The organism is Nonomuraea recticatena (genome assembly GCF_039533245.1).
Taxonomy (GTDB): Bacteria; Actinomycetota; Actinomycetes; order Streptosporangiales; family Streptosporangiaceae; genus Nonomuraea; species Nonomuraea roseola.
Genome location: NZ_BAAATE010000035.1, coordinates 1 through 56,332, shown reverse-complemented (window position 1 = coordinate 56,332; position 56,332 = coordinate 1). Strand labels below are relative to the sequence as shown.

The following is a 56,332-nucleotide window of genomic DNA, read 5'->3' as shown; positions in this document are numbered from 1 at the left end:
TGGCGACCTCGGCCGCCTGGCTTCACCTGGGGCTGACCCCGCCGCCCGACGCCCCGTTCTGATCCCCGACGGCAAGCCCGTCGAGCCCCACCCCCGTCACCGGCGGGCGCCCGTCCAGGGAGACGCTCACCGGGATCACCGCTGACCCGCCGTCACGGCCCGTCCGCACACGTTCTCGAAAGGGCGGTCACAGAACGGTTGCAAGCGTTGCAAATTGGGAACTTCCCCGCGCGCCGAAACGCTGCCTCGTTGCCGGGTTTCGCAACAACCGCCTACACTCCGTGGCTTGGCTGGCTGTGTAAGCTGACGGGCTGAGCGGCGCGGCCCTCGACGCAACGCATGGAATTTCCGGCTCGAAGCCGGTGTCATCATCTTGTATAGAAGATGGAAGGTCGCCCTCGTGAACTCAACGCTCATGAACATCCTGCCGCTCATCCTGTTGGTGGTGGTGTTCTACTTCCTGCTCATCAGGCCGCAGCGCAAGCGGCAGCAGGAGGCGCTCCAGATGCAGAACTCGCTCGCGCCTGGCGCCCGCGTCATGACCACCACCGGCCTGTTCGCCACCGTGGTCGCCATTGACAACGAGGATGTCATCCTGGAGGTCTCTCCTGGGGTCGAGACCCGCTGGGTGAAGGCCGCCATCGGCCGCGTCGTCACCCCGGTCGACGACAAGATCGCCGCGACGGCGGTCCCGGAGACGAACGACGAAGCCGACGAGACGGTGGACCGCAACGGCGATCAGGGCACGAATACCAACAAGTCCTGACTAGTCTTGCGACCGACCCCTACCTGAAAGAAACGACGACCAGTGGCCCGACCGACCAGCGGCCAGAGCAAGCCGGGGCGCACGCTCCTGGTGCTCCTGGCGCTCATTCTCGCCATGGGCGGGGCGATGTTCCTGCAGCCGGCGTTCACGCCGAAGCTCGGACTCGACCTCGCAGGTGGTACGACGGCGACCCTCTCGCCGGTCACCCCGAATGGCACTCCCCCCTCCGAGGAGAGCCTCAACCTCGCCGTCAACATCATCCGTGAGCGGGTGAACGGCACCGGAATCTCCGACGCGGAGGTCGCCAAGTCCGGCGACAACATCGTCATCTCGGTGCCGGGGGCCGGCAAGGACGAGGTCATCAAGCTGGTCGGCACCACGGCGGAGCTCCGCTTCCGTCAGGTCCTGGCCGCCGAGGCGGCCCAGCCGCAGCCGAGCACCATGCCCACGCAGGCGCCCACCCCCTCCACCGGGCCGAGCGGACAGCCGTCGGGCTCACCCTCCGCCGCGCCGAGCGTCCAGCCGTCGGCCAAGGTCCCCGCGCCGAGCGCCTCCCCGACGGGCAAGGCCCTGTCGTCCGCGCTGACCTCGCCCAACCCCGCCCCTTCGGCGACCACGCAGGGCCAGTCGGAGCAGAAGGCGAACGACCCCAAGGCCAACGACGCCAAGGGTAACGACGCCAAGAACAACGACGGCAAGAACAACGACGCCAAGGGGAACGACCCGAAGGGCAACGACGCCAAGGCCACGCCCTCGGCGACGCCCAGCGCCCAGCCGAGCGGCGACCCCGCCGCCGACCCGGCTCTCGCGGGCATCGACCCGGCGCTGATCAAGCAGTTCAACGAGCTCGACTGCGCCAAGAACAGCGGCCAGGGCGTCCAGGACGACCCGTCCAAGCCGTACGTCACCTGCGACCAGGACGGCACCGCCAAGTACATCCTCGACAAGGCTGAGGTCGTCGGCGCCGACATCGACACCGCCAGCGCGGGTGTCCAGCAGACCACGGGCCAGTGGGTCGTCCAGCTGAACTTCAAGAGCGCGGGCGCCTCGGCGTGGTCGGCCCTGACCACCAAGGCCTACCAGGCGCAGGCGCCGCGCAACATGGTCGCCGTCGTCCTCGACGGCGTCGTCATCACCGCGCCGAACATCAACGAGCCGATCCCCGGCGGTCGCGCCGAGATCAGCGGCAGCTTCACCCAGGAGACCGCCACCAAGCTGGCCGACCAGCTGAAGTACGGCGCGCTCCCGCTGAAGTTCGTGCGCAGCTCCATCGACACCATCTCCTCGACGCTGGGCAACGACCAGCTCATGGGCGGTCTCATCTCCGGCGCCATCGGCCTCGGCCTGGTGGTCCTGTACTCCCTGCTCTACTACCGCGGTCTCGGTCTCGTCGCGGTGCTGAGCCTGGTGGTGGCCTCGATCATCACCTACGAGGCGGTCGTGCTGCTGGGCACGTACGCGGGCTTCGGCCTCTCGCTGCCGCACATCATCGGCCTGGTGGTGTCGATCGGCATCACGGCCGACTCCTTCATCGTCTACTTCGAACGCATCAGAGACGAGATGAAGGAGGGCAGGCGCACCCTGCGCGCCGCCGTCGAGGTGGCCTGGGTGCGAGCCAGGCGGACGATCCTGATCGCCGACGCGGTCATGTTCATCGCCGCCATCGTGCTCTACTTCCTCGCGGTCGGCGGTGTGGCGGGCTTCGCCTTCGCGATGGGCCTCACCACGCTGATCGACGTGCTGGTGGTGTTCATGTTCACCAAGCCGTTCATCGCGCTGCTGGCGAGGATGAAGTTCTTCGCCAAGGGTCACAAGCTCTCCGGTCTCGACGCCGAGCGCATGGGGCCGGACACTGTCCGTACGACCACCCCGCAGGAGGCCTGACATGGGACTCGGGCGTCGCCTCTACCGTGGCGAGATCGACGTCGACTTCGTCGGCCGCCGGAAGCTCTGGTACAGCCTTTCGGCCTTCCTGCTCCTGTTCTCCATCGCCGGTCTGGTGTTCAGCGCCGCCACCAACGGCAGCCCGCTGAACCTGGGCGTGGAGTTCAAGGGCGGTTCGGTGTTCTCCTTCGCCGCGCCGAAGGCCACCATCGAGCAGGTCCGCGAGACCATGACCGACGCGGGCGTGCACCAGCCGATCGTCCAGCAGGCCGGCAGCGGCTGGCGCGTCACCACCGAGACTCTCGACGAGGCCAACCTCACCAAGGTGCAGCAGTCGGTCGCCACGGAGCTCGGCGTCGACTCCAAGCAGATCTCGATCACCTCGATCGGGGCCTCGTGGGGCGGTGAGGTCGCCAACAAGGCCTGGATCGGCCTCGGCGTGTTCATGCTCGCGATCATTCTGTATCTGAGCATGGCCTTCGAGCCGAAGATGGCGCTGGCGGCGATCGTCGCGCTGATCCACGACCTGGTGATCACGGCGGGCATCTACGCCTGGTCGGGCTTCGAGGTCACCCCCGCGACGCTGCTGGGCTTCCTCACGATCCTCGGCTACTCGCTGTACGACGCGGTCGTCGTCTTCGACATGATCAAGGAGGTCACCGCCAAGCTCGGCACGACCTCCAAGAAGACGTACACGATGGCCGCCAACGACGCGCTCAACCACACGCTGATCAGGTCGCTGAACACCTCGCTCGTCGCCATCCTCCCGGTGGCCGCGATCCTGTTCATCGGCACGACGGTGCTGGGCGCGGGCACGCTGAAGGACCTGTCGCTGGCGCTGTTCGTCGGCATGCTGGTCGGCACGTACTCCTCGCTGTGCGTGGCCACGCCGCTGCTGGTGACGCTGAAGGAGCGCGAGCCGAAGTACCAGGCGATCGCCCGCAGGCTCGCCTCGACGGGCGGCGGCAAGAGCGGCTCCAAGCGGGCCGCGGTCGCGAAGAACTAGCTCCACTTCGCCGACGCCTCCGCACCCCGCTCCAGGGGTGCGGAGGCGTCGCCGTTCCCACCCTCGAACACCGCTCCCCCCACACGCCCCCTGCCGATGCGCACAAGGCACGGCTGCCCGCCGGCAGAGAGCAGCGGGCAACGACGAGGGGCGGCAGTGCCCCCAGAGAGCTGGTGAGGGCTGTGGGGTGGGGGAGGGGGCGACTCAGGGGCGACCGCGAGGCCGATGTCGTCGCCGGCGCGGGATTGTGGGAGGGTGGGTCGTCGGTAGAGCGGGCCACCGCGGACAAGGGAGACAACACGACGTGAGCGAGCTGAGCCAGCTGATCCTCGACAGGATCAGGGACGTCAACGACTACCCCAAGCCGGGCGTCGTGTTCAAGGACATCACCCCGCTCCTTGCCGACGCCAAGGCCTTCGCCGCCGTGATCGACGAGCTGGCCGGCCTCTACCCGGGCGTCGACAAGATCGTGGGCATCGAGGCGCGTGGCTTCATCCTCGCCGCCCCCGCGGCCTACCGGGCGCAGGCGGGGTTCGTGCCGGTGCGCAAGAAGGGCAAGCTGCCCTCCGCGACCCTCGAGACCTCCTACGAGCTGGAGTACGGCACGGCCGACATCGAGGTCCACAGGGACGCCTTCAGCCCCGGCGACCGCGTGCTGATCGTCGACGACGTGCTGGCCACCGGCGGTACCGCTGAGGCCGCTGTGGAGCTGGTGAAGAGGGCGGGCGCTGAGGTCGTCGGCCTGGCCGTCCTCATGGAGCTGGCCTTCCTGAAGGGCAGGGAGCGGCTCACGGGAGTCGATCTCCACTCGCTCGTGATCGTGTGATTGGCGCACCGGCCGACGCGCGGGTTTTCCACCTGGATACACTGAGGGGATCTGGACTCGGACGCGAGGAGTCTGTGTGCCCCGTGAAGTGGTCGTGCCCGACGTAACCGAAGCCGGAAATTCCGATGGGGGTTCCGGCGTTCCAGCGGTGCGTCGTCGACGGTTTGGGGGTGGGGCCATGAATCCGGTGCTGGAGCCGCTTTTCAGGACGGTCCGGGCCACCCATCCCAAGGCTGACTTGCGCGTGATCGAGCGTGCCTACGATGTGGCCGCCTACCATCACCGCGACCAGAAGCGGAAGAGCGGCGATCCCTACATCACGCATCCGCTGGCCGTCGCGACGATCCTGGCCGAGCTGGGCACCGACGACGAGACGCTGTGCGCCGCGCTGCTGCACGACACCGTCGAGGACACCGCCTACAGCCTCGACGAGCTGCGCGCCGACTTCGGTGACAAGATCGCGCTGCTGGTCGACGGCGTCACGAAGCTGGACAAGGTCAAGTTCGGCGACGCCGCGCAGGCCGAGACCGTGCGCAAGATGGTCGTGGCGATGTCGCGCGACATCAGGGTGCTGGTCATCAAGCTGGCCGACCGCCTCCACAACATGCGCACGATGCGTTACCTGCCCGAGCACAAGCGGCAGCAGAAGTCTCGCGAGACGCTGGAGATCTTCGCGCCGCTGGCCCACCGCCTGGGCATGAACACGATCAAGTGGGAGCTCGAGGACCTCGCGTTCGCGATGCTCTACCCCAAGCGCTACGACGAGATCGCCCGCATGGTCTCCGAGCGGGCCCCTCGTCGAGACCTGTTCCTGCAGGAGGTCATCGAGAAGGTCTCGGCCGACCTGCGCGACGCGAAGATCCGCGCGGTGGTCAAGGGCAGGCCGAAGCACTACTACTCGGTCTACCAGAAGATGATCGCCCGCGACGTGGCCTTCGACGACATCTACGACCTGGTGGGCATCAGGGTCCTGGTCGACTCCGTGCGCGACTGCTATGCGGCGCTCGGAACGATCCACGCCAGGTGGAACCCGGTGCCCGGCCGGTTCAAGGACTACATCGCGATGCCCAAGTTCAACATGTACCAGTCGCTGCACACCACGGTGATCGGTCCTGAGGGCAAGCCGGTCGAGCTGCAGATCCGCACGCACGCGATGCACCACAGGGCCGAGTACGGCGTCGCCGCGCACTGGAAGTACAAGGAGGAGGCCGGCACGCCCGGCCCCTCGGGCAAGGTCAAGCAGCCGGGCGGAGACATGGCGTGGCTGCGCCAGCTGCTCGACTGGCAGAAGGAGACCTCCGACCCCGGCGAGTTCCTCGAGTCGCTGCGCTTCGACCTGTCGGTGTCGGAGGTGTACGTCTTCACGCCGCGCGGCCAGGTGGTGGCGCTGCCCGAGGGCGCGACGCCCGTGGACTTCGCCTACGCCGTCCACACCGAGGTCGGTCACCGCTGCATCGGCGCGCGGGTCAACGGACGGCTGGTGCCGCTGGAGTCGCGGCTGGGCAACGGCGACACCGTCGAGATCTTCACCTCCAAGTCGCCCGACGCCGGTCCTTCGCGCGACTGGCTGAAGTTCGTCAAGTCGGGCCGCGCCCGGAACAAGATCAGGCAGTGGTTCTCCAAGGAGCGGCGCGAGACCGCGATCGAGGCGGGCAAGGAGGCCATCGGCAGGGCCATGCGCAAGCAGGGCCTGCCGCTGCAGCGCCTGATGTCCGGTGAGTCGCTGCTGGCGCTCGCCCGCGACCTGCGCTACCCCGACGTCTCGGCCCTCTACGCGGCGGTCGGCGAGGGGCACATCGCCGCCCAGTCGGTCGTGCAGAAGCTCGTGGCCTCCATCGGCGGCGTCGACAGCGCCGAGGAGGACATCGCCGAGACCTCGATGCCCACCAGGCTCAGCCGCCGTCCCAAGAGCGGCGGCGGTGCGGGCGTCGTGGTGGCGGGCGACTCCGACGTGTGGGTACGGCTCTCGCGATGTTGCACCCCCGTGCCGGGCGACGACATCGTCGGCTTCGTCACGCGCGGCCACGGCGTCTCCGTGCACCGCTCCGACTGCTCGAACGTGCAGCAGCTGAAGGAGCAGCCCGACCGCCTGGTCGAGGTGACGTGGGCGCCCAACGAGGACTCCGTGTTCCTCGTGGCGATCCAGGTGGAGGCGCTCGACCGGCCGAGGCTGCTGTCGGATGTCACGCGCACCCTGTCCGACCAGCACGTCAACATCCTGTCGGCGTCGGTGACCACCTCGCGCGACCGGGTGGCGGTCAGCAAGTTCACCTTCGAGATGGGTGACCCCAAGCACCTGGGCCACGTGCTGAAGGCCGTGCGCAGCATCCAGGGCGTCTACGACGTCTACCGGGTCAGCGGAGCCGCCGGCGGCTGACCGTGGCACCTTCGGGTCTCCCACCAGGAAGATCATGATCCTGGCGGGGACCGAAGCGCCGTGAGCCGGCCGTGGGCGAAGACCCACAGGTAGAGCGCCCAGCCGAAGGCGACGACCACGAGCGTGGCGGGCTGCGACTCGGCCACGGCCTGGCGGCAGACCGCCACCGTGATCGGGATCGTGTAGCCGACGAGGAACGCCAGTCCGAGCACCCTGCCCGCCATCAGGAACCACGCGTAGACCCGCACGCCAACAGGCCTGTCCCCGCCGCGCCCGCTCTTGCGTCCACGCAGGTAGGCCTGCGCGTCGGCCATGAGGTTCTTGTTGCCGCCCGCGTTCGCCAAGGCGTAGTAGACGTCCGTGCGCATGAAGAACAGGAACTGCCAGACGATCTGGGAGGCGCAGATGACCAGCACCAGGCGGGCCAGGCCGTGCTCGGCCACGTACAGCGCGCAGGCGCTGACGGCGACCAGGAACAGGTCGGTGCGCATCCCCGCCAGGTGGGCGCGGTAGCGGCGGCGGCGCGGCAGCCGCCAGACGCCGCTGACCTTCGTCTGCACGACCAGGAACTGCAGGCGGGTGCCCAGCGACAGCTCGGCCCGCACGCCCAGGGAGCGGGCGGCGAGGATGTGGCTCAGCTCGTGGACGAGGACCAGCGCCCACGAGCCGACCGCGAACGACAGCGTGAAGGCCAGGCTGTCCGCCCAGACCAGCCCCGACATGCCGGTGACGATCCTCGGCCGCGCGATGACGGCCGCCACCGCGCACAGCGTCAGCAGGGCGACGACCGCGTTGGCGGCGGGGGAGAACAGCCAGCCCACCTGCCCGGGCCTGATCCTGTCCCAGAGGTTCGGCGCCAGGTCAGGCTGGCGCAGCAGGCCCACGCCGTCCAGGCCCGCGACGAAGGCCGCCACGTCCACGTCGGCGCCGTGGCGCTCCAGGACCTCCTTCCTGACCTCCTCCACCGTCCTGGAGCCGTCGAGCAGCGCCAGGACGGTCGCCGCGATGCCGGGGACGTTGACGAACGCGACCCCGTTGCCGACCACGTAGTCGTCAGGGCCGTCCTCGACGACGCTGAGGAAGGTGAGGTCCGGCCTCACCCGCAGACCTCGCAGGCCGGCAGGCGCTCGAAGGCGTGGCCGGTGGTCGTCAGGTCGAGCAGGTCGAGGTGGACGGTCCTGCCCTCGATGGCGGGCGCGCCCGTGCCGGTCAGATAGCGGATGATCTCGCCCGCCATGAGCCCGGACACGGCGGCGCACAGCGGCCCGAAGGCGGGGACCGTACGGCCCGCGTTGTCCGCGCTCGGCAGCTCCGTCGTGCCGTACCGCCGGGCGAGCGTGCGCTCCTGGCAGGCCAGGCAGCCGGTGACGCCCGGCACCACCAGCGGGCCGACCAGGCCGACGTGCTGGTTGAATCCGCCGGTCACGAACGGCACGCCCACCGCCACACAGGCGGCGTTGACCCAGCGGCGGATGTGCGGCTGCGGCGTGTCGACGGTGTTGACCACGAAGTCGGCCCCCGCCAGCGGCACGTCGCAGGGGCCGGCGATCCTGCGCTCGATCTCGACGACCTCGGCGGAGGGGACATGGGTGCGCAGCCTGGCGGCGGCCGAGGCGACCTTGGAGCTGCCCAGGTCGGAGGTGGTGTAGAGGTGCTGGCGGTGCAGGTTGGACAGCTCGACCCTGTCGTCGTCGACGAGCGTCAGCCGCCGCACGCCCGCCGTGGCGAGCTGGAGGGCGACCGCGCCGCCGATGGCGCCGGCCCCGAGCACCGTGACCTGGCGCAGCGCCAGGTCGCGCTGGGCGGCGAGGGCACGGTCGGCGGCGTGGAACATCGACAGGAACAGCGTCTGCCTGGAGTGCCGCTCGTCGGCGGTCAGCGCCGACAGCTCCTCCTGCGTGACGAGAATTCTGGCGGCCAGCAATTGTTCGACGGCCGCGTCTATCTCGTCGGGAGTTACTCCGTCAAGGAGGCGGTAAAGCTCTGGTTTCGATCGCGGTTTTCGCGCGCAGAGCCGGAAAAGCGCGCGTAAAGGCTTTTCCGCAGATTCGAGCACCCGGCCGGTCGGTGGAAAGTCGCCGAGCCGCACCCGCTCGCGGGAGTCGTCGATGAACAGGGGGAAGGCCGGATTCACCTGAATCCGAGAAGGCATGGGCCTGGCTCCGGGAGAGGTGGCGTGGGGCCCCTGCCGAGACCCCACGAAACGGTTCAGCAGCTGTTGCTGTTACCCGTGGTCTCTACCTCTTCGACCGGCTTGATCTCGATCGTCATCTTGACCCCTTTCGTCGATCATCACGAGCCTTGTGATCGTAAAGAGAAAGGGGAGGAGGGGGGAGGCCCAATGACCGTATGTGACCGGGCCTCCCGCGCCCTCAGCTGAACTCGGCGAGCGTGCGCTCGGCCTCCTCCAGCCACGAACGACGGGCCGCCAGCGCCTCCTCGGCGTCCTGGACGTCCTTGGCCCGCCCCGCGGCCTGGGCCTTGCCGAGCTTCTTCTCCAGCTGCTCGATCGAGGAGCGCAGCTGGTCGACGGTGCTCTGGGCGCGAGCCCTTGCCTCGGGGTTGGAGCGCTTCCACTCCGCCTCCTCGGCCTTGCGCACCGCGTCGTCGATGCGGCGCAGCCCGCCCTCCAGGCGGTCGCGCTGCTCGCGCGGCACGGGGCCGACGGCCTCCCAGCGCTCCAGCATGGAGCGCAGCGCGGCGCGCGCGGCCCTGGCGTCGGTGACAGGAAGGATCTTCTCCGCCTCGGCCAGCAGCACCTCCTTGGCCTCCGCGTTGGCCGCCAGTGAGGCGTCACGCTCGGCGAAGACCGCCGAACGGGCCTGGAAGAACTGGTCCTGGGCGGCCTTGAAGCGACCCCACAGCTCGTCCTCGACCTCGCGTGAGGCCCTGCCCGCCGACTTCCACTGCTGCATGAGCTCGCGGTAGATCGCGGCCGTCTGCCCCCAGTCGGTGGAGTCGGCCAGCGCCTCGGCCTCGACGACGATGCGCTCCTTCTGGGAGCGGATGCCCTCGCGCTGCTCGTCGAGCCCGGCGAAGTAGGCCTTGCGCCGCTTGGCGAAGGCGGTGCGGGCGGCCGACAGCCGCTTCCACAGCGCGGCCTCGGTGACGCGGTCGATGCGCTCGGCCGTCTTCCACTCCTCGACCAGCTGGCGAAGGCGCTCGCCGCCGGACTTCCAGTGGGTGGTCTCCTCGGCGATGCGCTCGGCCTCGGCGACGATGCGCTCCTTGATGCCCTTGGCCTCGGCCCTGGCCACGTCGCGGGCGGCCTTGACCTCCTCACGGCGCTTGGCGACCAGCTCGGTCAGCGCGTCGAGCCGCTGGACCAGCGCGCCCAGGTCGCCGACGGCGTGCGCGTCGGCCACGGCCTCGCGCAGCTTGACGATGGTGGCCTCGGCCTGGGCGGGCGCCAGGTCGGTGCCCTTGACGCGCTGCTCGAGCAGCTGGACCTGGCCCGCCAGCTCGTCGAACTTGCGGTGGAAGTAGGCCAGCGCCTCTTCGGGCTCACCGGCCTGCCAGGACCCGACGGCCCGCTCTCCCTCGGCCGTACGCACGTAGACGGTGCCGTCGTCGTCTACCCGGCCCCACGGGTCGGTGCTCACCGTGTCCTCCCGCACTCTCATCAGACCCTTCGGGGACTACTGCCCCTAGTTGTATTACGTCAGCTCTTGGCAGAGATTGTCACGTCTTTGATTTCGACCGTCTCCTTGGGTGCGCCGGTGCCGTCAGGACCAGGAGCGATAACACCCGCCTTGTTGACCTTGTCGAGAATGTCGAGACCCTTCGTGATGGTACCGACAGGCGTGTAATCGGGGGTCAGCCCGATGTCGCCGTACACCAGGAAGAACTGGCTGCCGGTGGTGCCGGGCTCGCTCGTCTTGGCCATCGCCATGACGCCGCGCTTGTAGGCCGCGCCCTCGAGGTTCTCCTCGGCGAGCCGGTAGCCGGGGCCGCCCTGGCCGTCGGACTGGGACTTGCCGTTCGCCTTGGCGGTCGGGTCGCCGCACTGCAGCATGGGGAACTGCGCGCTGCCCAGGCGGTGGCACTTGCTGCCGTTGTAGTACTTCTTGGCCGCCAGGTGCTTGAGCGAGTTGACCGTGCAGGGGGCCTTGGCCCCGTTGAGCTCGACGACGATGTCGCCCTGGCTGGTCTTGAACGTCATGACCGCGTCCTTGGCCTCGGCCTTGGCCGGCGGGAGCCCGACGTCCTTGACCGCACCGCTGGTGTCGGGCAGGTAGCCGCACTCGCCCGTCGCGGGGTCGAACGGCTTGGGCCCCGCCGCGGCGGAGGTGGAGGGAGCGGCCGACGGCGACTCGGAGGCCGAGGAGCCGTCATTGCCGCCCAGCAGAGTGGTCGCGGCGATGACACCGCCCACGACCACGAGAACGCCCACGGTCGATCCGATGACGGCGGTGCGCTTCGCCTTCGCCTCACGCTCGGCGCGACGCTGCATCTGCCGCTCGAAGTGCTCACGTGCCAGCTGCCGCTGGCGGTCCTTGCCCGTGGACACCGCTTTGCCTCCCCTATCGAATCAACTGAGGTGGGCGAATCGTATCGGCCAACCGGTAATGGTTCGCAGCCCAGCGGCCAGCACCGGTACGCTTCGGTTACATTCTCATCCGCTTTCTTGACGAGACTCAGCCGAGGCAATGCTCATCGCAGGCTTCCCCGCAGGGGCGTTCCAGACCAACTGCTACCTCGTGGCGCCCGCCGCCGGCGAGGAGTGCGTGATCGTCGACCCCGGCCAGGACGCGGTCGAGGGCATCGACGACCTGCTGCGCGAGCACAGGCTGAAGCCCGTGGCGGTCCTTCTCACCCACGGCCACCTCGACCACGTCTGGTCGGTGGCCCCCGTGTGCGGCGCGCGCGAGGTTCCCGCCTGGATCCATCCCGAGGACCGCCACCTGCTGAGCGATCCCTCCGCAGGATGGTCGCCCACCTCGAGCCAGCTGTTCGGCGGCATCACGCTGAGCGAGCCCGACGACGTGCGCGAGCTGTCCGACGGCGCGGTCGTCGACCTGGCGGGCATGGAGTTCGTGGTCGACCACACCCCCGGCCATACCAGGGGGTCGGTGAGTTTCAGGCTGCCCCCTGAGGAGATCATGTTCTCGGGCGACCTGCTGTTCGCCGGCTCCATCGGCCGCTCTGACCTGCCGGGCGGCGACTACCCGACGATCCTGCGCAGCCTGGCGGCCACGTGCCTGCCGCTGCCGGACTCCACGGTCGTCCTGCCGGGCCACGGACCGCAGACCACGATCGGCCGCGAGCGCGCCACGAACCCTTATCTCAAAGAAGCCGCGCCGCACGCCGGTCCCACACGAGGGATCTGATGACTTTCCAATCGCCCAAGGGCACCTACGACCTGTTGCCACCCGCCTCCGAGCGCGTCCTCGCGGTCCGCGAGGCCCTCGCCGCCCCCGTACGGCAGGCGGGCTACGGCTACGTCGAGACGCCCACCTTCGAGGACACCGAGCTGTTCAAGCGCGGAGTCGGCGAGTCGACCGACGTCGTGTCGAAGGAGATGTACACCTTCGACGACAAGGGCGGCCGTTCGCTGACCCTGCGCCCCGAGGGCACCGCCTCGGTGGTGCGGGCCGTCCTGCAGCACAACCTGCACAACGGCCAGCTGCCGGTGAAGCTCTGGTACTCCGGCAGCCAGTACCGCTACGAGCGCGCGCAGAAGGGCCGCTACCGCCACTTCTGGCAGGTCGGCGCCGAGGCGCTCGGAGCCGAGGACCCCGCGCTCGACGCCGAGCTGGTCGCGCTGGCATGGCGCGGCTTCGCGAGCCTCGGGCTGAAGGGCGTCACGCTGCTGCTCAACTCCCTCGGCGACCAGGTGTGCCGTCCCGTCTACCGGGCCGCGCTGCAGGACTTCCTGCGCGGCCTCGACCTCGACGAGGCCACCCGCGCGCGCATCGAGATCAACCCGCTGCGCGTGCTCGACGACAAGCGCCCCGAGGTGCAGGAGCAGCTCGAGGGCGCGCCCCTGGTCGCCGACCACCTCTGCGCGGCCTGCAAGGCCTACCACGAGGAGGTCCGCACCCTGCTGACCGCCCTGGGCGTGCCGTTCACCGACGAGCCGAAGCTGGTGCGCGGGCTCGACTACTACACCCGCACCACCTTCGAGTTCGTCCACGGCGGGCTCGGCTCGCAGTCGGCCGTCGGCGGCGGGGGCCGCTACGACGGGCTCAGCGAGATGCTCGGCGGCCCCGCGCTGCCCAGCGTCGGATGGGCCCTCGGCGTCGACCGCACCTACCTGGCCATGGAGGCCGAGGGTCTGCTCGACGAGGCTCCGGCCGCCCGCGTCCAGGTGTACGGTGTCCCGCTGGGCGAGGAGGCGCGCCGCCGGATGTTCCTGCTCGTCGAGGAGCTGCGCGCGGCGGGGCTCCGCGTCGACATGGCCTTCGGCGGCAAGGGGCTCAAGGGCGCGATGAAGGGCGCCGACCGCTCGGGCGCCAGGTTCGCGCTGATCCTGGGCGAGCGCGACCTCGCCGCGCAGGCCGTACAAGTGAAGGACCTGACCACCGCAGAGCAGACCGAGGTGCCGCTGGCCCAGGTCTCCGACGTTTTGAAGGGAAAGCTGCAGTGATTCGCACGCACAAGGCCGGTGAGCTCCGAAAGGAGCACGCCGGGCAGCAGGTGACGCTCGCGGGCTGGGTGGCCCGCCGCCGTGACCACGGCGGGGTCGTCTTCATCGACCTGCGCGACGCCTCGGGCTCGGCGCAGGTGGTCTTCCGCGAGGAGGACGACGCGCACGGCCTGCGCGGCGAGTACTGCGTGAAGGTGGTCGGCGAGGTCAGGGTCCGCCCCGAGGGCAACGCCAACCCCGAACTGCCCACCGGCGAGATCGAGGTCGTCGCCACCACGGTCGAGGTGCTGAGCGAGGCGGCCCCGCTGCCGTTCCCGATCGAGGGCAACACCGAGGTGTCGGAGGAGGCGCGGCTGCGCTACCGCTACCTCGACATCCGCCGCGCGTCGGTGGCCAACGCCATGCGCATCCGCTCCAAGGCCACCTACCTGGCCAACGAGGTGATGAACGAGCACGGCTTCGTCTACGTCGAGACGCCGACGCTCACCCGCTCCACCCCCGAGGGCGCGCGCGACTTCCTGGTGCCCGTACGGCTGCAGCCGGGCAACTGGTACGCCCTTCCGCAGTCGCCCCAGCTGTTCAAGCAGCTGCTCCAGGTCGCCGGCCTCGAGCGCTACTACCAGCTGGCCAAGTGCTACCGCGACGAGGACCTGCGCGCCGACCGCCAGCCCGAGTTCACCCAGATCGACGTCGAGATGTCCTTCGTCGACCAGGAGGACGTGATCGCCATCGGCGAGGCGCTGATCGGCAGGATCTGGAAGGAGATCCTCGGCTACGAGATCCCCACGCCGCTGCCGCGCATGACCTACGCCGACGCGATGGCCCGCTACGGCTCCGACAAGCCCGACCTGCGCTTCGGCCAGGAGCTCGTCGACGTCACCGAGTTCTTCAAGGACACCACCTTCCGCGTCTTCCAGGCCGACTACGTCGGCGCGGTCGTCATGCCGGGCGGCGCCTCGCAGACCCGCAAGGAGCTCGACGGCTGGCAGGACTGGGCCAAGTCCCGCGGCGCCCGCGGCCTGGCCTACGTCCTGGTTCAGCAGGACGGCACGCTCGGCGGCCCCGTCGCCAAGAACCTCTCCGCCCAGGAGAGCGAGGGCCTGGCCGGCTTCGTCGAGGCCAAGCCCGGCGACGCCATCTTCTTCGCCGCCGGCGCCCGCAACGCCTCGCGCGACCTGCTCGGCGCGGCCCGCCTGGAGATCGGCCGCCGCTGCGGCCTCATCGACGAGTCGCAGTGGTCGTTCCTGTGGGTCGTCGACGCCCCCATGTTCGAGGAGGACGGCGAGGGCGGCTGGACCGCCGTCCACCACCCCTTCACCGGGCCCAAGCCCGAGTGGGCCGACAACTTCCAGGACCACCCTGGCGAGGCGCTGGCCTACGCCTACGACATGGTCTGCAACGGCATGGAGATCGGCGGAGGCTCGATCCGTATCCACCGCGCCGAGATGCAGCAGCGCGTCTTCGACGTGCTCGGCATCTCCAAGGAGGAGGCCGAGTCGAAGTTCGGCTTCCTGCTCGAGGCGTTCAAGTACGGCCCGCCCCCGCACGGAGGCATCGCCTACGGCTGGGACAGGATCTGCATGCTGCTGGCCGGCGGTGAGTCCATCCGTGACGTGATCGCCTTCCCGAAGACCGCCTCCGGCTTCGACCCGCTGACGGGCGCTCCCACGCCCATCACGGTCGACCAGCGCAAGGAGGCGGGGGTCGACGCCAAGCCCAAGGCCGAGGCGTAGACCACCACAGACGCCCACCCACGACTGCGGCCACGTTCCCAAGGGGCCCCACCGCAGTCGTAGGGTGGGCCCCCTTGGGGAACGCCCCGAAGGGGGCCCTGCCACATCGGCGGCCCCGGTGCGGGTGGGGTTCAGAAACGGACCGGCAGCCGGGACAGGCCGCGCACGACCGAGCCGGTCAGCCGCCTGCTCAACTCCTCCTCCGCGCATCCAAGAGCCAGCTTCGGCAGCCGCTCCAGCAGGGTGCCGATGGCGATCTGCCCCTCCAGCCGGGCCAGCGGCGCGCCCAGGCAGAAGTGGATGCCGTGCCCGAAGGCGACGTGCCTGTTGTCGGTGCGGGTGATGTCGAGCCGGTCCGGTTCGGCGAAGACCTCGGGGTCGTGCCCCACCGCGCCGATCGAGACGTGCACCATGGCCCCACGCGGGATGCGGGTGCCGGCGATCTCCAGGTCCTCCGAGGCGAAGCGCGGGGTGGAGCGCTCGACGGGGCCGTCGTAGCGCAGGAACTCCTCGACCGCGTTGGGCAGCAGCTCGGGCTTGGCGCGCAGCAGGTCGAGCTGGTCGGGGTTGCGCAGCAGCGCCAGCACCCCGTTGCCGATCAGGTTGACGGTCGTCTCGTGACCGGCGATCAGCAGCAGGCTGAGCGTGGAGATGAGCTCCTTCTCCGTCAGCTCCTCCATCGCCACCAGCGCGCTGATCAGGTCGTCGCGTGGCTCCTGCCTGCGCTCCTCGCACATGCGGCGGAAGTAGGCCGTCGTGGCGCGCGCCGCGGCCCTGCGCCGCTCGACCTCCTCCGGCACGAAAGTGGGGTTGACCAGCAGCGACGACCACTCACGGAACTGGTCGCGGTCCTGTGAGGGAATGCCGAGCAGCTCGCAGATCACGATGATCGGCAGGGGGAAGGCGAACTCGTCGATCAGCTCGGCGGCGCCGCCTTCGAAGCCGTCGATCAGCTCGTCGGTGATCGCCTGGACCCGCGGGCGCAGCTCCTCGACCCTGCGCGGGGTGAAGGCCCTGGAGACGATCCGCCGCAGCCGCGTGTGGTCGGGCGGGTCGACCGAGAGCATGTTGGAGTCGAAGAGGATGTCGTCCTCGGTGGCGACCGCCTTGAAGTAGTCGCCGAAGCGTTGCATGTCCTTCGACAGGCGGGGGTCGTTCAGCGCCGCCCTGCCGTGCTCGTGATCGATGATCAGGTACGCGTCGAAGCCGGGAGGGAAGTCGATCGGGAAGATCGGCCCCTGCTCGCGAAGAGAGGCGTAGACGGCGTAGGGGTCCCTGCTGAACTCGGGGGTGAAAAGGAACTCGAACGGTAGTTTCTCCGGCACGGCAGCCACCCTAGATCGTTATCGGAAGGGCAGCCAGCGATCTCAGGATGGAGCCGCTGAAGCGCCAGCTGAGCTGCTCCTCGGGGCAGGCCAGCCTGATGTCGCCGAGCCGGGCGAGCAGCGAGCCGAAGGCGATCTGTCCCTCCATGCGGGCGAGCGGCGCGCCGAGGCAGAAGTGGAGGCCGTGGCCGAAGCCGACGTGCCTGTTGTCCTCGCGGGCGACGTCGAGGCTCTCGGCCCGGTCGAAGGCCTTCGGATCACGGCCCGCCGCGCCGATGGAGATGTGCACGAAGCTGCCCTTGGGGATGGGGGTGCCGGCGATCTCCATGTCCTCGAGCGCGATGCGGAAGGTCGCCCGTTCCACGGGCGCGTCGTAGCGCAGGAACTCCTCGACCGCGTTGGGCAGCAGCTCGGGCTTGGCGCGCAGCAGGTCGAGCTGGTCGGGGTTGCGCAGCAGGGCCAGCATGCCGTTGCCGATGAGGTTGACGGTGGTCTCGTGGCCGGCGATCAGCAGCAGCGCCAGGGTGGAGAGCACCTCCCGCTCGCTCAGCTCGTCGCTGGTCACCAGCACGCTCACCAGGTCGTCGGTGGGAGCGGCGCGTCGTTCGGCGATCAGGCGGGTGAAGTAGGCGCGCAGCGCGTCACTGGCCTCGTCGCGGCTCCTGGCCAGCTCCTCGTTGACAGCCGGCGTGACCAGCGCCCCCGACCACCTGCGGAAATCGGCCCTGTCGCGGTCGGGCACGCCCAGCAGCTCGCAGATCACGATGATCGGCAGCGGGAAGGCGAAAGCGTCGATCAGCTCGACGGTGTCGCCCTCGAAGGCGTCGATCAGCTCGTCGGTGATCGCCTGGACTCGCGGGCGCAGCCGCTCGATCCTGCGCGGCGTGAACGCCTTCGAGACCACCCGCCGCAGCCGGGTGTGGTCGGGAGGATCCGACATCAGCATGTTGTCGCCGAGCACCGGGTTCTGCTGCGAGATGGCCTCGCGGAACCACTCGGGGCCGCTGGCGAGGTTCTTGGACAGGCGCGGATCGTTCAGCGCGGGCCTGGCGTGCTCGTAGTCGACGACCACGAACGCGGACGCTCCAGGAGGGAAGTCGATGGCGTGGACGGGTCCTTCGGCCCGGAGCCCGGCGTAGACCGCGTAGGGGTCGGCGCCGAACTCCGGGGAGAGGAAGAACTCAAACGGCAGCTTGTCGCTCACAGCTCCAGCGTGCCCCCGCGGCGAGGGGCGCAGGCGGGGGTGTGAGCTGAATCACTACGACAGCTGGACGTCCTTGATGACGACGGGCTGCTTCGGCACGGTCGTGCCGCCGTCGCCCGTGACGTCGTTGGGGTTGACGATCAGGTCCTTCTCGCCCGCGGCGAGGCCCAGCATCATGTCCATGCCCTCGCTGATGACGCCGAGCACGCTGTACTCGGCCGGCACCTGGGTGTTGTCGTCGGACAGCGAGATGGCGAACTGGCTGCTGTTCTGCCCGGCCGCGCCCGACGGCTGGGAGATGAACACCACGCCCTTGCTGAGCGGGATGCCGACGTTCTCGTCGCCGTAGGTGAAGCCGGCCGTCCCCTGGCCGTCGGTCGGGTTGAGGCCGTCGGCCTTGGCCAGCGGGTCACCGCACTGCAGCAGGTGCACGCCGGACACGTCGGGCGTGACCAGGCGCTGGCACTTGGTGTTGTCGAAGAAGTTCTTCTTGGCCAGGAAGTTCATGGCGTTGACCGAGCACGGCGCCTGTTCGGTCATCAGGTCGATGACGATCTTGCCGCGGTTGGTCACGATGGTCATCTGCTTGAGCTTCTTGTTCGGCTTCTTGCCCGGCAGCCCGACGTACTTGAAGGGAACAGTCGGGTCGGTCTCCTTCTTGTAGGTGCAGGAGACCGGGCCCGCCGAGACCGAGGGCGCGGCCGAGGGAACCGCGGGCACGGAGGTGCTCGCCGAGGGCGAGGCGGAGGGCGTGTCCGCCGCGACGGGGGTCGCGTCGCTCTTGCCGAGCATCGTGGTGGCCGCGATGATGCCACCCGCCACGAGCGCCACCGCCACGCCCGCGCCGATGAAGGTGTTCCGCTTGGCCTTCGCGGCCTGCTCGGCCGCACGCTGCGCCTGCCGCTCCTTGTGCTCCCGAGCCAACTGGCTCTGGCGGTCTTCGCCGCTCACCGGTATTTCCTCCACGTTTGCCGACACATGACCAAACTGCTCCGCGCATGCTACCGGGGTTGGGAATGTGCTGGACGTAAGTGGCGCAAGGGGCCTCTGAGGTGGAGGTCCTGAGAAGTAAATGAGAAACGCGTCTCCGCGTACCTCGGCGTGATGAGATCCGTTGTCGATACGAGAACGGAGTTACTGACGTGTTCGACGAAATCATGGGCCTGCCCGCGCATCCGCTGATCATCCACTTCGCCGTGGTGCTCACGCCGCTGCTTGCCGCCGCCTCCATCGCCTACGCCCTCGTGCCCCGCTTCCAGCCGTACCTGGCGTGGGCGGTGGTGCTGCTCTCGCTGGCCGCGCCCGCGGCGGTCTTCGCCGCGCGGCAGAGCGGCGCGGCGCTGAAGCAGGCGCGTTTCGCCGAGGTGGAAGGGGAGCTCGGCCAGAGCATCGCCAGTCACGAGAGCTTCGCCACGCCGCTGCTTCTCAGCACGATCGGGCTCGGCGTCGCCTCCCTGTCGATGGTCTACCTGTGGCGGGCCAAGCTGCGCGTGCCTGCGTGGGCGCTGTCGGCGGTGAGCGTGGCGCTGGCCGTGGTGGCGGGCTACTACGTCTTCCGAGCAGGGGATTCGGGCGCCAGGGCGGTGTGGGGCCTGTAGGCTCCGTTTGTGGAGAGTCTGTTCGATTCTGCCGCTGAGGAGGCCACCCCACAGCCCCTGGCGGTGCGGATGCGCCCGCGCACCCTCGACGAGGTGCTCGGTCAGCGTCACCTCCTCGGCCAGGGCACGCCGCTGCGCAGGCTCGTCGAGAGCGAGGCGCCGATGTCGCTGTTCCTGTGGGGTCCCCCCGGCACCGGCAAGACGACGCTCGCCTACGTCGTGGCCGGCGTCACCAAACGCCGCTTCGTCGAGATCTCCGCGGTGTCGGCGGGCGTGAAGGACGTGCGGGCGGCCATCGACACCGCCCGCCGCGAGCTCGGCATGACAGGCAGGCAGACCGTCCTGTTCGTCGACGAGGTGCACCGCTTCAACAAGGCCCAGCAGGACGCCCTGCTGCCCGCCGTCGAGAACAGGTGGGTCACCTTCATCGGCGCCACCACCGAGAACCCCTTCTTCTCCGTCATCTCGCCGCTGCTCTCACGCTCGCTCCTGCTGACGCTGGAGTCGCTGTCCGACGACGACATCCGCGCGGTCCTGCGGCGGGCCGTCACCGACGACCGCGGCCTGGCAGGCCGCAACACGCTCGCGCCCGAGGCCCTCGAACACCTCGTACGGCTGGCCGGCGGCGACGCGCGCCGCTCCCTCACCTATCTCGAGGCCGCGGCCCTGCTGGCCGACGACATCACCGTCGAGGTCGTCGAGAAGGCCGTCGACAAGGCGGCCGTGCGCTACGACAGGCAGGGCGACCAGCACTACGACGTCATCAGCGCCTTCATCAAGTCGATGAGGGGCTCCGACGCCGACGCCGCGCTCCACTACCTCGCCCGCATGATCGAGGCGGGGGAGGACCCGAGGTTCATCGCCCGCAGACTCGTCATCTTCGCCTCCGAGGACGTCGGCATGGCCGACAACACCTGCCTGCAGACCGCGGTGGCCGCCGCGCAGGCCGTGCAGCTCATCGGGCTGCCGGAGGCGGGCATCAACCTGGCCCACGCCGTCATCCACTGCGCGCTGGCGCCCAAGTCCAACGCGGTGGTGAAGGCCATCGGCGCGGCCTCCGACGACGTGCGGCGCGGCCTCATCGGCCAGGTGCCAGGCCACCTGCGCGACGCCCACTATCCGGGCGCCGCCAAGCTCGGCCACGGCAAGGGCTACAAGTACCCCCACGACTTCGAGCACGGCCTGGTCCGCCAGGACTACGCACCTGAGGAGACGCGCGAGCGCCGCTACTACGAGCCCACCAGGCACGGAGCCGAGGCGGGCCTGTTCGAGCGGTGGTCCAGGATCCGCGACTTCCTGCGCGGCAAGCCATGACGCTGCACCACGCACGGCTGATGTTCGCCGACCGCCATCCCCACGCGGGCGGTCCCGCCTACCTCGAGAACGAGCAGGGCTTCGAGGTCGAACTGGTGGGCGGCGTCCGGGCGTAGTGCGGGGAAGGCCGCGCCAGGACGCGATAGGGTCTTCTCCATTCCAGAACGCCAACGGGGACGGATCCGCTGATGCTGACCGCAGGAGAACTGGCCGGGCTGATCGTCGCCATGGGCTGGGCGATCCTCGTCTGCTTTCTCGCCATGGTGCTCGTCAAGCTCGCCCGGCTGCTCAGAGAGACCACCAAGCTGGTCTCCGACCTGAACGACAGGGTCGTGCCGCTGCTGGAGGACATGAGCATGACGGTCAACGAGGCCAACAGGCAGCTCGTCACCGTCGAGGCCATCACCAGAGACGTCAAGCAGGTCAGTGGCCACGCCGCCAAGCTGAGCGCGGTCACCCAGACCATCTTCACCGGGCCGCTGATCAGGGTCTCAGCCCTGAGCCACGGCGTACGCAGGGCCATCGAGGCCCGCAGGAACCCGCGCGGCGGGCGGCGGCGATGATCAGGCGGCTGTTCTACATGGCGCTCGGCGCGTTCGGCGCCGTCTGGGTGATGCGCAAGCTGCAGGCGCTCAAGCCCGACCATGTCGCCCGCAGGGCGGCCGACAGCGCGAACGGCATGCTGCTGCAGGTGAGAGACTTTACCTCGGACGCGCTCGGCGAGGCCGCCGACCGCGAAATGGAGTTGCGCTCCCGCTTCGGGCTCGACAACCCTGACAACACCCACTAAAGCAAAGGATGGCCGCTGTTATGGAGTCGGCAGAGATCGCCCGCCGCTTCCTGCGCTTCTTCGAGGAGCGTGGGCACAAGGTCGTGCCCTCGGCCAGCCTGATCGCTGAGGATCCGACGCTGCTCCTGGTGCCCGCGGGCATGGTGCCCTTCAAGCCGTACTTCCTGGGGCAGCGCAAGCCTCCGGCGGCCCGGCTGGCCAGTGTCCAGAAGTGCGTGCGCACCCCCGACATCGAGGAGGTGGGCAAGACCACCCGTCACGCCACCTTCTTCCAGATGCTCGGCAACTTCTCCTTCGGCGACTACTTCAAGGAGCAGGCGATCCCCTTCGCCTGGGAGCTCCTGACGAGGTCGGAGTCCGACGGCGGCTTCGCCTTCCCCGAGGAGAAGCTGTGGGTGACGGTCTACCTCGACGACGACGAGGCGATCGACATCTGGCACAACAAGGTCGGCGTGCCGATGGAGCGCATCCAGCGCCGCGGCCTCGAGGACAACTACTGGCACATGGGCGTGCCGGGTCCCGGCGGCCCCTGCTCGGAGATCTACTACGACCGCGGCCCCGAGTACGGCAGGGACGGCGGCCCGGTGGCCGACGAGGACCGCTACCTCGAGGTCTGGAACAACGTCTTCATGCAGTACCAGCTCAGCGCGGTACGCAGCAAGGTCGACTTCGACGTGGCGGGTGAGCTGCCGGCCAAGAACATCGACACCGGCATGGGCCTCGAGCGCATGGCGACGATCCTGCAGGGCGTCGACAACCTCTACGAGATCGACACCACCTACAAGATCCTCGACAGCGCCGCCGAGCTCACCAAGACCCGCTACGGCCGCGACCCGCGCGCCGACGTCAGCCTGCGCGTCATCGCCGACCACGTCCGCACCGGCACCATGCTGGTCGCCGACGGCGTCATGCCCAGCAACGAGGGGCGCGGCTACGTCCTGCGCCGCATCCTGCGCCGCTCCATCCGCAACCTGCGCCTGCTCGGCTCGGGCGACGAGCGCTACATGCACGAGCTCACCGAGGTCACCATCAACGCGATGGGCGAGACCTACCCCGAGCTCAAGGTCGACGCGCCCCAGATCCACGCGGTCATCGACGCCGAGGAGGCCTCCTTCCTCGGCACGCTGCGCACCGGCACGGCGATCTTCGACGTCGCGGTCGAGGAGACCAAGCGCAAGTCGGGCACCACGCTCTCCGGCGACCAGGCCTTCCAGCTGCACGACACCTACGGCTTCCCGATCGACCTCACCCTGGAGATGGCCTCCGAGCAGGGGCTCAAGGTCGACGAAGAGGGCTTCAGGCGCCTGATGAAGGAGCAGCGCGAGCGCGCCAAGGCCGACGCCGCGGCCAAGAAGACCGGCAACGCCGACATCTCCGTCTTCGGCCAGCTGCTCGAGAACGCGGGCAAGGTCGAGTTCCTCGGCTACGACCAGACCAGCGCCGAGTCCAGCGTGGTCGGCATCCTCGTCGACGGCGCCTCGGTGCCGGTGGCAGGCGCGGGCGCCACGGTCGAGATCGTGCTGGGCCGCACGCCCTTCTACGCCGAGGGCGGCGGCCAGCTCGCCGACCAGGGCGTGCTGCGCACCTCGGGAGCCGAGGTCGACGTCCTCGACGTCCAGTCGCCCATCAAGGGCCTGGTCGTCCACAGGGGCAGGGTCCGCGTGGGCGAGATCCGCGTCGGCGACGAGGTGCAGGCCGAGGTCGACGTCGAGCGCCGCAAGGCGATCTCGCGCAGCCACAGCGCCACCCACCTCGTGCACCGCGGCTTCAAGAACGCGCTCGGCGAGACGGCCGCCCAGGCGGGCTCGGAGAACTCTCCCGGCCGCTTCCGCTTCGACTTCACCGCCGCCGGCGCCGTGCCGCCCAGCGTGCTGCGCGACGTCGAGGACGAGGTCAACGCGGTCCTCATCAACGACCTCAAGGTCAACGCCTTCTACACCTCCCAGGCCGAGGCCAGGGCGATGGGGGCGCTGGCCATGTTCGGCGAGAAGTACGGCGACGAGGTCCGCGTCGTGGAGATCGGCGACTACTCCCGCGAGCTGTGCGGCGGCACCCACGTCCACTCCTCGGGCCAGCTCGGCCTGGTCAAGGTGCTCGGCGAGCAGTCGGTCGGCGCGGGCGTGCGCCGCGTCGAGGCGCTGGTCGGCATCGACGCCTTCCGCTTCCTGGCGCGCGAGTCGCTGCTGGTCGCCCAGGTGACCGAGCAGCTCAAGGTGCGCCGCGAGGAGCTGCCCGAGCGCATCGAGGGCATCGTCACCAGGCTTCGTACCGCGGAGAAGGACCTGGAGAAGCTGCGCTCGGCCCAGGTGCTCCAGATCGCGGGCGAGCTGGCCGCACAGGCCCATGACCTGCACGGAGTCTCCGTCGTCACCCACCGCGCGCCTGATGGAACAGGTCCGGACGATTTGCGTAAGCTCGCGCTTGACGTGCGCGGCAGGTTCCCTGGCGACCGTCCGGCGGTCGTCGTGCTCGCCGGCGTCCCCTCCGACCGCCCTGTGGTGGTTGCCGCGGTCAACGAGGCGGGACGCGAGCGAGGGCTCAAGGCCGGACGACTGGTCGGCGTCGCCGCCAAGGCTCTTGGGGGTGGCGGTGGCGGCAAGGACGATGTCGCGCAGGGCGGAGGCACCCGTCCTGAGGCGATCGACGAGGCGTTGCGCATGGTCGCTGAGACCATCGCGGGGCAGCTCGCCTGACATGAGGTTCGGCGCGAGACTCGGCGTCGACGTCGGGTCGGTCCGCATCGGCGTGGCCCGCAGCGACCCTTCGGGGATGCTGGCCACGCCGGTGGAGACCGTCAGACGCGGGCCAGGCGACCTCGACCGCATCGCCGTCCTGGTGGCCGAGCACGAGGCGATCGAGGTGATCGTCGGGCTGCCCACCTCACTGTCGGGACGTGAGGGGCAGGCGGCCGCTCTGGCCCGCTCCTTCGCTTCCCAGCTTGCCGTACGGCTGGGCGGGGTTCCCGTGCGGTTGTTCGACGAGCGGCTGACCACCGTGGCGGCGCAGCAGGGGCTGCGGGCCAGCGGGGTGAAGGCCAAGAAGCAGCGCTCGGTCGTGGACCAGGCGGCGGCCGTCGTGCTGCTGCAGGACGCGCTCGACTCCGAACGCGCCACGAGCAGGCCACCAGGCAGACCTGTCGATCCGCCCCCCGTGGCGGACGACGGGTCCGACCTGTGAGCGGCCCGCCCCCCGACAACGATCCCCGCGAAGCCGCCGCCACCCCATCTGACGACGGCTCCGCACCTGATGCCGCCCTCCCGCCTGACGGCGGCCCGCAGAACACCGAAGTCCCGCCCGCCTCCTCACCCGAGCCCGAGGGCTCTTCGCACGACCCCTCGGCAGCGAACGAGGCGGCGTCCCAGGACGATGACGAGGCGGATGGCTCGGCCGATGTCATCCCCTTCGACAGGCCGGCCGTCGAGGAGGAGCAGGAGGCGCCAGACGAGAGCGAGGCGGTGGCCGGCCAGAGCCAGGCGGCCTCCGAGGACGAAGGCGGGCGTAGAGGCAGGTCGTTGCGCAAGGCCGGGTTGCTGGCCGGTGGTGCGGCCGCCTGCCTGCTCGCCCTGGGCGTGGCCGGATTCGTGTGGCTCAAGCCGTACCTCAGCCCCGACGACTTCGAAGGCGCGGGAGCGGGCGCGGTGACGGTGCGCATCATGCCGGGTGCCAGCGCGGGAGACGTCGGCGCGGTCCTGGCCGACGCGGGCGTCGTCGCGAGCGCGAGGTCGTTCGTGAACGTCGCGCAGGAACGTTCCAAGGCGGGCAGCCTGCACCCGGGCCACTACCGGCTGCGCAAGGGGATGGCCGCGGGCGCGGCGCTCGACCTGCTTCTGTCCCCGCACTCGCGGGTGGTCAGGCGGGTCACGCTCCCCGAGGGCATGCGGGTGCCCGAGGCGCTCCCGCACCTGGCCAGGCAGGCGGGGATCCCGCTCAAGGACCTCCAGGCCGCCAAGCCGTCCGCTCTCGGCCTGCCGGGTTACGCCCGAGGGCTCGAGGGCTTCCTCTACCCGGCGACGTACGAGGTCGACCCGAGCACCACGGCGGCCGACCTGCTCAGGCGCATGGTGAGCAGGTTCAAGGAGGCGGCCCAGGCGATCGGGCTCGAGGCGCGCGCCGCCGAGGTCCACCTCACGCCGCTGGAGGCCGTCACGGTGGCGAGCCTCGTGCAGGCGGAGGGCGGAAGGGACACCGACTACCCGAAGATCGCTAGGGTGATCTACAACAGGCTCAAGGGCGGAACCCCTCTCCAGCTCGACGCCACCGTGACGTACGCACTGGGCAGGAGGACGCTGAAGGTGTCGCTGAAGGACACCAGGGTCCGCTCGCCGTACAACACCTATCGGCACAAGGGTCTGCCTCCAGGGCCCATCGCCAATCCGGGAGAGAAGGCGCTGCTGGCGGCGTTGCATCCCGCGGAAGGTGACTGGTACTGGTTTGTTACGACGGACCCGGAGCATAGAATCACGAAATTCACCGACAAAGAGAGTGAGTTCGTGAGATACCGGGAAGAGTTGAACGATTACCTCGGGACGCATTGATGCTCATAGGGACACCCCCCGTCCCGCCGAGCCCCCGGCCCGGGCCCGGGGCGCTCGCGCTTCCCGTATCCCCTAGCATGGCTACGCACCGTGATCTCCGCTGGTCATCGCCCCAAGGCTGGCGGATCCCCCCGTTCGGCTCGGTAACCCCCACCGGTTTGGCACAACCCCTTGACGCCAGGCCGTTCCTACCGGGAGATTGGCCAGCGCACCTATGAACGATCTCGACATGGACTTCCTGCTCGGCGCCGAGGACGACGAAGGTCGGACCCGGGGCCGCTCTCGTGATTCCGCCAAGTCGCCCCGCGGGCGCCGTCGGCGCAGGCGCCGCAACCGAGGTGGATTCCTCGCCCCCCTGCTCGCGATGATCGTCCTGGTCGGCATCATCGGCGGCGGCGGCTACTACGGCTACCTGTGGCTCAGCGACGCCCTGGTGCCCGACGACTTCAAGGGCCCCGGCACCGGCCAAGTGGTGATCGAGGTCAAGGACGGCCAGAGCGCCTCCGACGTCGCCAAGACGCTGCAGGCCCAGGGCGTCGTGGCCAGCGAGCGCGCGTTCACCAACGCGATCGCCAGCGCGGGCAAGAGCTCGGCGCTGCAGCCTGGCCAGTACACCCTCAAGAAGGGCATGTCGGCCGCCACGGCCGTCGATCTGCTGGTGTCGGGCAAGAAGCTGCAGAACACCGTCCTGATCAAGGAGGGCGAGCGGCTCAGCTCGGTCATCGCCATCCTGGCCAAGCAGACGAAGAAGCCGGCGGAGGAGTTCTTCGAGGCGGCCAAGGACAAGGAGGCCATCGGCCTTCCCCGCTACGCCCGAGGGCTCGAGGGCTACGCCTTCCCCGCGACCTACCAGTTCGAACCGAACGCCTCGGCCACCCAGATCCTCACGCAGATGGTCGACCGCTACACCCAGGCGGCGGGCAAGACGAACCTGGAAGAGGCGGCCAAGCAGCTCGGCCACACGCCCGCGGAGATCATGACGATCGCGAGCATCGTGCAGGCCGAGGCGGGCACCCGCGAGGACATGCCCAAGATCGCGGAAGTGATCTACAACAGGCTCGCTCTCAAGCCGCCGATGAATCTGCGGATGGACAGCACCGTCATGTACGGGCTCAAGAAGTACGCCATCGAGGCCAGCAACGCCGACCTGGAAAGCACGTCGAAGTACAACACGTACAAGTACCAGGGCCTGCCGCCAGGGCCGATCGGCAACCCTGGCGAGCACGCGATCGAGGCCGCGCTCAACCCGAGCGAGAGCGGCTATCTCTACTTCGTGACGACGGACCCCAAGAACAAGGTCACGAAGTTCACGGCGCGCGAAGACGAGTTCTGGAAGCTCAAGGCCGAGTACGAGCGCAACAAGTAGCCGCCCTCGCGGGCGAGGCGAGTCTCGCCCGCGAGCCTTTCGCCGCGGCAGCCCCGGGCCCGCCCGCGAGCGCTCCCTCACACAGCCGCGGGCCCGCGCGCGAACGTTTCCGCCCGTAGCCCGCCGGTTCACACGCGGGCGTTTCCTCACAGAGCCGCCGGTGCGCGCGCGGGGCGTGCCCTCACGAAGCCGCCGGCGCGCCCGCAGGCGTCCTGCTCGGCTGTACGGCAAGCCCCCCTCATGCTCCCCGGTGGTCACCGCTGACCGTCTGCCCGGCCGACGCTCCTCGGGCGCGACGCTGACCCACCGTCACGTCGCCCGAGAAGAGGTCCACGCGGAGCCCGCCCGCTTCGTGAGGGCGGCCGACTGCCACCCTCGGCCTCCACGCCTCGTCGGCCGCTCGCGCGCTTCGCCCAGGACCTCCTTCCTGGTTCGCCCTCACCTCGCCCGCAGAGGCGGCGTGGCCTTCGGGTGTCCGTGACGGCGGCCGGCCACGTGCGCTCGGTGAGGCGTATCCCTGGAGGGAGCCCGGCCCCGTGACCACGGTGGCGCCAGGAGGGCCTGCCGTACAGGGGGTGGGGTTGTGACACAGACGTGGGCGGCCACGGCTGTTCGGGCGGGATCGGGTGGGGGCGGTAGAGTCCTGTGGATTGGTCAGCGTGGGGGAGGAGCGGGGCGTGCGGACGACGGGACGGGCGGCGGTGCTGGGGTCGCCGATCGCGCACTCGCTCTCGCCCTACTTGCACAGGGCGGCCTACCAGGCCATGGGCCTGACCGGCTGGACCTACGAGGCGCACGAGTGCGACGAGGCGCGGCTGCCTGCCCTGCTCGACTCGGCCGACTGGGCGGGGCTCTCGCTGACGATGCCGCTCAAACGAGCCGTGCTCCCGCTGCTCGACACGGTCTCCGACCTGGCCGTCGAGGTGGGCGGGGCCAACACAGTGGTGTTCACCGACGGGGTGAGGCACGGCGACAACACCGACGTCTACGGAATCGAGCGGGCCCTGGGCGAGGCCGGGGTCCCCACGCCCGGCTCGGCGCTGGTGCTGGGCGCGGGCGCGACCGCCGCCTCTGCGCTGGCGGCGCTGCGCAACCTGGGCCTGCGGACCGCGACGCTGGTGGCGCGCGACCCCGCGAGGGCGGGGGAGACGATCGAGGTGGCCGAACGGCTGGGGGTGGCCCTCGCGGTGGCGTCGTTCGACAAGCTCGAGGCGCTGCTGGAGGTCGACCTGGTGGTCTCCACGCTGCCGGGCGGGGCGGCCGACTCCTTCGCCGGTCAGCTCGCGCGCGTGCCCGCGCTGCTCGACGTCGTCTACGCCCCGTGGCCGACCCGCCTGGCGGCCTCGGTGGAGGCGGGAGGCGGGAAGGTGGTCGGCGGCTTCGCGATGCTGCTGCACCAGGCGGTCAGGCAGGTGGAGTTGATGACGGGCCGCCCGGTCGTGCCGGTCGAGGCGATGCGCGCGGCGGGCGAGGCCGAGATCCTCAGACGGGCCACTCGAACGGGTTGACGACCGCCACCCCCGTCCCCTCGAAGTCCTTGACGTTGCGCGTGACGATGCTCCATCCATGGACCTTCGCGGTGGCCGCGAGCAGTCCGTCGGCCGTCTGAAGCGTTCGCGCGCTGTTGAGGCGCCCCCACTCCTCCGCTATCTCAGAAGTGACGGGCACGATCCTGTCGAGGAAGGAGTCGTAGAGACGAGCCAGCCAGCGCTCCAGGACCAGAGCCTGCTGGACGTCGCGCCGCCTCCTGAGCTCGATGCCGCAGCGGATCTCCCCGATGGAGATCGTGCTCAGATAGAGCGTCGGCCCGAAGGACTCCTCCACCCAGGCCTTCACGTGTTGACTGCCCTGGCGCTTGCGCACCTCGGAGATGACGTTGGTGTCGAGGAGGTATCCGACGCTCACCAGCCGAGGTCCACTTCGCGAGGCAGGTCGCGGTTGCGGGGGAACTCCAGGTCGTCCCCCCAGTCGGGGGCACTCAGCAGAAACTCCTTGAAGTCCGGCTCGCCGCCCTTGAGCCGGCGGTACTCTGCCATGTCGAGGATGACCGCCACCTCGTCTCCGTGCCTGGTGATGATCTGCGGCCCCTCGTCGTGCGCCTTGCGCACCACCTCGCTGAAGCGCTGCTTGGCTTCCTGCAGCTGCCACGAACCCATCATGGCCTCCTGTCTAGTCTGTCTAGATGCTAGCTCGCTTCGATGTCGGTGCGGGGGAGAACGAGGCGGCGGGATGATTCGGCGCACGCGCGTGGTTGTGGTAATGTAGCTCTCTGATCGGTCCGGCATGCCTGCTGGACGCGCAAGCGGAGGTCCCCCTCCCACCTGTGTCACCGCAAGGTGGCCGGGTCAAGGATCACGCCGGACTTACTCCGGGGAGCTTACGGCCATTCGAGCCGCCAAGCTCAGTGGCCCCGCATGCGCGACGTGCGGGGCATTTTCGCGTTTAGGCGCGCGCCGATGCCCGGCACGATCGAGCGCGTAGGGATCGCATACCTAGGAGGCCCCATCAGCACTGAGCCCCGCATCAACGAGCGCATCCGTGTGCCCGAGGTTCGCCTCGTCGGCCCGAACGGTGAGCAGGTCGGCATCGTGTCGATTCACGATGCACTGAAGCTCGCTCAGGAGGCCGACCTCGACCTGGTCGAGGTCGCGGCCACGGCTCGTCCGCCCGTGTGCAAGCTCATGGACTACGGCAAGTTCAAGTACGAGTCCGCGATGAAGGCGCGCGAGGCGCGCAAGAATCAGGCGCACACGATCATCAAGGAGATCAAGCTCCGCCCGAAGATCGACCCGCACGACTACGAGACCAAGAAGGGTCACGTGGTCCGGTTCCTCAAGGCCGGAGACAAGGTCAAAGTCACGATCATGTTCCGCGGACGTGAGCAGTCGCGTCCCGAGCTGGGTTTCCGGCTCCTCCAGCGGCTGGCAGAGGACGTGACGGAGCTCGGCTTCGTCGAGTCCCAGCCGAAGCAGGACGGTCGTAACATGATCATGGTGATCGGTCCGCACAAGAAGAAGGCCGAGGCCAAGGCCGAAAAGGCCGCGGCAAAGGCACAGCGTGGCGACGAGGAGCTCTCCGAACCGGAAGAGTGACCCGCAGTTGGGGTTAGCCTTACAGGCAACCCAGCCAGCGCGCCAGAGGAACACGCCGCAACCGGGCCGGCCCACACCGGCCCGGGATGTCGGCACGGACGAATTGAGGGAGAGACGGCGAGATGCCGAAGATGAAGACGCACAGCGGTGCGAAGAAGCGGTTCCGGCTTACCGGCACCGGCAAGCTCAAGCGCCGTCGCGCCAGCCGCGCGCACTACAACGAGTGGAAGTCGTCCACGCTGACGCGCCGTCTCAAGAATGATGTCGTCGTTTCCGACGCTGACTCCAAGAAGATCAAGAAGCTGCTCGCTAAGTAGCGCAAGTCCCCGGGGAGATACAACATGGCACGCGTGAAGCGGGCGCTCAACGCCAAGAAGAAGCGCAGGGTCGTCCTCGAGCGGGCGAAGGGTTACCGTGGCCAGCGGTCGAGGCTGTACCGCAAGGCCAAGGAGCAGATGCTCCACTCGATGACCTACGCCTATCGTGACCGCAAGGACCGCAAGGGCGCTTTCCGTCGCCTGTGGATCCAGCGGATCAACGCTGCGGCTCGTCAGAACGGCATGACCTACAACCGCCTGATCCAGGGTCTGCGTCTGGCCAACATCGAGGTCGACCGCAAGATCCTCGCTGACCTCGCGGTCAACGACAGCCAGACCTTCGCGACGCTGGTCGAGGCCGCCAAGAAGGCTCTGCCGGCGAACGTGAACGCCCCGGCTGCGGGCTGACCGTTCCCACACGGTTTTCAGGGCCCACCGACATGTCGGTGGGCCCGTTTTGCTTTGTGCGCGACCCGGTCGCCCCTCCCTACCTCACCCCGTCCCAGCCGGCGTGTGGTCGCCGACGGCCAGGGACGGGGCGAGAGGGCTGGACAATGGCTCGTGCGGGGCATGAGCGTTCGAGGAGTGGGGGACAGAGGGCATGGCCGGATCCGAGCTGACCAATGTGAAGGCGCCGCGGGTGAAGGCGGCGCGGAGGCTCACCAAGCGCGCCTTCAGGGAGCAGGACCGCAAGTTCCTCGCCGAGGGCCCGCAGGCCGTCCGTGAGGCGTTGAAGCTCGACGGCGTCGTGGTGGAGCTGTTCACCACCGCCGAGGCCGAGCTGCGCCACGGCGACCTCATCACCGAGGCCACGCTGAAGGGCCTGCCCGTCCACCGCGCCAGCGGCGAGGTGATGGCCGAGCTGTCCCAGACAGTCACCCCGCAGGGGCTGGTGGCCGTCTGCGGCCTGGTCCACACGCCGCTGGAGGAGGCCGTGACCGAGCGCGCCCGGCTGGTGGCGGTGCTCGCGCACGTGCGCGACCCAGGCAACGCCGGCACCGTCATGCGCACCGCCGACGCGGCGGGTGCTGACTCTGTGGTCTTCACCGACGCCTCCGTCGACCCCTACAACGGCAAGTGCGTCAGGGCGAGCGCGGGCAGCCTGTTCCACCTGCCAGTGGTGATCGGCTCGCCGGTGGGCCAGGCCGTCCAGCGGCTGAAGGACAGCGGGCTGCGCGTGCTGGCGGCCGACGGGTCGGGCAAGCACACGCTCGACGACGTCGAGCTGTCGGGGCCGACGGCCTGGGTGTTCGGCAACGAGGCGTGGGGGCTTCCCGAGGAGGTGCTGGCGCTGGCCGACGACGTGGTGCGGGTGCCCATCTACGGCCAGGCCGAGAGCCTCAACCTGGCCACCGCCGCGGCCGTGTGCCTGTACGCCTCGGCCAGGGCCCAGCGCGCGGGCTGACCGTCCCACGGCAAGGGCCAGGGCCCAGGGCGGGCTGACCGTCCACGTGACCGGCTAGGGACGGCGCGCTCTTCGGGTGGGCGCCGGCGGGCGGGCCGTACGAGAAGGGCGGGCGACGCACGCCCGATCGAGCCGCCGGCGGGTGGGCGTCGCGGGTCCCCTCGGGTGCGGGAAACCCGCTATTGTCGGCCTTGTAGGTCAAGGAGGCGAGGTTCGTGCACGGCGAAGACACCGATTGGCGAGGAGCCGATCCCTCGTGCACGGTGCCGATCGACGAGCTTCCCGACGGGCTCATCGTGACCGATGGATTCGGCACGATCCTGGCCGTCAACCGGGCCGCGACGAGGCTCACGGGCGTCACCCGCGAGCGGGCCGTCGGCGGTGACGTCAACGAGGTCTTCCCTTTTCGCGACCACGACGGGCGCGAGTGGTGGAAGTGCCTCGACCCCCACGGCGGCCTCCGCACCAGGACCAGAGTGCCCGAGCGGCCGCTGCACCTGCCGGGCGGGCAGGAACTGCACGTCACCGCCAGGCTGGTGCGCACGCCCGAGCGGGGCGGCGACGTCGAGCGGGTGACGATCACACTGCGCGACGGAGGGGCGAGGGCCAGGCTGGAGCGCAGCAGGGCCGACCTGGTCTCCACGGTCGCCCACGAGCTGCGCTCGCCGCTGACCAGCGTGAAGGGCTTCACCGCCACCCTGCTGGCCAAGTGGACCCGCTTCACCGAAGAGCAGAAGCTCGTGATGCTCGAGACGGTCAACAACGACGCCGACAGGGTGACCAGGCTGATCACCGAGCTGCTCGACGTCTCGCGCATCGAGTCGGGGCGGCTGGAGGTCCACCGGCAGGTGGTCGACGTGGCCGCCCGCGCGCGCAGGATCATCGCGGGCAGGGTCGCGGCGGGCGAGCCCGAAGACCGCTTCAGGCTGAACGTCGCCGACGGGCTGCCGGAAATGTGGCTCGACTCGGACAAGATCGACCAGATTCTCGGTAACCTGGTGGAGAACGCGGTGCGCCACGGAAGGGGCACCGTCACGATCGAGATCGAATCCGTCGGCTGGGGAGTTGCCGTGTCCGTGCGAGACCAGGGAGAGGGCATCGCGCCCGAGCTGGCCCCGCGCGTCTTCAGGCAGTTCTGGCGCGGCAACAGCCGCAGGCGCGGCGGCACGGGTCTCGGCCTGTTCATCGTCAAGGGCCTGGTCGAGGCCCACGGCGGCACGATCACCGTGCAGCGGGCGCCCGAGGGCGGGGCGGAGTTCCGATTTACCATGCCCGCAGGCACCCCCGACTTCGCGTAGGGATCTGCGGGCTTTCCCAGCAGGTACGGCAGACCGCCGCTTTTCCACAGACCGGCCGTCGCCGCACGACCCGTCCTGGCGATCCGACTAGACTCGGGTCCGCTCAAGCCCTGGATACGGAGCTCTCTCTTGTCTGACTACGACCCCGTCGAGGTCACCCCACTGCACGCCGACGAGCTGGCGCGCATGGAGGCCGACGCCGTCGCCGCGATCAAGGCGGCGGGCGATCTCGACGCACTCAAGCAGGTCCGCCTCGCGCACGCCGGAGACCGTTCGCCGATCGCGCTGGCCAACCGTGAGATCGGCGCCCTGCCGCCCGCGGCCCGCGCCGAGGCGGGCAAGCGCATCGGCGGCGCCCGCAAGGCGATCAACGAGGCGCTCGCCACGCGCCAGGCCGAGCTGGAGGCCGAGCGCGACGCCCGCGTCCTGGTCGAGGAGACCGTCGACGTCACGCTGCCGTGGGACCGCGTCCCGAGGGGCGCCCGCCACCCGCTGACCACCATGCAGGAGCGCATCGCCGACACCTTCGTCGCGATGGGCTACGAGGTCGCGGAGGGTCCCGAGCTCGAAGGCGAGTGGTTCAACTTCGACGCGCTCAACATCGCCGCCGACCACCCGGCCCGCTCCGATCACGACACCTTCTTCGTGGAGACCACCGACTCGGGCAAGGTGCTGCGCACCCAGACCTCACCCGTGCAGATCAGGGCGCTGCTGCAGAGGGGCGTCCCCGTCTACGTGGTCTCGCCAGGCAAGGTGTTCCGCACCGACGAGCTCGACGCCACCCACACCCCGGTCTTCCACCAGGTCGAGGGTCTGGCGATCGACGAGGGCCTGACGATGGCCCACCTCAAGGGCACGCTCGACAGGTTCGCCGAGATCATGTTCGGCGAGGGCATCACGACCAGGTTCAGGCCCAACTACTTCCCCTTCACCGAGCCTTCGGCCGAGATGGACCTGAAGTGCTTTGTGTGCAGGGGCCAGTCGGCCGTGCCCGGCAACCCGCCGTGCCGCACCTGCAAGTCCGAGGGCTGGATCGAGTGGGGCGGCTGCGGCATGGTCAACCCGCGCGTGCTCGTCGCCTGCGGCGTCGACCCGCGCAAGTACTCCGGCTTCGCCTTCGGCATGGGCATCGAGCGGACGCTGATGTTCCGCCACAACGCCGAAGACATGCGTGACATGGTCGAGGGCGACGTCCGCTTCACCCTCCCGTTCGGAATGGAGATCTGATGAAGGTCCCGCTTTCCTGGCTGCGGGAGCACGTCGACCTCCCCGCCGTCACCGCGCACGAGGTGGCGGACAAGCTCACCGCCGCAGGTCTCAAGCTCGAGAGCATCACCTCCCACGGCCACGACGTGAAGAACGTCGTCGTCGGCGAGGTGCTCTCGGTCGAGGAGCTGACCGGTTTCAAGAAGCCGATCCGCCACTGCATGGTCGAGGTCGGCGAGGCCGAGCCGCGCCAGATCGTCTGTGGCGCCAGCAACTTCGTCGCAGGCGACCGCGTGCCCGTCGTGCTGCCGGGCGGCGTGCTGCCCGGTGGCTTCGAGGTCGGCGCGCGCAAGACCTACGGCCGCCTGTCCGAGGGCATGATCTGCTCCGAGCGCGAGCTCGGCCTCGGCGACGACCACAACGGCATCATGGTCCTGCCCGCCGACACCCCGATCGGCACCGACGTGGTCGAGCTGCTCGGCCTGCGCGACGACGTGATCGAGCTGGAGATCACCCCCGACATCGGCTACGCCCTGTCGATCAGGGGGGTGGCGCGCGAGGCGGCCACCGCCTTCGGCGTCGCCTTCCGCGACCCCGCCGCCGTCGAGCTGCCGGCCGCCACCGAGCCCGCCTACCCGGCCTCGATCGGCGACCCGACCGCGTGCGACAGGTTCGTGCTGCGCGAGGTGCGCGGCTTCGACCCCTCGGCGCCCAGCCCGCTGTGGATGCGCACCAGGCTGTCCAGGGCGGGCATGCGCCCGGTCTCGCTGGCCGTCGACGTCACCAACTACGTGATGCTGGAGCTCGGCCAGCCCCTGCACGCCTTCGACAGGGCGAAGCTGACCGGCGAGATCGTCGTACGGCGGGCGCACCAGGGCGAGACGCTGGAGACGCTCGACCACGTCGTGCGCAAGCTCAGCACCGACGACATCCTCATCACCGACGCTTCGGGCGCGATCTCGATGGCGGGCACGATGGGCGGCCTGCACACCGAGATCTCCGGCGACTCCACCGACATCGTGATCGAGGCGGCGCACTTCTCCGCCACCGGCACGGCCCGCATGTCGCGCAGGCACAACCTGGTGTCTGAGGCGTCCAAGCGGTTCGAGCGCGGCCTCGACCGTGAGCTGCCGCTGGTGGCCTCGTGGCGGGCGGTGCAGCTGCTGACCTCGCTCGGCGGGGCCAGCGAGGTGCCGGGCGTCACCCACGCCGAGACCGAGGTCTCGCCGGTCCGCATCGCGATCCCGACCTCCCACCCCGGCGCGGTGGCCGGCGTGCCCTACTCCCATGAGACGGTCGTCACCCGCCTGGAGCAGGTCGGCTGCGTCGTGGAGCCGGGCTCGAGCCCCGCGCCGCAGCGCGGCGGCGTCGACGCCACCGGCGTCGTGTCGGGCGGCGACACCGACGGGCTGCTGGCCGTGACGGGCGACGACATGATCACGGTGACGCCGCCTTCGTGGCGTCCCGACATCACCGACCCCAACGACCTGGCCGAAGAGGTCATCAGGCTCGAGGGCTACGAGAACCTGCCCTCGATCCTGCCCAAGGCCCCTGCGGGCGCGGGCCTGACCGAGGCGCAGCGGCTGCACAGGCGGGTCGGCCGCTCGCTGGCCGCCGCCGGCTACGTCGAGGTGCTCGCCTACCCGTTCGTCGGCGAGCGCGACCTCGACCACCTGCAGCTGCCCGAGGGCGACGACCGTCGCAGGGCCGTGCGGCTGGCCAATCCGCTGTCGGAAGACGAGCCGCTCATGCGGACCACGCTGCTGCCGGGCCTGCTCAAGATCCTGGTGCGCAACGTGGGCCGTGGCTTCGGCGACACGGCGCTGTTCGAGACGGGCCTGGTCTACCGGCCGGTCGAGGGCGCGCCCGCCAAGGCGCCGGTGCTCGGCGTCGACGGCAGGCCGAGCGACGACGAGCTCGGCTCGATCGAGTCGGCGCTGCCCAGGCAGCCGCAGCGGGTCGCCGTCGTGCTTGCCGGTGAGTTCGAGCGCTCCGGCTGGTGGGGCACGGGCCGTCAGGCCACGTGGGCCGACGCCGTCCAGGCGGCCAGGCTGGTGGCAGGCGAGGCCAACGTCGAGCTGACGGTCGTCGCCGACCAGCACGAGCCGTGGCACCCCGGCAGGTGCGCCGCCTTCTACGTGGGCGACGTGCTCGTCGGCCACGGCGGGGAGCTGCACCCGAGGGTGATCGAGGCCTACGGCCTGCCGCCGCGCACCTGCGCGATGGAGCTGGAGCTGACCCGCCTGGAGAAGGCCATGCCTGGCCCTGTCGAGGCGCCTGCCGTCTCCTCCTACCCGATCGCCACCCAGGACGTCGCGCTCATCGTGCCCGACTGGACACCTGTGGCCGACGTGGCCGCGGCGCTGCGCGACGGCGCGGGCGAGCTGCTGGAGTCGGTGCGGCTGTTCGACGTCTACACGGGGGCGCAGGTGGGCGAGGGCAACAAGTCCCTGGCCTACACGCTGCGCTTCCGCGCTGCCGACCGCACGCTGACGGTGGAGGAGACGACCGCCGCCCGTGACGCGGCCGTGGCGATGGCCGCCGACCGCGTCGGCGCCCAGCTGCGCGGAGCCTGACCGAGCGAAAGGGCCCGGGCGCGCACGTCGTGCGCCCGGGCCCTTTCTCGTGGGTCAGAGTTGGTCGATCTCGCTGAGGTCGAGGTCGACGTCGAACGGCACGGTGAGCTTCAGCCGGTCGTGGTGGATGCCCGACAGCGCGTAGCCGCGGGTGGCGGGGTCGAGCTCGTAGACGTAGACGACGGTGCTGTCCTCGGTGCTCTCGATCCGCCAGAAGTGCGGGATGCAGGCCTCGGCGTAGAGTTGCGGCTTGCGCTTGCGGTCGCGTTCTTCGGAATCGGGCGACACGACCTCCACCACCAGGAGGACGTCCTCGGGAGAGAAGTAGGTCGTGTCCCTGCTCACCGTGACATCCGGCCCCAGGACCATCATGTCCGGCTCAGGGCGCTGCCTGGGCCCCAGCCTGATGCTCATTTCTCTGCGGACGCGATGCCCGGGAGGAACGCACTGCAGCAATCCCTTCTGCAGGACGTACATGATCGACGAATGGAAGTCGCGCTGCGGGCTCACGAACACCAAGCTTCCGTCAATGAGCTCAGTGTGCGCAGGCAGATCCGGAATGTGATCGAGGTCCTCCGCGACGAAGCCCTCCGGCGGCGGGAAGACCCAGTCGGGGAGCGAGGGAGTCGTCATCTCCTGAATCACCGCTTCGGCCGTCATGCGTCTACGGTAGCAATCTACGTCCTTCCCGCCCGGTGAACGGGGATGCGGGCGCGCGCCCTAGGCTTTTCGTCCATGAGGCAGTTGCTGGTGTTCGCCGAGCGAGACGACGCCGAAGAGGTGGCCGAGACGCTGGCGGAATGGTTCCCCCTGCTCGGCATGCCCGTCGTCGTCAGGGAGACGCTCGCGGGCGAGGACGACGCCGAGGACGCTCAGTGGCTCGTCGTGGTCGAGGGGCTGGCGGAGGGGCATCTGGCGAAGGTCGACGCGCTGGTGGAGGAGCGAGAGGGCTGGCGCGAGAGCGGGTGAGATTGCGCCACAGGTGAAACGACCTTGAGCGCGGCCCTGCCGATCGGGCAGCGTGAGGGGCATGCGCGTCGCCGTTCTCTCTGACATCCACGGAGTGCTTCCCGCACTGGAAGCCGTGCTCGCCGAGCCCGAGGTGGCCCGCGCCGACCTCATCGTCCTCACCGGCGACATGGCGGCCGGTCCCCAGCCGGTCGAGACGCTCGACCTGCTGGTGTCGCTGGGGGAGCGGGCGCTGTGGGTCAACGGCAACGCCGATCGCGAGCTGGTGGAGGTGGCTCGAGGCAGCGGCAGCGCCTACCGGATCTCGCAGTGGGCGGGCCAGCAGCTGCGCGGTGACCAGGTCGAGCTGCTGGCGGGGCTGCCGATGTCGTGCGCCCTCGACCTCGGGGCGCTGGGCCGCACCCTGTTCACGCACGCCACGCCGAGGCGCGACGACGAGATGATCCTCGTCGACAGCGCGATCGAGCGGTGGGCTGAGGTGCTCGAGGGGATCGAGGCCGACACGGTGGTGCTGGGCAACACGCACATGCCGTTCGTCAGGCTCGTGGAGCGCAGGCTGGTGGTCAACCCGGGTTCGGTCGGCATGCCGTACGGCACGGCGGGCGCCCACTGGGCGCTGCTGGAGGCGGGCAGCGGCGCGGTGACGTTGCGCCGCACCCCGTTCGACGCCCACGCCGCGGCCGGGCGCATCGTCGAGGAGAGCGGGTTCGCCGAGGTGCAGGAGTGGGTGTCGGAGTACGTGACGGGCACCCACTCCGACGTCGAGGCGCTGCGGGCCTTCGGTGGGGCCGAGGGAAGGGCGCGCTGAGCTCAGCCCTCGGTGTGCGCGGCCTGCCTGCGGGCCTTCTCGGACAGGGCGTGCTCGCTGGTCCTGGCGTCGTAGGCGCGGAAGGACGGCAGCAGCCACGCCAGCAGCCCCACCGATCCGACGCACAGCAGACCGCCCACGCCCAGAGAGAACCGGGTGCCGCCGAGGTCGGCCATGAGCCCTGCCCGCGCGTTGCCGAGCATCGGGCCGCTGGCGTACGACAGCAGTTCGATGCCGGCCAGCCGGCCGCGCAGCTCCTCGGGGATGGTCTGGTTCCACATGGTCATCCTGAAGATGCCGCTGACCATGTCGGCCGCGCCCGCCAGCGCCAGGCAGAGGAAGATCGCCCAGATGCTGGGCATCACCGCGGCCAGGGCGACCGAGATGCCCCACAGCGCCGCGGCCAGGATCACCCCGATGCCCTGCCGTTGCACGCGCGCCGTCCACGCCCCCGTGAGGGAGGCGATCAGCGAGCCGACCGCGCCCGCCGAGTACAGCAGGCCCACGGCCTGCGGCGTGCCGAACTGGTCGGCGAGGAAGGGGTAGAGCGCCGTGGACATGGCGAAGACCATCGCGGCGATGTCCACCAGGTAGGTGCCCATCAGGTCGCGCCTGCTCGCGGCGTAGCGCAGGCCCTCGACCATCGACCTGATCGAGGCGGGGGCGGCGTCCTCCTTCGGCGGCACGGCCCTGATACGCCACAGCAGCACCAGCGAGAGCACGAAGCTGACCGTGTCGACCGCGTAGGCGGTGGCCACGCTGAAGGTGGTCACCAGCAGGCCGCCGAGCGCGGGGGCGGCGATGGCGCCGATGTTCCAGCGCAGGCTGGCCAGCACGGCCGCCGCGCCGAGCTGGTCGTGCCTGACGACCTGCGGGATCAGCGCCTCCATGCTCGGGCGCTGCAGGCTGGCCAGGCCGGTGGACAGCGCGCCGACCACGTAGAGCACCCAGATCTGCGGCTCTGGCAGCATGGCGTTGAACGTGAGCATCGCCGAGGTGACCAGCAGCCCGACCTCGCTGAGCAGGATGACCTTGCGCCGGTCGAGCGCGTCGGCGATGGCGCCGCCCCACAGCCCGCAGATCACCATCGGCACGAACTCCGCCAGGCTCACCAGACCCACCGCGACGTAGGAGCCGGTCAGCTGCTTCATCTGGTACGGCACGGCCACCATCGTGATGAACGTGCCGAACATCGTGATGACGCCTGAGGCCATCAGGAGCCGGTAGTCGCGTGAGTCGCGCAGCGGGCCCAGGTCCATCTTGAGGTGGGCGAGCAGGCGGCGGAGTGAATCGGGCACGGGTTCAGATTGTCGAGCGCCGGGCTCGGCGGGGGCAAACGGTTTTCGGGCGAGAGCGTGCGCACCGGCACGATGGGGCCTCGCCCACGCCCGGCGTCCGCCACGCCGGCGTCGCGTTCGGGCCGTGACATGGCGATGCCCCCGCCGAGGGCATCGGCGGGGGCATGTGCGGACTGTGTGTCAGCTGGGCACTTTGTCCAGGAAGCCGAACACCTGGCGGATCCGGCCGTCCTCGGCGAGCTTCACCACGTCGAACCCGACCACTACCGGCTCCTCGCCCTCGGGACCCAGGTGCCAGGTGAAGCGGGCGAGGTCCTGGTGGGCGTCGTAGACCTCGCCGGCGCTGAAGACCATGCCGGGGAACATGCCCTGCGCTCCGGCGATCACCGCGGCGATCCCCTCGTGTCCCGCCACGTCGGCCAGCGGGTCGGTGTAGGTCGCGTCCTCGGTCCACAGCTCGGCGACGGCCTTGGCGCGGGCGTCGGCGTCGGTCTCGTTCCAGGCGGCCACGTAGCGCTCGATCAGCGTCATGATATTTCGTCCTTTCAAGGGTTATCGCGGGTTCAGAGGGTCAGCGGGTCTTGCGGAGGCCCATGATCTGCAGCTCGGCGAAGGCGGCCACGACCAGGGCCTGGGCGATCGCCCACACCGCGCCGATCGTGGTGAACTCCAGCAGGCCGGTCGCGACGGCGGCGACGCTGCCGAGGGTCCAGATGATGTTCAGGGCGATGACGGCCTTGGTGGCGCCTCTGCTGATGTCGGCCCTGGTGCCCAGGAAGCCGACGGCCACGCCGTACACGAGGAGGAAGACGCCGATGCCGCGCAGCATTCCGGTGTCGGGGCCGAGCAGGTCGCCCACGGGGCCCGCGGCGAGCAGGTAGATCAGCCCGTTGCCGCCGGTGACGACGGCGTCGGCGACCAGGGCGAGGCGCAGGAACTTGGTCCGGTCGGCGGTAACGGTGAGGAAGGTCATCTCGGCTCCTTCGGAGGGTGTTTCGTTCCGATGGAGCAACCGTGTCATCCGCGACATCAAGCGCGCGATTACGCCTGAGGTAAGCGCGCGCGGCCGCACACCGCTGACCTGGGCGAAGGAGGCGGAAAATGATGCGAGCACACTCGTCACGCCGCGCCGGGGGACCGGCCGAGGCAGGGCAGACCCGTCGGGGTCCTGGCGTCGCACCGCCTGGCGTCGCACCGCCTGGCGTCGCACCGCCTGGCGTCGCACCGCCTGGCGTCGCACCGCCTGGCGGCGGTCTTCACTCCGCGCAGGGTGGACCGCCGCCTACCTCCGGGCGCAGGCGGTCAAAGAGCCAGGACCTCCTGGCGGAGCCGGGTCTTGAGGATCTTGCCGCCGGGGTTGCGGGGCAGCTCCGCGTCCCTGAACCAGAAGTGCGCGGGCACCTTGAACCCGGCGATGCGCTCCTTGAGGAAGGCCGTCAGCTCCTCTGGGGTGGCGGGCGCCGACAGGCGGATGACCGCGCCGACCTCCTCGCCCAGCTCGTCGTGCGGCACCCCGATCACCGCGGCGTCGTCCACGGACGGGTGCTCGAACAGCGCCGCCTCCACCTCGGCGCAGTACACGTTCTCGCCGCCGCGGATCACCATGTCCTTCGCCCTGTCGACGATGTAGACGAAGCCCTCCTCGTCCACCCTGGCCAGGTCGCCGGTGTGCAGCCACCCGTCGACGAACGTCTCGGCCGTGGCCGACGGCTTGTTCCAGTAGCCCATGATGACGTTGGGCCCGCGCAGGCAGAGCTCACCGACCTCGCCGACGGGCAGCGGCGCGCCCGAGGGGTCGGAGATGCGCACGTCGACGACGGCGGACGGCAGGCCGATGCTGTCGGGCTTGCGGGCGTAGTCGGCTCCGGAGTTGTTGATGGCGAGGGCGGTGGTCTCGGTCATGCCGTAGCCGTTGCTGGGCGCCCGGCCCGGCAGCTCGTTGGTGATGCGCTCCATCAGCTTGGGGGGAGCTGGGGCGCCGCCGTAGGAGATGCCGGTCAGGGAGGACAGGTCGTACTTGTCCACGTCGGGGTGGGAGAGCAGCTGCCAGGCGTTGGTGGGCACCCCCGTCATCCCGGTGATCTTCTCGCGCTCGATGAGCTGGAGCGCGAGCAGCGGGTCCCACTTGTACATCAGCGCCAGCGCGCCGCCGGTGAACATGGTGCCTGTCATCACCGCGAAGCAGCCCGTGACGTGGAAGAGCGGCACCGTCAGCAGCGTGACCCGCCGCTCGCCCGTCGTGCCCGAAGGGTCCTTGCCGGCCATGACGACCGCGCGGATGAGGGAGTAGGCGACGGTCATCGGCGCCTGGCCGAGGTTGCGATGGCTGCCGAGCGCGCCCTTCGGCAGGCCCGTGGTGCCCGAGGTGTAGAAGATCGTCGCGGGGTCCTCAGGAGACAGTTCCACGGAGGGGAGGGTGACGTCCGCCCTGACCTCGCCCAGCACCTCGTCGAAGGCGCGCGCGCCCTCCTGGGGCGTGCCCCTTGTCACGATCAGCGGCACGCCCGTGCCCGCCAGGCGCTCGGCCCGCTCGCCGTCGGCGATCAGCACCTTGGCGCCGGAGTCGGAGACCCCGTAGGCCAGCTCCTGCGCGGTCCACCAGGCGTTCAGCGGTACGGCGATCGCCCCGGCCGCCAGGACGGCGGAGAAGGAGACGACCCATTCGGGGTAGTTGCGCATCGCGATGGCCACGCGGTCGCCCTTGACCACGCCGTACTCCTCGACCAGCCGGTTGGCCAGCGTCGCCGCCAGGCGGTAGTGCTGCTCGTAGGAGATCCGCTCGTCCTCGTAGATGAGGAAGTCCTTCTCTCCCTGCCACCGGCTGTTCTCCAGCATGGTGCGGAAGTGTCCCGGCGCGTGCTTCCAGGTGCGGATCCCCGACTCCAGCTCCTCGGTTTCGAACAGCTGGCCCTCTGCGGTGAGCTGGGCCTGGACCTGGGCGTGCGTGATGCTCATGGGCAAGAACTCCCGCGTGCTCTGTTAACCGGATATTTCACAGTACCGACCGGTAGGTACGTCGCGCTAGGCCTCGTGACTGAGTGTTCATGCAGGCAAATGGGTGGTTTGTCCGATCTCAGAATGCGGGCGTCGCGGCCCGTCTGGCTTGCATGCTCATCGACCCGGATGCATAATCTCTCTAAGCAAATTCATGAGTAAGGATGAATGACTATGCAGCGTGTGGCGATCGCCGGGGCCAGCGGCTACGCCGGAGGTGAGCTCGCCCGTCTGCTGCTCATGCACCCCGAACTGGAGATAGGCGCGCTGACCGCCGCTTCGAGCGCGGGCAGCCCGCTCGGCGCGCACCAGCCGCACCTGCCCCAGCTGGCAGCCCGGATCATCCAGGAGACCACCCCCGAGGTGCTCGCAGGGCACGACGTGGTCTTCCTCGCCCTTCCGCACGGTCAGTCCGCCGCGATCGCCGCCCAGTTGGACGAGAGCGACACCGTGATCGTCGACTGCGGCGCCGACCACCGGCTCGCCGACCCTGCCGCCTGGGCCGAGTTCTACGGCGGAGCCCACGCGGGCACCTGGCCGTACGGCCTGCCCGAGCTGCCCGGTCAGCGCGACATCCTCAAGGCCGCGCGGCGCATCGCCGTACCCGGCTGCTACCCGACGGCCGTCACCCTCGCGCTCTTCCCCGCCTTCGCGGAGGGGCTCGCGGAGCCCGACGTGGTGGTCGTGGCGGCGACGGGCACCAGCGGCGCGGGCAAGGCCCTCAAGCCGAACCTGCTCGGCAGCGAGGTCATGGGCTCGGTCAGCGCCTACGGCGTGGGCGGCGTCCACCGGCACACGCCTGAGATGGAGCAGAACCTCTCCGCCGTCGCGGGCCTCCCCGTCACCGTCGCCTTCACCCCGATGCTGGCGCCGATGAGCCGCGGCATCCTGGCCACCTGTACGGCTCCCGGCACCCCCGGCCTGACCGCCGCAGCCCTGCGCGACGCCTACGAGAGCGCGCTGAAGGACGAGCCGTTCGTCACGCTGCTGCCCGAGGGCGTGTGGCCCGCCACCGCGATGACCTACGGCGCCAACACCGCGGCCCTGCAGGTGACGCTCGACGAGCGCGCCGGCCGCGTGGTCGCCGTCATCGCCATCGACAACCTCACCAAGGGCACCGCGGGGGGCGCGATCCAGAGCGTCAACCTCGCACTCGGCCTGCCCGAAGGGCTCGGCCTTCCCCTGAACGGAGTCGCCCCGTGATCGAGCGCGGCCAGAGAACCAGCGAACACGGCCTGTGCACACGCATGCGGCCGTCGAAGGAGGACGCATGAGCGTGACCGCCCCCCTCGGCTTCAAGGCCGCGGGCATCGCCGCAGGCATCAAGGCCGGCGGCAACCGCGACCTCGCCCTCGTCGTCAACGAAGGACCGCGCCGCGCCGCCGCGGGTGTCTTCACCGCCAACCGCGTGAAGGCAGCCCCCGTCCTCTGGTCACAGCAGGTCCTGGCGGGGGGCCGAGTCCGAGCGGTCGTCCTCAACTCGGGCGGCGCCAACGCCTGCACGGGTCCCGAAGGCTTCCAGGACACCCACGCCACGGCCGAGAAGGTCGCCGAGGTCCTGGCCGACTCCGCCGGCGAGATCGCCGTATGCTCCACCGGCCTGATCGGCGAGCGGCTGCCGATGGAGGCGCTGCTGACGGGCGTCGACAGCGCGGCCACGCAGCTCTCCCGCGACGGCGGCCTGGCGGCGGCCGACGCCATCCGCACCACCGACACCGTCTCGAAGATCTCCTTCAGGCGCGGCGAGGGCGGGTACATGGTCGGCGGGATGGCCAAGGGCGCGGGCATGCTCGCCCCGGCGCTGGCCACCATGCTCTGCGTCATCACCACCGACGCCGAGGTCACCTCCGAGCAGCTCGACGCGGTGCTGCGCAGGGCCACGGCCAAGACCTTCGACAGGCTCGACGCCGACGGCTGCATGTCGACGAACGACACCGTGCTGCTGCTGGCCAGCGGCGCCTCAGGCGTCACGCCCGACCTCGCCGAGTTCGAGAAGAAGATCACCGAGGTCTGCGCCGACCTGGCCAGGCAGCTGCTCGTCGACGCCGAAGGCGCCTCCAAGGCGATCGCCATCGAGGTCGTGGGCGCGGCCAGCGAGGACGACGCCGTCAAGGTGGGCCGCACGGTCTCCAGGTCCAACCTGCTCAAGTGCGCCATCCACGGCGAGGACCCCAACTGGGGCCGCGTCCTGGCGGCGGTCGGCACCACCGACGCGGTCTTCGAGCCCGACCGGATCAACGTCGCCATCAACGGCATCTGGATCTGCAGGGGCGGCGCCGTCGGCGACGACCGCGCCAAGGTGGACATGCGCCCGCGCGACGTGACGATCACCGTCGACCTGTCGGCGGGGCCGCACTCGGCGACCATCCACACCACGGACCTGACCGCGGCCTACGTGCACGAGAACTCGGCGTACTCCTCATGAGGGCCAACGGAGCGCTCGCCAAGGCGAGCACGCTGATCGAGGCCCTGCCCTGGCTGGCCAGGTTCAGCGGCGCGACCGTCGTCATCAAGTACGGCGGCAACGCCATGACGGAGGAGTCGCTCAAGGAGGGCTTCGCCGAGGACATCGTCTTCCTGCGTTACGCGGGCCTGCGGCCGGTCGTGGTGCACGGCGGGGGGCCGCAGATCAGCGCGCACCTCGACAGGCTCGGCATCGAGTCGACCTTCACCGCGGGCCTGCGGGTCACCACTCCCGAGGCGATGCAGGTCGTGCGCATGGTGCTGGTGGGCCAGGTCAACCGCGACGTCGTCGGCCTGATCAACCACCACGGCCCGTTCGCGGTCGGCATGTCGGGCGAGGACGCGCACCTGTTCACCGCCGAGCGCAAGCCCGCGATGGTGGACGGCGAGCCCGTCGACATCGGCCAGGTGGGCGAGATCGTCAAGGTCGAGCCCGGCGCCGTGCAGGCCCTGCTCGACGACGGTCGCATCCCGGTCGTCTCCAGCGTCGCCCGCGGCGTGGACGGCCAGGTCTACAACGTCAACGCCGACACCGCCGCGGCCGCGCTCGCCGTCGCGCTGCGGGCGCAGAAGCTGATCGTGCTCACCGACGTCGAGGGCCTGTACGCCAGCTGGCCCGCCGACACCGACGTGATCGACCAGCTCAAGGCGGCGGAGCTGGCCGAGATGCTGCCCACGCTGTCCAGCGGCATGGTGCCCAAGATGGAGGCCTGCCTGACCGCCGTGCAGGGCGGCGTGCCCCAGGCGCACGTCCTGGACGGACGCGTCCCCCACGCCCTGCTGCTCGAGATCTTCACCGACCACGGAATCGGAACCATGGTGATGCCCAATGAGTGAGCGCAGCGAGCTCATCAGGAAACACAGCGACCTCAGGTTCATACGGCCGACGGAGTCGGACGCATGAACCTGTACAAGAGGTTCGAAGACGCCTTCATGCCGAACTACGGCGTCCCCCCGCTGGCGCTGGCCCGCGGCAAGGGCAGCACGGTGTGGGACGTGGAGGGCAGGCAGTACCTCGACTTCGTCGGCGGCATCGCCGTCGACTCTCTCGGACACGGCCACCCCGCGCTGGTCGAGGCCGTCTCCAGGCAGGTCGCCACCCTCGCCCACACCAGCAACCTCTACCTGCACGAGCCCGAGGTGTTGCTGGCGGAGAAGCTGCTCGAGCTGTTGAAGCAGCCGGCGAAGGTCTTCTTCGCCAACTCCGGCACCGAGGCCAACGAGTGCGCCTACAAGCTGGCGCTCAAGTACGGCAAGGCCACGGGCCGCTCCTACTTCGTCGCCGCGGAGAACGGCTTCCACGGCCGCACGATGGGCGCGCTCTCCCTCACCGGCAAGAAGGCGATCCGCGAGCAGTTCGGCCCCTTCCCCGTCGAGGTTCGCTTCGTTCCCTACGGCGACGCCGACGCGCTCAAGCAGGCCGTCACCGAGGACTGCATCGCGGTCTTCCTCGAGCCCACGCAGGGCGAGGCGGGCGTCGTGCCGCCGCCCGAGGGCTACTTCGGCGCCGCCCGTGAGATCTGCACCGCCGCAGGCGCGCTGCTGGTCGCCGACGAGATCCAGTCGGCCATCGGCAGGACCGGCCACTGGTTCGCCCACCAGGCGGAGGGCGTCGTCCCCGACGTCCTGACCCTGGCCAAGGGCCTGGGCGGCGGCCTGCCGATCGGCGCCTGCGTCGGCTTCGGCCCCGCGGCCACGCTCTTCGACAAGGGCGACCACGGCTCGACCTTCGGCGGCAACCCGGTCTCCTGCGCCGCCGCGCTCGCCGTCCTGGCCAACGTGGACCCCGCCGAGGCCGCCGCCAAGGGCGCCCTGCTGCGCGCAGGGCTGGAGGCGGTGAAGCACCCGCTGCTCAAGGGCGTGCGCGGCCGCGGCCTGTGGCTGGCCCTCGTGCTCGAGGAGCCGGTCTCCGGCAAGGTGCAGCAGGCGGCGCAGGACGCCGGCTTCCTGGTCAACGCCCTGCAGCCCGACGCCGTACGGCTCGCACCCCCACTCGTGGTGACCGCCGAGGAGATCCAGGCCCTCGTCGACGCCCTCCCCTCGATCCTCACGGAGGCGGCCAAGTGACCAGACACCGCGCGGACTCGGCGCCTACCAGGCACTTCCTGAAGGACGACGACCTCTCGCCCGCCGAGCAGGCCGAGGTGCTCGACCTGGCCGACGCCATGAAGAAGGACCCGTACGGCTACCGCCCCTTCGAGGGGAACAGGACCATCGCGGTGCTCTTCGACAAGCCGTCCACCAGGACCCGCGTCTCCTTCGCCGTCGGCATCGCCGAGCTGGGCGGCGTCCCGCTGATCATCGACGGCGGCACCTCCCAGATGGGAAGGGGCGAGCCGATCGAGGACACCGCCAGGGTGCTGGAACGCCACGTCGACGCCATCGTGTGGAGGACCGGAGGACAGGAGCGCATCGAGGCCATGGCCTCGGTCTCGGGCGTCCCCGTCATCAACGCGCTGACCGACGAGTACCACCCCTGCCAGATCCTCGCCGACCTGCAGACCGTCAGGGAGAACTTCGGCAGGACCGCCGGGCTCACGCTCACCTACCTGGGCGACGGCGCCAACAACATGGCCCACTCCTACCTGCTCGGCGGCGCGACCGCCGGCATGCACGTCCGCGTCGCCGCGCCCGCCGGCTACCAGCCCGACCCTGGCATCCTCGCCAGGGCCGCGGAGGTCGCCAAGGGCACCGGCGGCAGCGTGAGCGTGCTGGAGGAGGCGGCCGCCGCCGCCGAAGGCGCGCACGTGATCGCCACCGACACGTGGGTGTCGATGGGCCAGGAGGGCAAGGAGGAGCGCGTGGCCGTGCTCATGCCGTACCAGGTGAACGCCGTGCTCATGGCCCGCGCCGACAGCGAGGCGATCGTGCTGCACTGCCTGCCCGCCTACCGCGGCTACGAGATCACCGCCGAGGTGCTCGACGGCCCGGACAGCCTCGTGTGGGACCAGTCGGAGAACCGCCGTCACGCCCAGAAGGCGCTGCTGCAGTGGCTGTGGTCACGATGAGCATCCCGATGACCAAGGTCGCCAGGCAGGCGAAGATCACCGACCTGCTCCAGCGGCAGGCCGTGCGCTCCCAGCCCGAGCTGGCCAAGCTCCTGGCCGAGAGCGGCGTCGAGGTCACCCAGGCCACGCTCTCGCGCGACCTGGACGAGCTCGGGGCGCTCAAGCTGCGGGCCGAGGACGGCTCACTGGTCTACGCGCTGCCAGGCGAGGGCGGCGGACGCATCCCGCTGGCCCGCCTGGGCACGGGAGAGTCGCCCGCGGCCAGGCTCCACAGGATCGCCGAGGAGCTGCTGGTCTCGGCCGAGGCCTCGGCCAACCTGGTGATCGTCAGGACGCCGCCGGGCGCCGCGCAGTTCCTCGCCTCCGCCATCGACCACGCCGACTGGGAGTCCATCCTCGGCACAGTGGCGGGGGACGACACCATTCTCGTCATCAGTCGCGACCCCCTGGGTGGCCCCGCGGTCGTGGACAGCCTGCTGAACATCGCGAATCGTAAAGGATCATGATCATGTCCGAGAGAGTCGTACTAGCGTTCTCCGGGGGCCTCGACACCTCTGTCGCCATCCCCTTCCTCGCCGAGCAGATGGACGCCGAGGTCATCGCCGTCGCCGTCGACCTCGGCCAGGGTGGCGAGGACATGGACGTCATCCGGAAGCGCGCCATCGACTGCGGCGCGGTCGAGTCGGTCGTCGTGGACGCCAAGGAGGAGTTCGCCGCCGACTTCTGCGTGCCCGCCCTGCAGGCCAACGCGCTCTACATGGACCGCTACCCGCTGCTGTCGTCGCTGTCGCGCCCGCTGATCGTCAAGCATCTGGTCGCCGCGGCCAAGCAGTTCGGCGGCACCACGGTCTCGCACGGCTGCACCGGCAAGGGCAACGACCAGGTGCGCTTCGAGGCAGGCCTCGCCGCGCTCGCGCCCGAGCTCAAGGTCGTCGCCCCCGCCCGCGACTACGCCTGGACCCGCGACAAGGCCATCGCCTTCGCCGAGGACAAGGGCCTGCCGATCGAGACCACCAAGAAGAACCCGTACTCGATCGACCAGAACCTCTGGGGCAGGGCCATCGAGACCGGCTTCCTCGAGGACATCTGGAATGGCCCGACCGAGGACATCTTCGCCTACACCTCCGACCCCGCCCAGCCGCGCGAGGCCGACGAGGTCGTCATCACCTTCAAGGAGGGCGTGCCCGTCGCCCTCGACGGCAGGGCGCTGACCCCGTTCCAGATCATCGACGAGCTGAACAGGCGCGCCGGCGCCCAGGGCGTCGGCAGGATCGACATGGTCGAGGACAGGCTCGTCGGCATCAAGTCGCGCGAGGTCTACGAGGCGCCGGGCGCGATCGCGCTGATCACCGCGCACATGGAGCTCGAGAACGTCACCGTGGAGCGCGACCTGGCCAGGTTCAAGCGCGGCGTCGACCAGCGCTGGAGCGAGCTGGTCTACGACGGCCTGTGGTTCTCGCCGCTGAAGGACGCCCTCGACACCTTCATCGCCGACGCCCAGAAGTACGTCTCAGGCGACATCAGGATGACCCTGCACGGCGGCCGCGCCGTCGTCACCGGCAGGCGCTCGGAGGAGTCGCTGTACGACTTCTCGCTGGCCACCTACGACACGGGCGACACCTTCGACCAGTCCCTGGCCAAGGGCTTCGTCCAGCTGTGGAGCCTCCCCTCCAAGATCGCGGCAGCCCGTGACGCCAGGCATGGCTAGGATCGCGGGTGACGAGGAGGAGACTACGGTGAGTGATGGTGGCAAGCCGATGAGGCTGTGGGGCGGGCGTTTCGAGTCGGGCCCCGCCGACGCGCTGGCTCGGCTGTCGGTGAGCGTGCACTTCGACTGGCGGCTGGTGCCTTACGACCTGATGGCCTCGCGGGCGCACGCCCGCGTGCTCAACAGGGCGGGGCTGCTGACGGACGAGGAGCTCGAGCGCATGATCGGCGCGCTCGACGACCTGGAGACCGCCTGCAAGACGGGCGAGTTCAGGCCGACGGTCGCCGACGAGGACGTGCACACCGCGCTGGAGCGCGGGCTGCTCGAGCGACTCGGCTCGCTCGGCGGCAAACTGCGCGCGGGGCGCAGCCGCAACGACCAGATCGCCACCGACCTGCGCCTGTACCTGCGCGACAACGTGCGAGCGATCATCTCCAGGCTGGTGGAGGTCGAGACGGCACTGATGGCCCAGGCCGCCACGCACGCCGACACGGCCGCGCCCGGCATGACGCACCTGCAGCACGCGCAGCCGGTCTCCTTCGGCCACCAGCTGCTCGCGCACGTGCACGCCTTCGCCCGCGACATCGACAGGCTGATCGACTGGGACAAGCGGACCGCGGTCTCGCCGCTCGGCTCCGGCGCGCTGGCCGGCTCGTCGCTGCCGCTCGACCCCGTCGTGGTCGCCGAGGAGCTCGGCTTCACCTCGGCCGCGCCGAACTCGATGGACGCCGTCGCCGACCGCGACTTCGCCGCCGAGTTCCTCTTCGACGCGGCGATGATCGGCATCCACCTGTCGAGGCTGGGCGAGGAGATCGTCCTGTGGGCCTCGCAGGAGTTCCGTTGGATCGAGATGGACGACGCCTACTCCACCGGCTCGTCGATCATGCCGCAGAAGAAGAACCCCGACGTCGCCGAGCTGGCGCGCGGCAAGTCGGGCCGGCTCATCGGCAACCTCATGTCGATGCTGACCGTGCTGAAGGGCCTGCCCCTCACCTACAACCGCGACCTGCAGGAGGACAAGGAGCCGGTCTTCGACACCGTCGACACCCTGCTGCTGGTGCTCCCCGCGGTCGCGGGGCTGGTCTCCACGATGCGCGTCAACACCGCGCGCATGTCGGCGACCGCCTCCGACGGCTTCGCGCTGGCCACCGACCTGGCCGAGCTGCTCGTGCGCAAGGGGGTGGCCTTCCGCGACGCGCACGAGGCCGTCGGCCACCTGGTCGTCTACTGCCAGGTCAACGACGTCGACCTGGGCGAGGTCAGCGACGAGGATCTGGCGAAGGTCTCCCCGCACCTGACCCCCGACGTGCGCGACGTGCTCAACGTGCCGGGCGCGCTGGCCGCGCGCAAGGCGCACGGCGGCACCGCGCCCGACAGGGTCCGCGACCAGCTCGCGGCGCTTCGCGAGGCGGTCGACGCCCAGGCGGCATGGGCCTCGGGCTCCTGAGCAGGGACTTCTTCGACAGGCCAGCTCACGAGGTCGCGCCCGAACTGCTCGGGCGCGTCCTCGTGCACGGCGAGGTCAGCGTCAGGCTGACTGAAGTCGAGGCGTACGGCCTGCCGGGGGAGGACCCCGCCTCTCACACCTACCGAGGACAGACCCCGCGCAACTCGGTGATGTTCGGCCCGCCGGGGCATCTGTACGTCTACTTCACCTACGGCATGCACTACTGCGCCAACATCGTCTGCCTGCCCGAGGGGCACGGCTCGGCCGTGCTGCTACGCGCCGGCGAGATCGTGTCGGGCCTCGACGTGGCCAGGGCGCGGCGCAACGGGGCCCGCGACCGCGACCTGGCCAGAGGCCCCGCAAGGCTGGCCGTGGCGCTCGGCTGGGGGCGCGAGGACAACGGCCTGGACATGATCGGCAAGGTGCTCGACGGGTCCCCTCCCGCCTCGGTGCTCGCGGGACCGAGGACCGGGATCTCCACAGGGGCCGAGACCCCTTGGCGGTTCTGGATCGAGGGGGATCCGACGGTCTCGCCGTACCGGGCGCACGTGCCCAGGCGGCGTGGCTGACCGGCTCCCGGCTACGCCGCCCTGAGCCGCCGCAGCTCCGCGGCCACCTCGGTGGGCGAGGCACCGAGGTCGGACCGGCTGAACAGGTGCAGGTTGTCGCCGGTGTCGATCTCCAGCATCTCGCTGCGCCTGCCGTAGCGGGTGCGCACGTCGACCTTGATGTCCTCGATCTGGTCCCAGGGGACGTGGCGGGAGCCCGCGTAGCCGTGCGCGACGGTGATGCCGGAGGCGTCGGTGGCCAGCCGTACGGGGACCAGGAGGTCTCTGAGCGCCATGGCGCCGACCAGCAGGGTGGCGGGGACGGCCAGGATCACGCCGCGCACGTCGCCGGAGAGGTACCAGTAGCCGCCGAGGGTGGCACAGGCCACGGCGGCCAGGATCTTGACGGCGACCAGCTCGCGGCGAACCCTCCACATGCCTGCGAGGCTACCGCCCCAGACGATCGCGCTCCCCGACACCGACTTCGGCCAGCCGAGCTCGGGGTCGAGGTCCTGGCGCCGCTCTCGAGGTCGAACTCGAGTGAGACGTCGTCCTTGAGCGCGTAGAGCCCTCCCCAGCGTTCACCCCCGCCCGCGGTCCGGCCCGTCTCACCCGGCGGGTGGCTGTGCCGTCGGCGGGGGAGCCTGACGTCTGCCATGATCACGAGGAGGGTTTTCAAGTGGCGGCAGGTGCCGAGATCGGGCACTCTGTAGCCAGTCCATCTCCACTCGTTCGGAAAGCCGGAATCGTGACCGACATCATCGACGACCTCGCATGGCGAGGTCTGATCGCGCAGTCCACCGACCTCGACGCCCTTCGCGCGTCCATGGCCAAGGGACCGATCTCGGTCTATGCAGGCTTCGACCCCACCGCTCCGTCGCTGCACGTCGGACACTTCGTGCCGCTGCTGACGCTGCGCCGCATCCAGCTGGCGGGTCACCGGCCGATCGGGCTGGTCGGGGGCGCCACCGGGCTGATCGGTGACCCCAGCGGGCGCAACACCGAGCGTTCGCTCAACGCGGGTGACGTCGTCGCCGGATGGGTGGAGCGGCTGCGCGGCCAGGTCGGGCGCTTCCTAGACTTCGAGGCGCAGCCCAACGCCGCGCTCATGGTCAGCAACCTCGACTGGACCGCCGAGCTGTCCGCGATCGACTTCCTGCGCGACATCGGCAAGCACTTCCCCGTCAACCGCATGCTGGCCCGCGAGTCCGTCGCGGCCAGGCTCGCGGGCGAGGGGCTCAGCTACACCGAGTTCAGCTACCAGATCCTGCAGGCCAACGACTACCTCGAGCTGTACCGCAGGCACGGCTGCTCGCTGCAGATCGGCGGCAGCGACCAGTGGGGCAACATCACCGCGGGCGTCGACCTGGTCCGCCGCGTCGAGGGCGGCCACGTCCACGCCCTCACGCTCCCGCTGATCACCAAGGCCGACGGCACCAAGTTCGGCAAGACGGCGGGCGGCGCGCTCTGGCTCGACCCCGCCATGACCTCGCCCTACGCCTTCTACCAGTACTTCCTCAACGCCGACGACCGGGACGTGATCCACTACCTGAAGGTGTTCACGTTCAGGAGCCGCGAGGAGATCGAGGAGCTGGAGAAGGCCGTCGCCGAGCGGCCGTTCGCCAGGGAGGCGCAGCGGGCGCTGGCCGAGGAGCTCACCGAGCTGCTGCACGGCAGGGCCGAGCTCGAGGCCGTCGTGGCCGCCTCCAAGGCGCTGTTCGGGCAGGGTTCGCTCGAGGAGCTGTCCGCCCCCACGCTGGAGGCGGCGCTGGCCGAGGTGCCTCTCGCCAAGGTCGACTCGCTCGGAGCGACGCTGGTCGAGCTCATGGCCGAGAGCGGCCTGGTGGAGTCGAAGTCGGCGGCCAGGCGCGCGGTCAAGGAGGGCGGCGCGTACCTCAACAACGCGAAGATCACCGACGAGGCCTACACGCCCTCCGCCGACGATCTGCTGCAGGGACGCTTCCTCGTGCTGCGTCGTGGCAAGAAGTCGATCGGCGGCGTCGTCGTCGGCTGACACTGACGTTCACGGCGGGCTCTCTCGTGGAGGGGGCCCGCTTCGCCGTCTACGTCAGCGTCGCTCCTTCCTGGTGTAGAGCGCGACGGTCAGGCCGGGGATGTCGGCCGAGTGCCAGGCCCTGACCAGGGCGAAGCCCGCCTGCCGTACCCTGCCGTGCTGCGGCAGGTCGGCGCTCTTCGCTCCGCGCCACACCAGCCAGACCCGGTCGCGGCCGCGCAGCGCGACGGAGACGTCCGCCCGCTCGGGATAGCCGAAGCTGTCGGCGGCGGGCGCGTCGCCCAGACGCAGGACGTCGTCGGGCATGGCGTTCGTCGCGTAGTAGTCGAAGCCGGTGCGCAGGGAGCTCTGGCCGTAGACGATCGCATCGCCTGCTTCGAGCTTCATGCGGCCGATCGCCCACGGGACGTCCTCGAAGCGGCCGTTGCGCTCCCTGACATCGAGGTGCTGCGGGAAGGCCAGCGCGGCCGCTCCGACGGCGAGCGCGACGGCGGCGGGCACGGCCAGGCGCGGCAGTTCGGCCACGGCGATCGCCGCCAGCAGCGCGAGCGCGGGAGCGGTGACGAAAAGGTAGCGGTCGACGTACACGGGTGTCACCAGATGGGAGACCGCCAGCAGCAGGACGGGCGGCAGCAGCAGCCACCCCGTCACCGCCAGGCCCCAGCGAGTGTCGCGCCTGATCAGCACGAAGGCCCCGGCGAGAGCCACCGCGAACAGCGCAAGGCCGACCCCCTCGGCGCCCGCCGCCATCTTCGGGAACTTCAGCAGGACGTCGGGACCGCGCTGGGGGATCCAGCTGATCGCGTGCCGCTCGCCGTACCCGATGAGACCCAGCACCGCGGCTGGCACGAAGCCGGCCGCCATCGCCACGACCATCGTCTTGGTACGGCCGCGCAGGAGCGCGAGCTGCGCGGGGAGCACGAGCACCGCGAACAGGTGGGTACAGCCGACGAGCGCGACCGCGGTGGCGTAGGAGACCCATCGGGAACGGTGCAGCGCCCAGAAGGAGATGGTCACCGCCGCGGCGGCGAAGGCGTAGGGCCTGGCGAAGGCGCCGTAGTAGGAGACCGACGGCAGCACGCACAACAGCGCGGCGGCGGCCAGGCCCGCGGGAAGGCTGTGCACACGGCGGCCCAGGCACACCAGGAACGCGGCTGCCACCCCGATCGCCAGCGCGGAGGGCAGCCTGAGCCACAGCTCGGCCGTGCCGGCCTTCACCCAGAAGTGCATGAACAGGTAGTACGGCAGGAAGTGCCCGTCGATGTGCTGGGCCAGCTCCCACATCCCTGCGATGGAACGGCGGGCGGCGCTGAGCGTGGCCAGCTCGTCGCCGTTGAGCGTGGAGGAGCCCGAACCCGAGAGCGCCACCGCGAATGCCACGATCGCGGCGGTGGGAGGAGCCCACCGCGGTGTCATAACAGGAGGCTGTGGGGGGCTTTCGGGCCTGGCGATCGTGGCGGTCACCTAGAGGAGGATACGGGGCGAGATCGACATACCGGACGCGGATTTGACGGGATGGCGATACCGACCTAGTCTCGTCTGTGCCCCGGGAGCGAGCCGGACGCCGCGAGACGGCGGACGGGCCCCGAGGGAGACCCCTCTTGAACAAGCCGACGGTACGGCGCACCTCGATCATCATCCGGAAAATCGGTTGATTGGACAAGGCGCGAGTGGCACGGTAAGTTGAGAGGGTTGCCCCGGAGACGGGGCGGTGCGGCTCGAGCAGTCGAGAAGGCTGCTAGGCTCGGCACCACGAACGAATGCGGAAGACGCGTCCGTTTCTTGAGAACTCAACAGTGTGTTAAAAGCCAGTGCATGATACACAACCCCGTCCATTGGACGGATTCCTTTGGTTGGAACATTCATGT

Annotated in this window: 53 protein-coding genes (1 of these 53 cut by a window edge); 37 read left to right on the top strand and 16 right to left on the bottom strand. The window is 69.9% G+C overall.

The annotated features are described in order from the left end of the window. The 6 genes from ruvB to ABFX50_RS41620 form a co-directional block, all read left to right on the top strand. A protein-coding gene (ruvB, locus tag ABFX50_RS41645; RefSeq protein WP_183662173.1) for a Holliday junction branch migration DNA helicase RuvB crosses the window boundary here: on the top strand, window positions 1-62 show its final stretch. 955 nt of this gene lie to the left of the window's left edge; only the last 62 of its 1,017 coding nucleotides appear in the window; the start codon falls outside the window, past its left edge; it ends in the stop codon at window positions 60-62. Window positions 63-415: 353 nt separating this feature from the next. Beyond that, complete coding sequence (yajC, locus tag ABFX50_RS41640; protein ID WP_183662171.1) at window positions 416-766, top strand: preprotein translocase subunit YajC; 351 nt, start codon at window positions 416-418, stop codon at window positions 764-766. A 42-nt stretch (window positions 767-808) separates the two neighbouring features. Further along, a complete protein-coding gene (gene secD, locus ABFX50_RS41635) occupies window positions 809-2,650 on the top strand; it encodes a protein translocase subunit SecD (protein WP_346154649.1) in 1,842 nt (613 codons plus the stop codon). A 1-nt stretch (window position 2,651) separates the two neighbouring features. Next, window positions 2,652-3,656 (top strand): protein translocase subunit SecF, encoded by a 1,005-nt coding sequence (gene secF, locus ABFX50_RS41630; protein ID WP_183662169.1) that lies wholly within the window; start codon window positions 2,652-2,654, stop codon window positions 3,654-3,656. A gap of 304 nt (window positions 3,657-3,960) precedes the next feature. Beyond that, the gene (locus ABFX50_RS41625) at window positions 3,961-4,482 is read left to right on the top strand and encodes an adenine phosphoribosyltransferase (RefSeq protein WP_183662167.1); all 522 of its coding nucleotides are present in this window, start codon (window positions 3,961-3,963) and stop codon (window positions 4,480-4,482) included. A gap of 178 nt (window positions 4,483-4,660) precedes the next feature. Beyond that, window positions 4,661-6,859: a RelA/SpoT family protein gene (locus ABFX50_RS41620; RefSeq protein WP_183662165.1), complete on the top strand. Its 2,199-nt coding sequence runs from the start codon at window positions 4,661-4,663 to the stop codon at window positions 6,857-6,859. Between the two features lie 32 nt (window positions 6,860-6,891). Here ABFX50_RS41620 and ABFX50_RS41615 read toward each other — a convergent pair whose 3' ends face one another. From ABFX50_RS41615 to ABFX50_RS41600, 4 genes are all read right to left on the bottom strand, one after another. After that, window positions 6,892-7,959: a PqqD family protein gene (locus ABFX50_RS41615; protein WP_346154646.1), complete on the bottom strand. Its 1,068-nt coding sequence runs from the start codon at window positions 7,957-7,959 to the stop codon at window positions 6,892-6,894. Beyond that, the gene (locus tag ABFX50_RS41610) at window positions 7,956-8,783 is read right to left on the bottom strand and encodes a TOMM precursor leader peptide-binding protein (RefSeq protein WP_346154644.1); all 828 of its coding nucleotides are present in this window, start codon (window positions 8,781-8,783) and stop codon (window positions 7,956-7,958) included. Before ABFX50_RS41610 ends, ABFX50_RS41615 begins: the two co-directional genes overlap by 4 nt. Before the next feature lie 448 nt (window positions 8,784-9,231). Continuing rightward, window positions 9,232-10,482, bottom strand: a complete 1,251-nt coding sequence (locus tag ABFX50_RS41605) for a DUF349 domain-containing protein (protein WP_183662159.1) — start codon at window positions 10,480-10,482, stop codon at window positions 9,232-9,234. A 38-nt stretch (window positions 10,483-10,520) separates the two neighbouring features. Further along, entirely contained in the window at window positions 10,521-11,369 is an 849-nt protein-coding gene (locus ABFX50_RS41600; RefSeq protein WP_346154642.1) for a peptidylprolyl isomerase, read from the bottom strand. A gap of 139 nt (window positions 11,370-11,508) precedes the next feature. On the opposite strand from ABFX50_RS41600, the gene ABFX50_RS41595 reads away from it, so the two are divergent. The 3 genes from ABFX50_RS41595 to aspS are packed head-to-tail and all read left to right on the top strand — an operon-like array spanning window position 11,509 to window position 15,181. Next, the gene (locus ABFX50_RS41595; RefSeq protein WP_183662157.1) at window positions 11,509-12,189 is read left to right on the top strand and encodes an MBL fold metallo-hydrolase; all 681 of its coding nucleotides are present in this window, start codon (window positions 11,509-11,511) and stop codon (window positions 12,187-12,189) included. Further along, on the top strand, window positions 12,189-13,448 hold the full coding sequence (gene hisS / locus ABFX50_RS41590; RefSeq protein ID WP_221242577.1) for a histidine--tRNA ligase: 1,260 nt from the start codon (window positions 12,189-12,191) through the stop codon (window positions 13,446-13,448). Before ABFX50_RS41595 ends, hisS begins: the two co-directional genes overlap by 1 nt. After that, a complete protein-coding gene (aspS, locus tag ABFX50_RS41585; protein ID WP_346154639.1) occupies window positions 13,445-15,181 on the top strand; it encodes an aspartate--tRNA ligase in 1,737 nt (578 codons plus the stop codon). The genes hisS and aspS overlap by 4 nt, the downstream gene beginning before the upstream one ends. Window positions 15,182-15,312: 131 nt before the next feature. Here the strand turns inward: aspS and ABFX50_RS41580 are convergent, their stop codons facing one another. The 3 genes from ABFX50_RS41580 to ABFX50_RS41570 are packed head-to-tail and all read right to left on the bottom strand — an operon-like array spanning window position 15,313 to window position 18,661. Next, the gene (locus ABFX50_RS41580) at window positions 15,313-16,506 is read right to left on the bottom strand and encodes a cytochrome P450 family protein (protein ID WP_346154638.1); all 1,194 of its coding nucleotides are present in this window, start codon (window positions 16,504-16,506) and stop codon (window positions 15,313-15,315) included. Window positions 16,507-16,516: 10 nt separating this feature from the next. After that, window positions 16,517-17,710: a cytochrome P450 family protein gene (locus tag ABFX50_RS41575; protein WP_346154636.1), complete on the bottom strand. Its 1,194-nt coding sequence runs from the start codon at window positions 17,708-17,710 to the stop codon at window positions 16,517-16,519. A 54-nt stretch (window positions 17,711-17,764) separates the two neighbouring features. After that, window positions 17,765-18,661: a peptidylprolyl isomerase gene (locus tag ABFX50_RS41570; protein ID WP_346154634.1), complete on the bottom strand. Its 897-nt coding sequence runs from the start codon at window positions 18,659-18,661 to the stop codon at window positions 17,765-17,767. Window positions 18,662-18,852: 191 nt separating this feature from the next. Here ABFX50_RS41570 and ABFX50_RS41565 point away from each other — a divergent pair, with 191 nt between their 5' ends. From ABFX50_RS41565 to ABFX50_RS41525, 9 genes are all read left to right on the top strand, one after another. Further along, entirely contained in the window at window positions 18,853-19,308 is a 456-nt protein-coding gene (locus ABFX50_RS41565; protein ID WP_346154632.1) for a DUF2231 domain-containing protein, read from the top strand. Between the two features lie 69 nt (window positions 19,309-19,377). Continuing rightward, window positions 19,378-20,622, top strand: a complete 1,245-nt coding sequence (locus tag ABFX50_RS41560; protein ID WP_346154742.1) for a replication-associated recombination protein A — start codon at window positions 19,378-19,380, stop codon at window positions 20,620-20,622. Window positions 20,623-20,810: 188 nt separating this feature from the next. Further along, window positions 20,811-21,185, top strand: coding sequence for a DUF948 domain-containing protein (locus tag ABFX50_RS41555; protein WP_346154630.1), 375 nt, complete (start codon window positions 20,811-20,813; stop codon window positions 21,183-21,185). Beyond that, window positions 21,182-21,412: a hypothetical protein gene (locus ABFX50_RS41550; RefSeq protein WP_183662145.1), complete on the top strand. Its 231-nt coding sequence runs from the start codon at window positions 21,182-21,184 to the stop codon at window positions 21,410-21,412. The genes ABFX50_RS41555 and ABFX50_RS41550 overlap by 4 nt, the downstream gene beginning before the upstream one ends. Window positions 21,413-21,432: 20 nt before the next feature. Next, complete coding sequence (gene alaS / locus ABFX50_RS41545) at window positions 21,433-24,105, top strand: alanine--tRNA ligase (protein WP_346154628.1); 2,673 nt, start codon at window positions 21,433-21,435, stop codon at window positions 24,103-24,105. Between the two features lies 1 nt (window position 24,106). Next, window positions 24,107-24,589, top strand: a complete 483-nt coding sequence (gene ruvX, locus ABFX50_RS41540) for a Holliday junction resolvase RuvX (RefSeq protein WP_346154626.1) — start codon at window positions 24,107-24,109, stop codon at window positions 24,587-24,589. Further along, window positions 24,586-25,947 (top strand): endolytic transglycosylase MltG, encoded by a 1,362-nt coding sequence (gene mltG, locus ABFX50_RS41535; protein WP_346154625.1) that lies wholly within the window; start codon window positions 24,586-24,588, stop codon window positions 25,945-25,947. Before ruvX ends, mltG (ABFX50_RS41535) begins: the two co-directional genes overlap by 4 nt. 214 nt (window positions 25,948-26,161) lie before the next feature. Then, window positions 26,162-27,313 carry an endolytic transglycosylase MltG gene (mltG, locus tag ABFX50_RS41530; protein ID WP_346154623.1) on the top strand — a complete coding sequence of 384 codons (1,152 nt, stop codon included), beginning with the start codon at window positions 26,162-26,164 and terminating at the stop codon, window positions 27,311-27,313. Between the two features lie 677 nt (window positions 27,314-27,990). After that, window positions 27,991-28,821: a shikimate dehydrogenase gene (locus ABFX50_RS41525; protein ID WP_346154621.1), complete on the top strand. Its 831-nt coding sequence runs from the start codon at window positions 27,991-27,993 to the stop codon at window positions 28,819-28,821. On the opposite strand, the gene ABFX50_RS41520 is transcribed toward ABFX50_RS41525, so the two are convergent. Both ABFX50_RS41520 and ABFX50_RS41515 read right to left on the bottom strand, forming a co-directional pair. Beyond that, a complete protein-coding gene (locus tag ABFX50_RS41520; RefSeq protein WP_346154620.1) occupies window positions 28,796-29,218 on the bottom strand; it encodes a type II toxin-antitoxin system VapC family toxin in 423 nt (140 codons plus the stop codon). The genes ABFX50_RS41525 and ABFX50_RS41520 overlap by 26 nt on opposite strands. Then, window positions 29,215-29,472, bottom strand: coding sequence for a type II toxin-antitoxin system Phd/YefM family antitoxin (locus ABFX50_RS41515; RefSeq protein WP_346154618.1), 258 nt, complete (start codon window positions 29,470-29,472; stop codon window positions 29,215-29,217). Before ABFX50_RS41515 ends, ABFX50_RS41520 begins: the two co-directional genes overlap by 4 nt. Before the next feature lie 255 nt (window positions 29,473-29,727). Between ABFX50_RS41515 and infC the strand changes: the two genes are divergently transcribed. The 7 genes from infC (at window position 29,728) to ABFX50_RS41480 (ending at window position 37,207) form a co-directional block, all read left to right on the top strand. Continuing rightward, on the top strand, window positions 29,728-30,405 hold the full coding sequence (gene infC / locus ABFX50_RS41510) for a translation initiation factor IF-3 (RefSeq protein WP_246453727.1): 678 nt from the start codon (window positions 29,728-29,730) through the stop codon (window positions 30,403-30,405). 122 nt (window positions 30,406-30,527) lie between these two features. Further along, the gene (gene rpmI / locus ABFX50_RS41505; protein WP_183662139.1) at window positions 30,528-30,722 is read left to right on the top strand and encodes a 50S ribosomal protein L35; all 195 of its coding nucleotides are present in this window, start codon (window positions 30,528-30,530) and stop codon (window positions 30,720-30,722) included. 24 nt (window positions 30,723-30,746) lie between these two features. Continuing rightward, window positions 30,747-31,130: a 50S ribosomal protein L20 gene (gene rplT, locus ABFX50_RS41500; protein ID WP_183662138.1), complete on the top strand. Its 384-nt coding sequence runs from the start codon at window positions 30,747-30,749 to the stop codon at window positions 31,128-31,130. Between the two features lie 193 nt (window positions 31,131-31,323). Then, the gene (locus ABFX50_RS41495; RefSeq protein WP_183662136.1) at window positions 31,324-32,127 is read left to right on the top strand and encodes a TrmH family RNA methyltransferase; all 804 of its coding nucleotides are present in this window, start codon (window positions 31,324-31,326) and stop codon (window positions 32,125-32,127) included. 215 nt (window positions 32,128-32,342) lie between these two features. After that, a complete protein-coding gene (locus ABFX50_RS41490) occupies window positions 32,343-33,425 on the top strand; it encodes a sensor histidine kinase (protein WP_346154616.1) in 1,083 nt (360 codons plus the stop codon). A gap of 186 nt (window positions 33,426-33,611) precedes the next feature. Then, complete coding sequence (gene pheS / locus ABFX50_RS41485) at window positions 33,612-34,652, top strand: phenylalanine--tRNA ligase subunit alpha (RefSeq protein ID WP_246453864.1); 1,041 nt, start codon at window positions 33,612-33,614, stop codon at window positions 34,650-34,652. Beyond that, on the top strand, window positions 34,652-37,207 hold the full coding sequence (locus ABFX50_RS41480; RefSeq protein ID WP_346154615.1) for a phenylalanine--tRNA ligase subunit beta: 2,556 nt from the start codon (window positions 34,652-34,654) through the stop codon (window positions 37,205-37,207). The genes pheS and ABFX50_RS41480 overlap by 1 nt, the downstream gene beginning before the upstream one ends. 54 nt (window positions 37,208-37,261) lie before the next feature. On the opposite strand, the gene ABFX50_RS41475 is transcribed toward ABFX50_RS41480, so the two are convergent. Continuing rightward, window positions 37,262-37,867, bottom strand: coding sequence for a Uma2 family endonuclease (locus ABFX50_RS41475; protein ID WP_346154614.1), 606 nt, complete (start codon window positions 37,865-37,867; stop codon window positions 37,262-37,264). Window positions 37,868-37,942: 75 nt separating this feature from the next. Here ABFX50_RS41475 and ABFX50_RS41470 point away from each other — a divergent pair, with 75 nt between their 5' ends. Further along, window positions 37,943-38,176, top strand: a complete 234-nt coding sequence (locus ABFX50_RS41470) for a hypothetical protein (protein WP_183662122.1) — start codon at window positions 37,943-37,945, stop codon at window positions 38,174-38,176. Between the two features lie 61 nt (window positions 38,177-38,237). Then, window positions 38,238-38,984: a metallophosphoesterase family protein gene (locus ABFX50_RS41465; protein ID WP_346154611.1), complete on the top strand. Its 747-nt coding sequence runs from the start codon at window positions 38,238-38,240 to the stop codon at window positions 38,982-38,984. 2 nt (window positions 38,985-38,986) lie between these two features. On the opposite strand, the gene ABFX50_RS41460 is transcribed toward ABFX50_RS41465, so the two are convergent. The 4 genes from ABFX50_RS41460 to ABFX50_RS41445 form a co-directional block, all read right to left on the bottom strand. Further along, complete coding sequence (locus ABFX50_RS41460; RefSeq protein WP_346154609.1) at window positions 38,987-40,282, bottom strand: MFS transporter; 1,296 nt, start codon at window positions 40,280-40,282, stop codon at window positions 38,987-38,989. A 180-nt stretch (window positions 40,283-40,462) separates the two neighbouring features. After that, complete coding sequence (locus ABFX50_RS41455; protein ID WP_346154607.1) at window positions 40,463-40,813, bottom strand: nuclear transport factor 2 family protein; 351 nt, start codon at window positions 40,811-40,813, stop codon at window positions 40,463-40,465. 40 nt (window positions 40,814-40,853) lie between these two features. Beyond that, the gene (locus ABFX50_RS41450; protein WP_183662116.1) at window positions 40,854-41,255 is read right to left on the bottom strand and encodes a hypothetical protein; all 402 of its coding nucleotides are present in this window, start codon (window positions 41,253-41,255) and stop codon (window positions 40,854-40,856) included. Between the two features lie 329 nt (window positions 41,256-41,584). Beyond that, window positions 41,585-43,237, bottom strand: coding sequence for a class I adenylate-forming enzyme family protein (locus tag ABFX50_RS41445; protein WP_346154605.1), 1,653 nt, complete (start codon window positions 43,235-43,237; stop codon window positions 41,585-41,587). 213 nt (window positions 43,238-43,450) lie between these two features. Here ABFX50_RS41445 and argC point away from each other — a divergent pair, with 213 nt between their 5' ends. From argC to ABFX50_RS41400, 9 genes are all read left to right on the top strand, one after another. Continuing rightward, window positions 43,451-44,479, top strand: a complete 1,029-nt coding sequence (gene argC / locus ABFX50_RS41440) for an N-acetyl-gamma-glutamyl-phosphate reductase (RefSeq protein WP_346154739.1) — start codon at window positions 43,451-43,453, stop codon at window positions 44,477-44,479. 67 nt (window positions 44,480-44,546) lie between these two features. Next, entirely contained in the window at window positions 44,547-45,701 is a 1,155-nt protein-coding gene (argJ, locus tag ABFX50_RS41435; protein WP_346154603.1) for a bifunctional glutamate N-acetyltransferase/amino-acid acetyltransferase ArgJ, read from the top strand. Then, the gene (gene argB, locus ABFX50_RS41430; RefSeq protein WP_183662108.1) at window positions 45,698-46,576 is read left to right on the top strand and encodes an acetylglutamate kinase; all 879 of its coding nucleotides are present in this window, start codon (window positions 45,698-45,700) and stop codon (window positions 46,574-46,576) included. Before argJ ends, argB begins: the two co-directional genes overlap by 4 nt. 63 nt (window positions 46,577-46,639) lie before the next feature. After that, the gene (locus ABFX50_RS41425; RefSeq protein WP_346154601.1) at window positions 46,640-47,806 is read left to right on the top strand and encodes an acetylornithine transaminase; all 1,167 of its coding nucleotides are present in this window, start codon (window positions 46,640-46,642) and stop codon (window positions 47,804-47,806) included. Beyond that, window positions 47,803-48,747, top strand: coding sequence for an ornithine carbamoyltransferase (gene argF / locus ABFX50_RS41420; RefSeq protein WP_346154599.1), 945 nt, complete (start codon window positions 47,803-47,805; stop codon window positions 48,745-48,747). Before ABFX50_RS41425 ends, argF begins: the two co-directional genes overlap by 4 nt. Next, window positions 48,744-49,253 carry an arginine repressor gene (locus tag ABFX50_RS41415; protein ID WP_346154737.1) on the top strand — a complete coding sequence of 170 codons (510 nt, stop codon included), beginning with the start codon at window positions 48,744-48,746 and terminating at the stop codon, window positions 49,251-49,253. Before argF ends, ABFX50_RS41415 begins: the two co-directional genes overlap by 4 nt. Before the next feature lie 2 nt (window positions 49,254-49,255). Continuing rightward, a complete protein-coding gene (locus tag ABFX50_RS41410; protein ID WP_346154598.1) occupies window positions 49,256-50,455 on the top strand; it encodes an argininosuccinate synthase in 1,200 nt (399 codons plus the stop codon). After that, window positions 50,448-51,902 (top strand): argininosuccinate lyase, encoded by a 1,455-nt coding sequence (gene argH / locus ABFX50_RS41405; protein ID WP_428834726.1) that lies wholly within the window; start codon window positions 50,448-50,450, stop codon window positions 51,900-51,902. Before ABFX50_RS41410 ends, argH begins: the two co-directional genes overlap by 8 nt. Then, the gene (locus tag ABFX50_RS41400; protein ID WP_346154594.1) at window positions 51,884-52,471 is read left to right on the top strand and encodes a DNA-3-methyladenine glycosylase; all 588 of its coding nucleotides are present in this window, start codon (window positions 51,884-51,886) and stop codon (window positions 52,469-52,471) included. The genes argH and ABFX50_RS41400 overlap by 19 nt, the downstream gene beginning before the upstream one ends. An 11-nt stretch (window positions 52,472-52,482) precedes the next feature. Here the strand turns inward: ABFX50_RS41400 and ABFX50_RS41395 are convergent, their stop codons facing one another. After that, window positions 52,483-52,887, bottom strand: coding sequence for a PH domain-containing protein (locus ABFX50_RS41395; protein WP_346154592.1), 405 nt, complete (start codon window positions 52,885-52,887; stop codon window positions 52,483-52,485). A gap of 311 nt (window positions 52,888-53,198) precedes the next feature. Here ABFX50_RS41395 and tyrS point away from each other — a divergent pair, with 311 nt between their 5' ends. After that, entirely contained in the window at window positions 53,199-54,464 is a 1,266-nt protein-coding gene (gene tyrS, locus ABFX50_RS41390; RefSeq protein WP_346154590.1) for a tyrosine--tRNA ligase, read from the top strand. Between the two features lie 54 nt (window positions 54,465-54,518). On the opposite strand, the gene ABFX50_RS41385 is transcribed toward tyrS, so the two are convergent. Continuing rightward, window positions 54,519-55,880 (bottom strand): hypothetical protein, encoded by a 1,362-nt coding sequence (locus ABFX50_RS41385; RefSeq protein WP_346154589.1) that lies wholly within the window; start codon window positions 55,878-55,880, stop codon window positions 54,519-54,521. Window positions 55,881-56,332: the final 452 nt, after the last annotated feature.

What these genes read in the sequence shown, in the direction of transcription:
- yajC (WP_183662171.1), top strand. Translation starts at nt 416, where the DNA reads ATGAACATCCTGCCGCTCATCCTGTTGGTGGTGGTGTTCTACTTCCTG.
- secF (WP_183662169.1), top strand. Translation starts at nt 2,652, where the DNA reads ATGGGACTCGGGCGTCGCCTCTACCGTGGCGAGATCGACGTCGACTTC.
- ABFX50_RS41620 (WP_183662165.1), top strand. Translation starts at nt 4,661, where the DNA reads ATGAATCCGGTGCTGGAGCCGCTTTTCAGGACGGTCCGGGCCACCCAT.
- ABFX50_RS41605 (WP_183662159.1), bottom strand. Translation starts at nt 10,482, where the DNA reads ATGAGAGTGCGGGAGGACACGGTGAGCACCGACCCGTGGGGCCGGGTA.
- ABFX50_RS41595 (WP_183662157.1), top strand. Translation starts at nt 11,509, where the DNA reads ATGCTCATCGCAGGCTTCCCCGCAGGGGCGTTCCAGACCAACTGCTAC.
- hisS (WP_221242577.1), top strand. Translation starts at nt 12,189, where the DNA reads ATGACTTTCCAATCGCCCAAGGGCACCTACGACCTGTTGCCACCCGCC.
- ABFX50_RS41560 (WP_346154742.1), top strand. Translation starts at nt 19,378, where the DNA reads ATGCGCCCGCGCACCCTCGACGAGGTGCTCGGTCAGCGTCACCTCCTC.
- ABFX50_RS41555 (WP_346154630.1), top strand. Translation starts at nt 20,811, where the DNA reads ATGCTGACCGCAGGAGAACTGGCCGGGCTGATCGTCGCCATGGGCTGG.
- ABFX50_RS41550 (WP_183662145.1), top strand. Translation starts at nt 21,182, where the DNA reads ATGATCAGGCGGCTGTTCTACATGGCGCTCGGCGCGTTCGGCGCCGTC.
- alaS (WP_346154628.1), top strand. Translation starts at nt 21,433, where the DNA reads ATGGAGTCGGCAGAGATCGCCCGCCGCTTCCTGCGCTTCTTCGAGGAG.
- ruvX (WP_346154626.1), top strand. Translation starts at nt 24,107, where the DNA reads ATGAGGTTCGGCGCGAGACTCGGCGTCGACGTCGGGTCGGTCCGCATC.
- mltG (WP_346154623.1), top strand. Translation starts at nt 26,162, where the DNA reads ATGAACGATCTCGACATGGACTTCCTGCTCGGCGCCGAGGACGACGAA.
- ABFX50_RS41515 (WP_346154618.1), bottom strand. Translation starts at nt 29,472, where the DNA reads ATGATGGGTTCGTGGCAGCTGCAGGAAGCCAAGCAGCGCTTCAGCGAG.
- infC (WP_246453727.1), top strand. Translation starts at nt 29,728, where the DNA reads ATGCGCGACGTGCGGGGCATTTTCGCGTTTAGGCGCGCGCCGATGCCC.
- rpmI (WP_183662139.1), top strand. Translation starts at nt 30,528, where the DNA reads ATGCCGAAGATGAAGACGCACAGCGGTGCGAAGAAGCGGTTCCGGCTT.
- rplT (WP_183662138.1), top strand. Translation starts at nt 30,747, where the DNA reads ATGGCACGCGTGAAGCGGGCGCTCAACGCCAAGAAGAAGCGCAGGGTC.
- ABFX50_RS41495 (WP_183662136.1), top strand. Translation starts at nt 31,324, where the DNA reads ATGGCCGGATCCGAGCTGACCAATGTGAAGGCGCCGCGGGTGAAGGCG.
- pheS (WP_246453864.1), top strand. Translation starts at nt 33,612, where the DNA reads ATGGAGGCCGACGCCGTCGCCGCGATCAAGGCGGCGGGCGATCTCGAC.
- ABFX50_RS41480 (WP_346154615.1), top strand. Translation starts at nt 34,652, where the DNA reads ATGAAGGTCCCGCTTTCCTGGCTGCGGGAGCACGTCGACCTCCCCGCC.
- ABFX50_RS41475 (WP_346154614.1), bottom strand. Translation starts at nt 37,867, where the DNA reads ATGACGGCCGAAGCGGTGATTCAGGAGATGACGACTCCCTCGCTCCCC.
- ABFX50_RS41470 (WP_183662122.1), top strand. Translation starts at nt 37,943, where the DNA reads ATGAGGCAGTTGCTGGTGTTCGCCGAGCGAGACGACGCCGAAGAGGTG.
- ABFX50_RS41465 (WP_346154611.1), top strand. Translation starts at nt 38,238, where the DNA reads ATGCGCGTCGCCGTTCTCTCTGACATCCACGGAGTGCTTCCCGCACTG.
- ABFX50_RS41455 (WP_346154607.1), bottom strand. Translation starts at nt 40,813, where the DNA reads ATGACGCTGATCGAGCGCTACGTGGCCGCCTGGAACGAGACCGACGCC.
- ABFX50_RS41450 (WP_183662116.1), bottom strand. Translation starts at nt 41,255, where the DNA reads ATGACCTTCCTCACCGTTACCGCCGACCGGACCAAGTTCCTGCGCCTC.
- ABFX50_RS41445 (WP_346154605.1), bottom strand. Translation starts at nt 43,237, where the DNA reads ATGAGCATCACGCACGCCCAGGTCCAGGCCCAGCTCACCGCAGAGGGC.
- argC (WP_346154739.1), top strand. Translation starts at nt 43,451, where the DNA reads ATGCAGCGTGTGGCGATCGCCGGGGCCAGCGGCTACGCCGGAGGTGAG.
- argJ (WP_346154603.1), top strand. Translation starts at nt 44,547, where the DNA reads ATGAGCGTGACCGCCCCCCTCGGCTTCAAGGCCGCGGGCATCGCCGCA.
- argB (WP_183662108.1), top strand. Translation starts at nt 45,698, where the DNA reads ATGAGGGCCAACGGAGCGCTCGCCAAGGCGAGCACGCTGATCGAGGCC.
- ABFX50_RS41425 (WP_346154601.1), top strand. Translation starts at nt 46,640, where the DNA reads ATGAACCTGTACAAGAGGTTCGAAGACGCCTTCATGCCGAACTACGGC.
- ABFX50_RS41415 (WP_346154737.1), top strand. Translation starts at nt 48,744, where the DNA reads ATGAGCATCCCGATGACCAAGGTCGCCAGGCAGGCGAAGATCACCGAC.
- ABFX50_RS41410 (WP_346154598.1), top strand. Translation starts at nt 49,256, where the DNA reads ATGTCCGAGAGAGTCGTACTAGCGTTCTCCGGGGGCCTCGACACCTCT.
- argH (WP_428834726.1), top strand. Translation starts at nt 50,448, where the DNA reads ATGGCTAGGATCGCGGGTGACGAGGAGGAGACTACGGTGAGTGATGGT.
- ABFX50_RS41400 (WP_346154594.1), top strand. Translation starts at nt 51,884, where the DNA reads ATGGGCCTCGGGCTCCTGAGCAGGGACTTCTTCGACAGGCCAGCTCAC.
- ABFX50_RS41395 (WP_346154592.1), bottom strand. Translation starts at nt 52,887, where the DNA reads ATGTGGAGGGTTCGCCGCGAGCTGGTCGCCGTCAAGATCCTGGCCGCC.
- ABFX50_RS41385 (WP_346154589.1), bottom strand. Translation starts at nt 55,880, where the DNA reads ATGACACCGCGGTGGGCTCCTCCCACCGCCGCGATCGTGGCATTCGCG.